Annotated in this window: 48 protein-coding genes and 2 tRNA genes (2 of these 50 cut by a window edge); 16 read left to right on the top strand and 34 right to left on the bottom strand. The window is 70.5% G+C overall.

Features of this window, described 5'->3' with window-relative positions:
• A protein-coding gene (locus JOE59_RS04375) for a TIGR00645 family protein (RefSeq protein ID WP_204459102.1) crosses the window boundary here: on the top strand, positions 1 to 224 show its 3' end. Its footprint begins 475 nt before the window's first position; 224 of the gene's 699 nt are visible here — the last part of the coding sequence; its start codon lies off the left edge, out of view; the stop codon is at positions 222 to 224.
• Positions 225 to 416: 192 nt separating this feature from the next.
• On the opposite strand, the gene JOE59_RS04370 is transcribed toward JOE59_RS04375, so the two are convergent.
• Together JOE59_RS04370 and JOE59_RS04365 are read right to left on the bottom strand one after the other, a co-directional pair.
• Positions 417 to 489: transfer RNA gene (locus JOE59_RS04370), tRNA-Glu, on the bottom strand.
• 101 nt (positions 490 to 590) lie between these two features.
• Positions 591 to 1,493 carry a diacylglycerol/lipid kinase family protein gene (locus tag JOE59_RS04365; RefSeq protein WP_204459101.1) on the bottom strand — a complete coding sequence of 301 codons (903 nt, stop codon included), beginning with the start codon at positions 1,491 to 1,493 and terminating at the stop codon, positions 591 to 593.
• Positions 1,494 to 1,554: 61 nt separating this feature from the next.
• On the opposite strand from JOE59_RS04365, the gene JOE59_RS04360 reads away from it, so the two are divergent.
• The gene (locus tag JOE59_RS04360; RefSeq protein WP_204459100.1) at positions 1,555 to 2,190 is read left to right on the top strand and encodes an MBL fold metallo-hydrolase; all 636 of its coding nucleotides are present in this window, start codon (positions 1,555 to 1,557) and stop codon (positions 2,188 to 2,190) included.
• Between the two features lie 15 nt (positions 2,191 to 2,205).
• On the opposite strand, the gene JOE59_RS04355 is transcribed toward JOE59_RS04360, so the two are convergent.
• Positions 2,206 to 3,675 carry a serine hydrolase domain-containing protein gene (locus JOE59_RS04355; protein WP_204459099.1) on the bottom strand — a complete coding sequence of 490 codons (1,470 nt, stop codon included), beginning with the start codon at positions 3,673 to 3,675 and terminating at the stop codon, positions 2,206 to 2,208.
• A gap of 373 nt (positions 3,676 to 4,048) precedes the next feature.
• Here JOE59_RS04355 and JOE59_RS04350 point away from each other — a divergent pair, with 373 nt between their 5' ends.
• A complete protein-coding gene (locus JOE59_RS04350) occupies positions 4,049 to 5,734 on the top strand; it encodes a YhgE/Pip domain-containing protein (RefSeq protein WP_204459098.1) in 1,686 nt (561 codons plus the stop codon).
• A 23-nt stretch (positions 5,735 to 5,757) separates the two neighbouring features.
• Here JOE59_RS04350 and JOE59_RS04345 read toward each other — a convergent pair whose 3' ends face one another.
• From JOE59_RS04345 to JOE59_RS04330, 4 genes are all read right to left on the bottom strand, one after another.
• Positions 5,758 to 8,136 carry a transglycosylase domain-containing protein gene (locus JOE59_RS04345; RefSeq protein ID WP_204459097.1) on the bottom strand — a complete coding sequence of 793 codons (2,379 nt, stop codon included), beginning with the start codon at positions 8,134 to 8,136 and terminating at the stop codon, positions 5,758 to 5,760.
• A 200-nt stretch (positions 8,137 to 8,336) separates the two neighbouring features.
• A tRNA-Gln gene (locus JOE59_RS04340) sits at positions 8,337 to 8,411 on the bottom strand.
• Positions 8,412 to 8,518: 107 nt separating this feature from the next.
• On the bottom strand, positions 8,519 to 10,033 hold the full coding sequence (gltX, locus tag JOE59_RS04335; protein WP_204459096.1) for a glutamate--tRNA ligase: 1,515 nt from the start codon (positions 10,031 to 10,033) through the stop codon (positions 8,519 to 8,521).
• A gap of 11 nt (positions 10,034 to 10,044) precedes the next feature.
• Positions 10,045 to 10,986: a LysR family transcriptional regulator gene (locus tag JOE59_RS04330; RefSeq protein WP_239560096.1), complete on the bottom strand. Its 942-nt coding sequence runs from the start codon at positions 10,984 to 10,986 to the stop codon at positions 10,045 to 10,047.
• Between the two features lie 82 nt (positions 10,987 to 11,068).
• On the opposite strand from JOE59_RS04330, the gene JOE59_RS04325 reads away from it, so the two are divergent.
• On the top strand, positions 11,069 to 12,100 hold the full coding sequence (locus JOE59_RS04325) for an aminotransferase class V-fold PLP-dependent enzyme (RefSeq protein ID WP_204459094.1): 1,032 nt from the start codon (positions 11,069 to 11,071) through the stop codon (positions 12,098 to 12,100).
• Between the two features lie 21 nt (positions 12,101 to 12,121).
• Here JOE59_RS04325 and JOE59_RS04320 read toward each other — a convergent pair whose 3' ends face one another.
• The 5 genes from JOE59_RS04320 to JOE59_RS04300 all read right to left on the bottom strand — a co-directional run bounded on the left by JOE59_RS04320 (position 12,122) and on the right by JOE59_RS04300 (position 17,245).
• Positions 12,122 to 12,895 carry a fumarylacetoacetate hydrolase family protein gene (locus JOE59_RS04320; protein ID WP_204459093.1) on the bottom strand — a complete coding sequence of 258 codons (774 nt, stop codon included), beginning with the start codon at positions 12,893 to 12,895 and terminating at the stop codon, positions 12,122 to 12,124.
• A 29-nt stretch (positions 12,896 to 12,924) separates the two neighbouring features.
• Positions 12,925 to 13,392, bottom strand: coding sequence for a GNAT family acetyltransferase (locus JOE59_RS04315; protein ID WP_307836944.1), 468 nt, complete (start codon positions 13,390 to 13,392; stop codon positions 12,925 to 12,927).
• The gene (locus JOE59_RS04310) at positions 13,389 to 14,504 is read right to left on the bottom strand and encodes a branched-chain amino acid aminotransferase (RefSeq protein WP_204459091.1); all 1,116 of its coding nucleotides are present in this window, start codon (positions 14,502 to 14,504) and stop codon (positions 13,389 to 13,391) included. Before JOE59_RS04310 ends, JOE59_RS04315 begins: the two co-directional genes overlap by 4 nt.
• Positions 14,505 to 14,529: 25 nt before the next feature.
• Positions 14,530 to 15,591, bottom strand: a complete 1,062-nt coding sequence (locus JOE59_RS04305; protein WP_204459090.1) for a 3-isopropylmalate dehydrogenase — start codon at positions 15,589 to 15,591, stop codon at positions 14,530 to 14,532.
• A 70-nt stretch (positions 15,592 to 15,661) separates the two neighbouring features.
• Entirely contained in the window at positions 15,662 to 17,245 is a 1,584-nt protein-coding gene (locus JOE59_RS04300; protein ID WP_204459089.1) for an MFS transporter, read from the bottom strand.
• A gap of 104 nt (positions 17,246 to 17,349) precedes the next feature.
• Here JOE59_RS04300 and JOE59_RS04295 point away from each other — a divergent pair, with 104 nt between their 5' ends.
• Positions 17,350 to 17,913 (top strand): TetR/AcrR family transcriptional regulator, encoded by a 564-nt coding sequence (locus JOE59_RS04295; RefSeq protein WP_204459088.1) that lies wholly within the window; start codon positions 17,350 to 17,352, stop codon positions 17,911 to 17,913.
• Between the two features lie 63 nt (positions 17,914 to 17,976).
• Here JOE59_RS04295 and serA read toward each other — a convergent pair whose 3' ends face one another.
• The 11 genes from serA to JOE59_RS04240 form a co-directional block, all read right to left on the bottom strand.
• On the bottom strand, positions 17,977 to 19,566 hold the full coding sequence (serA, locus tag JOE59_RS04290) for a phosphoglycerate dehydrogenase (RefSeq protein ID WP_204459087.1): 1,590 nt from the start codon (positions 19,564 to 19,566) through the stop codon (positions 17,977 to 17,979).
• A 134-nt stretch (positions 19,567 to 19,700) separates the two neighbouring features.
• Positions 19,701 to 20,090 carry a hypothetical protein gene (locus JOE59_RS04285; protein WP_204459086.1) on the bottom strand — a complete coding sequence of 130 codons (390 nt, stop codon included), beginning with the start codon at positions 20,088 to 20,090 and terminating at the stop codon, positions 19,701 to 19,703.
• Position 20,091: 1 nt separating this feature from the next.
• Positions 20,092 to 20,565 carry a hypothetical protein gene (locus tag JOE59_RS04280; RefSeq protein WP_204459085.1) on the bottom strand — a complete coding sequence of 158 codons (474 nt, stop codon included), beginning with the start codon at positions 20,563 to 20,565 and terminating at the stop codon, positions 20,092 to 20,094.
• 51 nt (positions 20,566 to 20,616) lie between these two features.
• Positions 20,617 to 21,357 carry a copper homeostasis protein CutC gene (locus JOE59_RS04275; RefSeq protein ID WP_204459084.1) on the bottom strand — a complete coding sequence of 247 codons (741 nt, stop codon included), beginning with the start codon at positions 21,355 to 21,357 and terminating at the stop codon, positions 20,617 to 20,619.
• Positions 21,358 to 21,398: 41 nt separating this feature from the next.
• Entirely contained in the window at positions 21,399 to 22,160 is a 762-nt protein-coding gene (locus JOE59_RS04270) for a copper homeostasis protein CutC (RefSeq protein ID WP_307836943.1), read from the bottom strand.
• Positions 22,157 to 23,503: an alpha-L-fucosidase gene (locus JOE59_RS04265; RefSeq protein WP_204459083.1), complete on the bottom strand. Its 1,347-nt coding sequence runs from the start codon at positions 23,501 to 23,503 to the stop codon at positions 22,157 to 22,159. The genes JOE59_RS04270 and JOE59_RS04265 overlap by 4 nt, the downstream gene beginning before the upstream one ends.
• A 39-nt stretch (positions 23,504 to 23,542) precedes the next feature.
• Positions 23,543 to 25,120 carry a M81 family metallopeptidase gene (locus JOE59_RS04260; protein WP_445206742.1) on the bottom strand — a complete coding sequence of 526 codons (1,578 nt, stop codon included), beginning with the start codon at positions 25,118 to 25,120 and terminating at the stop codon, positions 23,543 to 23,545.
• A 37-nt stretch (positions 25,121 to 25,157) separates the two neighbouring features.
• Complete coding sequence (locus tag JOE59_RS04255) at positions 25,158 to 26,147, bottom strand: ROK family protein (RefSeq protein ID WP_204459082.1); 990 nt, start codon at positions 26,145 to 26,147, stop codon at positions 25,158 to 25,160.
• Positions 26,148 to 26,200: 53 nt separating this feature from the next.
• Complete coding sequence (locus tag JOE59_RS04250) at positions 26,201 to 27,130, bottom strand: carbohydrate ABC transporter permease (RefSeq protein WP_204459081.1); 930 nt, start codon at positions 27,128 to 27,130, stop codon at positions 26,201 to 26,203.
• Complete coding sequence (locus JOE59_RS04245) at positions 27,120 to 28,031, bottom strand: carbohydrate ABC transporter permease (RefSeq protein WP_074258666.1); 912 nt, start codon at positions 28,029 to 28,031, stop codon at positions 27,120 to 27,122. Before JOE59_RS04245 ends, JOE59_RS04250 begins: the two co-directional genes overlap by 11 nt.
• 26 nt (positions 28,032 to 28,057) lie before the next feature.
• Positions 28,058 to 29,308, bottom strand: coding sequence for an ABC transporter substrate-binding protein (locus JOE59_RS04240; protein ID WP_239560094.1), 1,251 nt, complete (start codon positions 29,306 to 29,308; stop codon positions 28,058 to 28,060).
• Positions 29,309 to 29,531: 223 nt separating this feature from the next.
• Here JOE59_RS04240 and JOE59_RS04235 point away from each other — a divergent pair, with 223 nt between their 5' ends.
• Positions 29,532 to 30,719 (top strand): ROK family transcriptional regulator, encoded by a 1,188-nt coding sequence (locus tag JOE59_RS04235; protein ID WP_204459080.1) that lies wholly within the window; start codon positions 29,532 to 29,534, stop codon positions 30,717 to 30,719.
• Positions 30,720 to 30,726: 7 nt separating this feature from the next.
• Here JOE59_RS04235 and JOE59_RS04230 read toward each other — a convergent pair whose 3' ends face one another.
• A complete protein-coding gene (locus tag JOE59_RS04230; RefSeq protein WP_204459079.1) occupies positions 30,727 to 31,986 on the bottom strand; it encodes an alpha-L-fucosidase in 1,260 nt (419 codons plus the stop codon).
• 187 nt (positions 31,987 to 32,173) lie between these two features.
• Between JOE59_RS04230 and JOE59_RS04225 the strand changes: the two genes are divergently transcribed.
• Positions 32,174 to 33,019 (top strand): hypothetical protein, encoded by an 846-nt coding sequence (locus JOE59_RS04225; RefSeq protein ID WP_204459078.1) that lies wholly within the window; start codon positions 32,174 to 32,176, stop codon positions 33,017 to 33,019.
• A 68-nt stretch (positions 33,020 to 33,087) separates the two neighbouring features.
• On the opposite strand, the gene JOE59_RS04220 is transcribed toward JOE59_RS04225, so the two are convergent.
• The 9 genes from JOE59_RS04220 to JOE59_RS04180 form a co-directional block, all read right to left on the bottom strand.
• On the bottom strand, positions 33,088 to 34,971 hold the full coding sequence (locus JOE59_RS04220; protein ID WP_204459077.1) for a bifunctional metallophosphatase/5'-nucleotidase: 1,884 nt from the start codon (positions 34,969 to 34,971) through the stop codon (positions 33,088 to 33,090).
• A gap of 152 nt (positions 34,972 to 35,123) precedes the next feature.
• A complete protein-coding gene (gene ilvC, locus JOE59_RS04215) occupies positions 35,124 to 36,152 on the bottom strand; it encodes a ketol-acid reductoisomerase (protein ID WP_204459076.1) in 1,029 nt (342 codons plus the stop codon).
• 48 nt (positions 36,153 to 36,200) lie between these two features.
• The gene (ilvN, locus tag JOE59_RS04210; protein WP_204459075.1) at positions 36,201 to 36,710 is read right to left on the bottom strand and encodes an acetolactate synthase small subunit; all 510 of its coding nucleotides are present in this window, start codon (positions 36,708 to 36,710) and stop codon (positions 36,201 to 36,203) included.
• 2 nt (positions 36,711 to 36,712) lie between these two features.
• Complete coding sequence (locus JOE59_RS04205) at positions 36,713 to 38,521, bottom strand: acetolactate synthase large subunit (RefSeq protein ID WP_204459074.1); 1,809 nt, start codon at positions 38,519 to 38,521, stop codon at positions 36,713 to 36,715.
• A gap of 44 nt (positions 38,522 to 38,565) precedes the next feature.
• On the bottom strand, positions 38,566 to 40,260 hold the full coding sequence (gene ilvD / locus JOE59_RS04200; protein WP_204459073.1) for a dihydroxy-acid dehydratase: 1,695 nt from the start codon (positions 40,258 to 40,260) through the stop codon (positions 38,566 to 38,568).
• Positions 40,261 to 40,269: 9 nt separating this feature from the next.
• Entirely contained in the window at positions 40,270 to 42,516 is a 2,247-nt protein-coding gene (locus JOE59_RS04195) for a bifunctional alpha,alpha-trehalose-phosphate synthase (UDP-forming)/trehalose-phosphatase (RefSeq protein ID WP_204459072.1), read from the bottom strand.
• A 106-nt stretch (positions 42,517 to 42,622) separates the two neighbouring features.
• Positions 42,623 to 44,578 (bottom strand): YhgE/Pip family protein, encoded by a 1,956-nt coding sequence (locus JOE59_RS04190; RefSeq protein WP_204459071.1) that lies wholly within the window; start codon positions 44,576 to 44,578, stop codon positions 42,623 to 42,625.
• Positions 44,575 to 47,460 carry an MMPL family transporter gene (locus JOE59_RS04185; protein ID WP_204459070.1) on the bottom strand — a complete coding sequence of 962 codons (2,886 nt, stop codon included), beginning with the start codon at positions 47,458 to 47,460 and terminating at the stop codon, positions 44,575 to 44,577. The genes JOE59_RS04190 and JOE59_RS04185 overlap by 4 nt, the downstream gene beginning before the upstream one ends.
• 8 nt (positions 47,461 to 47,468) lie before the next feature.
• Positions 47,469 to 48,071: a TetR/AcrR family transcriptional regulator gene (locus tag JOE59_RS04180; RefSeq protein WP_204459069.1), complete on the bottom strand. Its 603-nt coding sequence runs from the start codon at positions 48,069 to 48,071 to the stop codon at positions 47,469 to 47,471.
• Between the two features lie 97 nt (positions 48,072 to 48,168).
• Between JOE59_RS04180 and JOE59_RS04175 the strand changes: the two genes are divergently transcribed.
• From JOE59_RS04175 to JOE59_RS04145, 7 genes are all read left to right on the top strand, one after another.
• The gene (locus JOE59_RS04175) at positions 48,169 to 48,357 is read left to right on the top strand and encodes a hypothetical protein (RefSeq protein WP_204459068.1); all 189 of its coding nucleotides are present in this window, start codon (positions 48,169 to 48,171) and stop codon (positions 48,355 to 48,357) included.
• Positions 48,358 to 48,459: 102 nt separating this feature from the next.
• The gene (locus JOE59_RS04170) at positions 48,460 to 48,951 is read left to right on the top strand and encodes a hypothetical protein (RefSeq protein ID WP_204459067.1); all 492 of its coding nucleotides are present in this window, start codon (positions 48,460 to 48,462) and stop codon (positions 48,949 to 48,951) included.
• A 154-nt stretch (positions 48,952 to 49,105) separates the two neighbouring features.
• Positions 49,106 to 49,834 (top strand): biotin transporter BioY, encoded by a 729-nt coding sequence (locus JOE59_RS04165; RefSeq protein ID WP_204459066.1) that lies wholly within the window; start codon positions 49,106 to 49,108, stop codon positions 49,832 to 49,834.
• Positions 49,831 to 51,075, top strand: coding sequence for an AMP-binding enzyme (locus JOE59_RS19070; protein ID WP_204459065.1), 1,245 nt, complete (start codon positions 49,831 to 49,833; stop codon positions 51,073 to 51,075). Before JOE59_RS04165 ends, JOE59_RS19070 begins: the two co-directional genes overlap by 4 nt.
• Positions 51,072 to 52,256 carry a thiolase family protein gene (locus JOE59_RS04155; RefSeq protein ID WP_204459064.1) on the top strand — a complete coding sequence of 395 codons (1,185 nt, stop codon included), beginning with the start codon at positions 51,072 to 51,074 and terminating at the stop codon, positions 52,254 to 52,256. Before JOE59_RS19070 ends, JOE59_RS04155 begins: the two co-directional genes overlap by 4 nt.
• The gene (locus JOE59_RS04150) at positions 52,253 to 52,942 is read left to right on the top strand and encodes an energy-coupling factor ABC transporter ATP-binding protein (protein WP_204459063.1); all 690 of its coding nucleotides are present in this window, start codon (positions 52,253 to 52,255) and stop codon (positions 52,940 to 52,942) included. The genes JOE59_RS04155 and JOE59_RS04150 overlap by 4 nt, the downstream gene beginning before the upstream one ends.
• Positions 52,939 to 53,532 carry an energy-coupling factor transporter transmembrane component T family protein gene (locus JOE59_RS04145; protein ID WP_204459062.1) on the top strand — a complete coding sequence of 198 codons (594 nt, stop codon included), beginning with the start codon at positions 52,939 to 52,941 and terminating at the stop codon, positions 53,530 to 53,532. The genes JOE59_RS04150 and JOE59_RS04145 overlap by 4 nt, the downstream gene beginning before the upstream one ends.
• Positions 53,533 to 53,592: 60 nt before the next feature.
• On the opposite strand, the gene JOE59_RS04140 is transcribed toward JOE59_RS04145, so the two are convergent.
• Complete coding sequence (locus JOE59_RS04140) at positions 53,593 to 54,711, bottom strand: UDP-N-acetylglucosamine--N-acetylmuramyl-(pentapeptide) pyrophosphoryl-undecaprenol N-acetylglucosamine transferase (protein WP_204459061.1); 1,119 nt, start codon at positions 54,709 to 54,711, stop codon at positions 53,593 to 53,595.
• Positions 54,712 to 54,829: 118 nt separating this feature from the next.
• On the opposite strand from JOE59_RS04140, the gene alr reads away from it, so the two are divergent.
• Positions 54,830 to 55,942, top strand: a complete 1,113-nt coding sequence (gene alr / locus JOE59_RS04135) for an alanine racemase (protein WP_307836942.1) — start codon at positions 54,830 to 54,832, stop codon at positions 55,940 to 55,942.
• Positions 55,939 to 56,868 carry the 5' portion of a D-alanine--D-alanine ligase family protein gene (locus tag JOE59_RS04130; protein WP_204459059.1) on the top strand. 63 nt of this gene lie beyond the right edge of the window, so only the first 930 of its 993 coding nucleotides appear in the window; its start codon is at positions 55,939 to 55,941; its stop codon lies beyond the right edge, outside the window. The genes alr and JOE59_RS04130 overlap by 4 nt, the downstream gene beginning before the upstream one ends.

Raw genomic sequence — 56,868 nt, 5'->3', positions numbered from 1 at the left:
CGGGGCAGGACTACACGTCCGAGGGCGTGATGTGGCAGGTCATCATCCACTCGGTCTTCATCCTGTCGGCACTCGCGCTCGCACTCATCGACCGGATGTCGTACCACAAGGTCACGGCGCACGAGGTGCACGACGGCGTGCCGGTCGCCTACCCCGACGCGCAAGCGGGGCTCGGTGCTGCGGCACCCGCTCCGGAACCGGTCGAGGCCGGCCCGCGCCACTGACGCACGCGTCGGGGCGAGGCATCGAACGGATGCCCCGCCCCGACGCCGTTCGCAGCTCCGACGGGCTCTGCGGCGCCGAACCCCCGGTTCCCGGAAACGCACCGTGCCCGCGAACACGACGTGCCCGAAACGCAGAAAAGCCCTCGCGAATGCGAGGGCTTTTCCACGTGTGTTGTCGCGATGTCACATACGTGACCCCAGCGGGATTTGAACCCGCGCTGCCGCCGTGAGAGGGCGGTGTCCTAGGCCGCTAAACGATGGGGCCGAATCGACAACTTGAAGAGTATGACACAGCTTCGGGGCCGCTGCAAAATCGAGGCCGCCGCAGCATCCGTTCGCGCTCCTCCACCGTCATGCTCGCCGAACTCAGACGAACACCGCGAGCGCCCCGGGCACGATCTCGACGTCGACCGGCAACTGACCGATGCGCTCGCCGTCGGCGTAGGCGACGATGTCGTCGGCCTCGATGCGCACCTCCCGACCGGTGAGGAACTCCACCGCCGGATGGTCGGTGTGGCGCCCCGCGAACACCTTGGGGAAGACGGCGACGAGTCGCGCCCGCGAGAGGGGGTGCACGATGAAGACGTCGAGCAGTCCGTCGCCGAGATCGGCGTGCGGCACGATGCGCATGCCGCCGCCGATCGACGAGTTGTTGGCCACCGAGACGAGCATCGCCCGCTGCTCGCGGCGCACCCCGTCGACGGTGATGACATAGCTGCGCGGGCGGAAGGTCACGAGTTCGCGCACCATCGCGAGTGTGTACCGGCTGGGCCCCTTGGGGCGGGTCATCCCGTTCGCGCGCTCGTTCACGACGGCGTCGAAGCCCGCCGAGACGACGGACGCGAACCAGGTGCGCAGCTCGCCGTGCCGGATGAGGCCCGCGTCGATCACCCGCGGGGGCCGCCCGAGCGCCTCGACGAGTGCCTCGATCGCCGCGGCCGGGTCGTCGAAGGGCAGGCCCAGGCCACGCGCCAGATCGTTGCCCGTGCCCGCGGCGACGATGCCGAGCGGCACGCCGGTGCCCGCGAGCAGGTTCACGCCGAGCGAGACCATGCCGTCGCCGCCGACCACGACCACGCCGTCGGTGCCGAGCGCGAACGCCGATTCCGCCGATCGGCGCAGGAGTTCGAAGTTGTCCTCGCGGAGCGCCGTGACCTCGTGCCCCTCACGTGCGAGCCGGTCGGCCACCGCCTGCCCGACCGCGCGATTGCGCCCGAAGGAGGCCGCGGGGTTGATCGCGACGAGGAGCCGCCGTGGGGCGCTGGACATGGTGCGATTCTGACAGGCCGGGGCCTTGCGCGGCGACGACGCAGAGGTGTTTGCTCGGAGCATGCGCCTCACGAAGCTCGAACACGCCGCGCTCGCCATCGAGGACTCGGGCGACAAGCTCTACATCGACCCCGGCAAGTTCACGACGCCGATCACCGAGTCGGCGGGCACCGTGGCCGTCGTCGTCACACACAAGCACGACGATCACTGGACCCCCGAGCAGCTCACCCGCATCGCCGAGGCGAACCCCGAGGTGCGCTTCTTCGGGCCTGCAGGGGTCGCCGCCGCCGCTGCCGACTTCCCCGTCGAGACGGTCGAGGCGGGCGACACCGTCGAGGTCGGTCCGTTCCGGCTGCGGTTCTTCGGCGGCCGGCACGCCGTGATCCACCCGTCGATCCCCGTGATCGACAACCTCGGCGTGCTCGTGAACGACGCGCTCTACTACGGGGGCGACTCGTTCACGGTGCCGGGCGTGCCCGTCGACGTGCTGGCGGCACCCGCTGGCGCGCCGTGGATGAAGATCAGCGAGGCCATGGACTACGTCGTCGAGGTCGCGCCCCGGCGCGCGTTCCCGACCCACGAGATGGTGCTCTCCCGCGCGGGCAAGGCCCTGTCGAACGCCCGCCTCGCATGGGCGACCGAGCAGGGCGGCGGCGAGTACCTTCCGCTCGAGCCGGGCGACACGCTCGACTTCTGACGCGGCGGGCTCCGATCAGGCGACGGATGCCTCGGGGCTCTCGACCTTCACGAGGAACGTCTGCGCGAGCGGTTCGGCGAGCGGTGTCATGCGCACCTCGACGCGAAGCCTCCCCGTGGCCCCGGGGAGGAACCAGACGAGGTGGTCGGGCGAGTCGCACTCGGCGTCCATGGGCGTCCGGCTCGCAGCGGTGCGCCCGCCGACGGCGGCCCATGCCGCCTCGATCACGGCCCGCCGCTCGTCGAACGGCACGTCGAGACCGACGTTCGTCGCGAGCACCGCCGACGCCGCGGCATCGGACCAGTCGTTCACGAGCCCGCTGAGGGCGACGGACGCCTCGAGCGTCTCGGGCCACGGCGCCGGTGACGGCGACACCGGCGCCACGCGGTCCGCGGCATCGAGCACGAGCGCGAGCGCGATCTCGGCCCCCTGCGAGACCCGCGCGTACGTCGCGTTCTCGAATGCCACGATGCCCAGGCCGGATGCCGCGTGCCAGCGCATGTGCGCACTGAAGCCCGGATACCCGCCCGAGTGCGAGACGATCGCGCCGAACCGCTCGTCGAACTCGACGAAGAGGCCGAACCCGTAGCCGTACACGACCGGCGACGGCGCAGTCGGCGCTCCGGGCAGGGCCGGAGGGGTGTGACGCTTCGCGGCGACGCGCATGAGCTGCTGCATCTCGCGCCGGCTCGCCGCGCTGAGCGGCCCGCGCTCGTCACCCGTCGATGCCTCGGCCAGCCAGCTCCCCCAGGCCGCGAGGCTCGACGCCGAGGCGAAGAGCCCGCCGATCGCCGAGAAGACTCCAGGGCCGGTGAACGGGAGTGCGAGCCATCCGTCGCCCTCGACCCGGCGGTGACCCGTCGCATATGGAACCGCCTCGTCGGCTGGCAGCTCGAAGCGCATGTCGAGACCGAGCGGCTCGATGAGCTCGCGCATCACGAAGTCGGTGAACGCGACGCCCGACACCCGCTCGACGACTTGGCCGAGCACCGCGTAGCCGAGGTTCGAGTACTCCATCGCGGTGCCGGGAACCGAGGCGCAGCGGATGCCGGCGGCGAGGGTGGCGCTGAACTCCTCGCGCGTCATCGACTCCTCGCGATCGGCCCACGGGTCGTCGGTCGGTAAGCCGCCCGACATGGTCATGAGCATGCGCACGGTCGGGTCGACCTCGAGGTCGCCCGGGATCTCGGGCGCGAACTCGGGCACGAACGAGCGGGCCGTGGCGTCGAGATCGAGCAGTCCGCGATCGCGCAGCAGGAGCAGGGCCGCCGCTGTGAAGCTCTTCGTGCAGCTCGCGATGCGGAACAGCGTGTCGGGCCCGGGAGCGGGGCATACCGGATCGAGCGACGCGACACCGATGCCGCCGCTCACGACGATGCCGCTGCGGTCGAAGACGGCCCAACCGGCGCCCGGCGCCGTTCCGGCGGCGATGCGCTCGGCGAAGACGGCCTCGACGGCCTGCAGGGTGTCGGTTGCGACGGTCATTGCACTCCTTCATGCGGCCCCCGGGCGGGGGCCGCAACCAGCGTACAAGTCGGAGGATTCGCACGAGATCGCGGCGGGCGCCTGTCGCTCTCCGACAACCGGGCAGGGCTCCGGTGCGCGATCGTTGGTGATTCGCACACAACTTGACGGGCGCACGTTGACGAAACCTCAGCCGCTGATACGTTCGTGTCACTTCGGGGTCGCTCCGCTCCCCCACGACGCCATTGTCGGCGTCGTCGGAGGCGCGAGCGCCCCGCGCCTCACGCGCTCGGCCCACCCTCCCCGAGCGACGGCGGCGACCACGGCACCGGTCGCGAATCCTGCACCCCCATCTCGGCGCGCACTGTCGCGCGCCCGCACACCTGGAGTCTCAATGTCGAGAATCGAATCCGCCTCCGAGCACCAGCACGGCGTCGGTCTGAAGATCGCCGTCATCGTGCTCGCGCTCGCGCTCGCAACGATGACGACCCTGTTCCTGCTCACCACGAACAAGATCGCGGGCGGCTCGGCCGAACTCTCGGCCGGCGCGACCGAGGTCAGCGACGGCTCGGAGCAGGTCGCGGCGGGTGCCGGCGACCTCTCGGCGGGATCCGTCGAGCTGAGCGACGGTGCGGTGGAAGCCGCCGCCGGCGCCGAGAAGCTCTCGGCCGGGGCGGCCTCGGCGGCCCAGGGCGCCGAACGCCTCCGGCTCGGCGCGGCGAAGGCCGCGACCGGCGCCGTGACGCTCGCCGAAGGAGCGGCGACCAGTGCGGCCGGCGCCGCCGAACTCGCAGCGGGCGCCGACAAGGCCTCCGCGGGCTCCGTGAAGCTGTCGGACGGCATCACCAAGGCCGCAGCCGGGGCGACCGACGTTCGCAACGGCGTGTCGCTCGTCGCGGCGGCGAACGGCGAGATCGCCAGCAAGTCCTCCACGCTCAGCGATGGCGCACGTGGCATCGCCGGCGGAGCCGCGACGATCCGCGACGGTGTGCTCGCGGTCGACGCCGGCGTCGGAGCCCTTGCCGCAGGAGCGCTCGCGGCGCAGAAGGGCACCGACGTCGTCGAAGCCGGAATCGGCCAGGTCGGCGCCGGGGTCGATGCGTTGAAGGCCGGTGCGTCGGGCCTCGCCGCCGGAGCCGGCCAGCTCTCCACCGGAGCGGGGTCGGTCGCCGCCGCGAACACGTCGCTCGCCGACGGCATCGCTGCGCTGCGCACCCAACTCGCAGCGGCGGGCGCGTCCGCCTCGGTACTCGGAGCCCTCGATCAGCTGCATGCCGGTGCCACGCAGGCCTCGGCCGGAGCGTCACAGGTCGCCACCGGCGCCAGCAACCTCTCCACCGGAGCCACGGCGCTCGAGACCGGCGCGACCACGGTCAGCGGCGGCGTCACCAAGCTCGCGGCAGGCGCAACGGCGCTCTCCACCGGCACGGACGCGCTGGTCGCCGGCACCTCGACGCTCGGCGAGAAGATCGCACCGCTCACCGCGGGCTCGAAGACCCTCGCCGACAAGACCCTCGTGCTCGCGGCAGGCAGCAGCCTGCTCGCGGGTGGCGCAGCCGAGCTGTTCGCGAAGACCGACGGCCTCGTCGAGGGCAGCACTCGGTTGAACGCGGGCACGGCGGAACTCGACCGGAAGGTCGACGAGCTCGTCACTGGAACGCAGAAGGTCGCGACCGGAGCGACGAGCCTGTCGTCGGGCGCCGACCGCCTCCTGGTCGGCGCGAACGACCTGTCGGCCGGCACGAGCGTGCTCGGCACGGGTGCGGCGAACCTGGCCGCCGGCGCCGGAACGCTCCAGCGCGGCGCATCCGACCTGGCCGCCGGCACCGGAACCCTCGCCGACGGCGCTGCGACGCTCTCGACCGGCGCAGGAGACCTCGCCGACGGCACCGCGGACCTGAGCGACGGCAATGCGCTCGTCGCCGAGGGCAGTGCGACCCTCGCGAACGGCGCTGCCGGCGTCGCACCGTCGAACATGGTGCCCTGGCTCCTCGTCGCGCTCGGGCTCGGCGCAGCGGCGATCGCCGTCTGGATCACCCACCGCGTGCGGTTCGCCCGACGGGAGTCGGTCACCGCCTGAGCGGTGCAGCCGGTCTGAGCCGGTCAGTGGCCTCGGTCGTCTCGGCGACCGGGGCCATTGCCACGCTCGCCGTCTCCCTCGTCGCCGCGTCCCGGCTCGTCGGGAGCCTCGTCGTCGCCGATCTCCTCACCGACGTCGCCTTGCACCTCGGTGCCCCGGTCCGCTCGCGGCGCGACCGGAGTCCCGGGGGCGGCGACGGTGAACTCGCCCCCGCCGTACTTCGCGGCCGCCACCGACATCACCATCGGCCACATGCGATGGCGGGCGGTCGCGGCCGTGCCGGTGTCGAAGTCGATGCCGCGCTGGTTCGCATCGCCGAACAGGCTCACGACGCCCGCGACGGTCGCCACCTTGGAGCTGGCACCGGCCATCCAGGTGTCCTTGTTGCCGTCGGTCGTGCCGGTCTTGCCGATCAGGGGCACGTGCGGCACGACATGGCCGTTCGACTCGGTCGCGGTGCCGCTCGTCATCACGAGCTGCATCGCATAGTGCATCGCCGCCGCGACCTCGGGCGAGACCGCGGGCGTGCACTTCGATGCCGGGGCCGGAATCTCGTTGCCGTTGCGGTCGACGATCTTGTCGATCGCGACCGGCGTGCAGGTCACCCCGTTGTTCGCGATGCCGGCGAAGGCCACGGCGAGGCTGAGCGGCGCGACCTCGTTCGAGCCCAGCACCGATGAGGGATTCTGCCCGAGCGGATCGCCGTCGGCGCGGTGCATGCCGAACGCCTCCGCCGTCTTGCGGATGCCGCAGAGGTCGATCTTCTTCGCCATTCCGAGGTAGCCGGTGTTGATCGAGCCGATCGTCGACTGGAGCGCCGTGTAGTTCGCGCCGGATTCGTTCGAGTCGTTCTTCGGATTCCATCCGGCGTCGGCGACCTGACCACCGAGACAGGTGTCGGTGAACGCGCCCCAGTTGGACTTCCGCCGGGAGTCCACGGTCTCGTTCAGGGAATGGCCCTCGTTCAGCCATTGCGCGAGGGTGAACACCTTGTACGTCGATCCCGGCTGGAATCCGCTCGAACCGCCTTGCGTGTAATCGGTGTTGTAGTTGATGCTCTCGTACTGAGGGCCCGAGTCGAGCACCTTCGGATCCTGGCTGTACACCTTGTTCTGCGCCATCGCGAGCACACGCCCGGTACCCACCTCGACGCTCGAGATCACGCCGCCGACGTCCCAGCCGGGGTACGTCTGCGGCACGTGCTGCGTGATCGCCTTCGCAGCGGCGTTCTGCAGCTCGAGGTCGAGGGTGGTGTACACGTCGTAACCGCCGCGACGGAAGTTGCGCATGCGCGTCTCCGCGTCTTCGCCGAACGTCGGATCCGTCTGCAGGACGTGCTTCACGTAGTCGCAGAAGTACGCCGACACCCCCGCGGTCTGGCACCCGGTGCTCGGCTCCTTGATGGCCGGCTCGACGGGCGTCGCCATCGCGGTGTCGTACTCCTCGCGCGTGATCTTCTGCTCGTCGAGCATGTGGAACAGGATGTAGTCGCGACGATCCTTGTTCCGCGCGTAGCCGTTGGCCGCGCCGTTCGTCTCGCTCTCGGGCTTGTCGAGCTGGAACTCGACCGGGTTGTTGACGATCGCGAGCAGCGACGCCGCCTGGGCGAGGGTGAGGTTCGCCGCGTTCGTCGAGAAGTAGTAGTTCGCCGCGGCCTCGATGCCGTAGACGGTTCCGCCGAAGCCTGCGATGTTCAGATAGCCGAGCAGGATCTCGCTCTTCGAGTACCGCTTCTCGACGCCGATCGCGAGCCGCATCTCCTTCAGCTTGCGTTCGATGCCTGCGCTGCCGTCGGATTCGGTGGCCGACTCGTAGCATTTCGTCTTCTCGGCATCGACGAGCAGGGCACGATCGTCGTAGGTGAGCGCCGCGACCTCGTCCTCCGTCAGGCCCTCGACGGCGGTGATGTGGGCGTTCGCCTCGCATTCCTGCACACGGACGTTCTTGACGTACTGCTGCGCGATCGAGGAGCCGCCCTGCGTGTCGCGTCCGGTGGCGGTCGTCATCGCCGCTCGGATGGTGCCCTGCAGGTCGACGCCGCCGTGGTCGTAGAACCGGGGGTCCTCGCCGGCGATCGCGGCATCCTTCGCGTACTGGTTGATGGCGTTCCAGCCGACCTCGACGCGGTTCTGGTCGTAGAAGGACGCCAGCAGGTGGGTGGAACCGTCGGGGCGGGTCGCGTAGATGTTGCTCTTCTCGGAGAGCTCGTCGATCTCGAGGTATCCCGGAAGGTTCTCGAACATGCCGATGCTCCCGGATGCCGCGATGCCCACGGTCGCGATCGCGGGCGTCACCCCGGCGACGACGAGCATGGCGGCGCCGACGCTCGCCGCGATGAGTCCCACGAAGCCGCCCACGACGCCGAGCGGCGTTCGCGTCTCCTGGAAGTCACGATTCCGCATGTTCCCAGAACCCATGGCTCACCCAATCCCCTGCGGCTTCTCGCGATCGCGGTCGAACCCGTAGGGAGGCTCGATCAGTGCCGACACTCAATGGAATCGCAGCGCACCGCGGAAGTCCAGCCCACATGCCGGTCTCTGGGAACCGACTTGCCAGGAGAACGAAAAAAGGCCCGGATGACCGGGCCTTCTTCTCACAGATCTGGCTGGGGTACCTGGACTCGAACCAAGAACAACGGTACCAGAAACCGCCGTGTTGCCAATTACACCATACCCCAATGGCTGAAACCGAAGTCCCGCGCCGACATGTAACTCTAGCCTACGGCGCGGCGCCCGCCAAACTGAGCAGCGCTCACGCGACGCTCACCCGACGGGCGCCCGCGCATCAGACGAGCAGCGCCGTCAATCGGTCGATGCGCTCGATCGAGTCGACCTTGCCGAGGATCTGCATCGACTCGAAGAGCGGCGGCGAGATGCGCCGTCCCGAGATCGCCGTGCGCACCGCGCCGAAGGCAACCCGGGGCTTCAGTGCGAGCCCGTCGACGAGGGCGGCGCGCAGCGCCTCCTCGATCTGCTCGTGGGTCCATTCCTCGGCCGGGAGGCGGTCGAGGGCGTCGCGCGCCGCGGCGAGCACCGCGGGGGCATCGGCGGTGAGCGCGGCGACGGCTGCCTCGTCGAACTCGAGGCCCGCGGCATCCGTGAACAGGAAGCCGAGCATGCCGGGAGCCTCGCCCAGCAGCGCGATGCGCTCCTGGATGAGCGGTGCGGCCTCGGCGAGCACGGCCTCGTCACCGGGCGTGATCGGGCTCGAGACGGCGCCCGCCGCCTGCAGGTACGGCACCGTGCGAGCGGCGAAGTCGGCGACGTCGAGCTGGCGGATGTGGTCGCCGTTGATCGCCTCGGCCTTCTTCAGGTCGAAGCGGGCAGGGTTCGGGTTGACGTTCGCGACGTCGAACGCGGCGATCAGCTCGTCGCGCGAGAACACGTCGCGGTCGGCCGAGAATCCCCAGCCGAGCAGCGCCAGGTAGTTGATGAGCCCCTCGGGGATGAACCCGCGGTCGCGGTGGTGGAACAGGTTCGACTCGGGGTCGCGCTTGGAGAGCTTCTTGTTGCCCTCGCCCATGACGTAGGGCAGGTGGCCGAAGCGAGGCACGAACGAGGTCGCGCCGATGTCGATGAGCGCGTGGTAGAGCGCGATCTGACGCGGCGTCGACGAGAGCAGGTCTTCGCCGCGGAGCACGTCGGTGATGCCCATGAGCGCATCGTCGACGGGGTTCACGAAGGTGTAGAGCGGCGCACCGTTCGGGCGCACCACGACGAAGTCGATGGTCGAACCGACCGGGAAGTCGATGCGGCCGCGCACGAGGTCGTCGAAGCCGAGGTCGACCTCGGGCACGCGGAGGCGCAGCGCGGGCTGGCGCCCCTCGGCGCGGAACGCCGCCTTCTGCTCCTCGCTGAGGTCGCGGTCGAAGTTGTCGTACCCGAGCTGCTTCGGCCGGCCGTTCGCCTCGTTGCGCGCGTCGATCTCCTCGGCGGTCGAGAACGACTCGTAGAGGTGGCCCGAGGCCTTCAGCCGCTCGATGATCTCGAGGTAGATCTCACCGCGCTGCGACTGCCGGTAGGGGCCGTGCGGGCCGCCGACGTCGATGCCCTCGTCCCACGTGAGGCCGAGCCAGGTGAGCGCGTCGAGGATCTGCGCGTAGCTCTCCTCACTGTCGCGGGCCGCGTCGGTGTCTTCGATGCGGAACACGAAGGTGCCGCCGGTGTGGCGCGCGTAGGCCCAGTTGAACAGGGCGGTGCGCACGAGGCCGACGTGCGGCGTGCCGGTCGGCGATGGGCAGAAGCGCACACGGATGTCGCCACCGGTGGCCGTGGTCGTGGGGTGAGCTGTCTCAGACATACCCCTCAATGCTACCGAGCGGCGAGGGACTCGAGCGCGGCGATCGCGGCGCCGACGGCGGGCACCCGTTCGGCGCCGCGCGCCGTGACGAGGTGAAGCGAGCGCACGTCGGCGCGCGCGGTCGGCCTGGCGACGACGTTCTCGTGCCGCGGCGAGGCGGCGAGCGCGAGCGCCGGCAGCAGCGCCACCCCGAGGCCCTGCGCGACCATGCCCTCGACGGCGACGAAGTTGTCGGTCTCGAAGGCGATGCGCGGCACGAACCCCGCGGCCCCGGCGAGCTCGAGCAGATGGCCGCGGCAGCGCGGGCAACCGGCGATCCACGGCTCGTCGCGCAGCATGCCCAGTTCGACGAAGTCGGATGCCGCGGCGGAGTGCCCGGCGGGCAGCACGAGTCGCATCGGCTCGTCGCCGTACACGCGAACGTCGAGCCCGCGGGCGCTCGCCTGATGCGGATCGTCGCGGTCGCCGGGGTAGCTGAACGTGATCGCGAGGTCGGCCTGGTCGGCGCGCACGGCCCGCACCGCCTCGGGCGGCTCTGCCTCGACGTAGGTGACGTCGATGCCGGGGTGGGCGGCGGCGAGCGCCGCGATGAGCCGGGGCACGAGCGTCGCGGAGGCGGAGGGGAAGGCCACGAGCCGCACCCGGCCGGCACGGAGCCCGCGGAGCTCGGCGAGCTCGCCGGCCGCTGCCTCGAGCGCCGTGGCGACGTCCTGCGCATGTCGAGCGAGCACCCGGCCCGATTCCGTCAGTCGGATGCCGCGGCCCACGCGCTCCACGAGCGCGATGCCGGTGCGATCCTCGAACCGCCGCAGCTGCTGACTCACGGCGGGCTGGCTGTAACCGAGCCACTCGGCGGCTGCCGTGAGCGAGCCGCGTTCGGCGATCTGGTGCACGACGCGCACGGTCTGCAGGTCGAGGGCTGCTGCGAGGGCTTCGATCGAGGCATCCGACATGCCTGAATCATAACGGCGACGCATGTGTGTGATCATTTGCCGGGCCTTGTCGAATGAATCGGGCTCGCCGAGACTTGGTTCCATGCACCAGACTCGCGAGCGATACGCCGCAGGACGCGGCTACCTCGCCGCCTGCACGATGGGCCTGCCTGCCGACGTCACGCGCGACGCGATGCGTCGCGACCTCGAGTCGTGGTCGGCCGGCACGGCGTGCGGCGTCGAGTACGGGAGGATCCACGACCGGGCCCGCGGCCACGCCGCGACCCTGCTCGGCCGCGCGCCGAGCGAGATCGCCACCGGTTCCCAGGTCTCGGTCTTCGCCGGGTTCGTGGCGGCCTCGGCGCCGGCAGGTGCCGAGATCGTGTGCGTCGACGGCGACTTCTCGTCGGTGATCGGCCCGTTCCTGGCCCGGGGCGACCTGCGCGTGCGCCACGTGCCGTTGGCCGAGCTCGCGGGCGCCGTGACCGACTCGACGTGGCTCGTCTCGTACTCCCTCGTGCAGTCGGCGACGGGCGAGGTCGCCGACGTGGCATCCATCACCTCGGCTGCGCGGGCCGCCGGGGCGCTCACGCTCGTCGACACGACCCAGGCCACCGGCTGGATGCCGACCGACTCGCTCGACGCCGACGTCGTGATCTGCCACGCCTACAAGTGGCTGTCGGCGCCCCGCGGCGCGGCGTTCGCCGCGTTCTCCGCTCGGGCGGTCGACGAGCTGACCCCGCACGCCGCCGGCTGGTACTCGGGCGCCGACCCGTGGGCGTCGTGCTACGGTCCCGAGCTGCACCTCGCCGCGGGCGCGCAGCGCTTCGACGTCTCCCCCGCCTGGCAGGCCTGGGCCGGGGCAGAAGCCGCCCTCGAACTCGCCGCCTCACTCGACATGCGCGAGGTGCAGCGGCACGACGTCGGGCTCGCGAACGCATTCCGCACCCGGCTCGACCTGGCCCCCTCCGACAGCGCGATCGTCGCGTGGCCCGACCTCGACGGCAGCGCACTGGCCGCGCTCGGCGCCGCGGGCATCACCGCCTCGGGGCGCGCCGGCAGGGCCCGCGTCGCGTTCCACGTGTGGAACGACGACGAGGACGTCGAGCTCGCGGCATCCGCTCTCGGTCGCTGATCGCTCGCCGCCCGAGGCGGGCTACGCGGCCGAGCGCACCGGGTTCGAGAGCGTGCCGAGTCCGGTGATGTCGACCTCGACGGTGTCGCCGTCGACGATCGGCCCGACGCCGGCGGGCGTGCCGGTGAGGATGACGTCGCCCGGCAGCAGGGTGAACACGCCCGACGCGTAGGCGATGATCGACGCGACCGAGTGCACCATGTCGGCGAGGCGGCCCGACTGGCGGCGCTCGCCGTTGACGTTGGTCTCGATCGTCGCCGTCTCGAAGTCGACGTGCGTCTCGATCACGGGGCCGAGCGGGCAGAAGGAGTCGAAGCCCTTGGCACGGGCCCATTGGCCGTCGCGCTGCTGCAGGTCGCGGGCCGTGACGTCGTTGGCGATCGTGTAGCCGAAGATGTACTCTTCCGCGTCGTCTTCGGACACGTTCTTCGCGATGCGCCCGATGATGACCGCGAGCTCGCCCTCGTGCTCGACCCGCTCGCTCTGCTTCGGCAGCACGATCGAGTCGCCGGGGCCGACCACCGAGGTGTTCGGCTTCAGGAAGAGCAGCGGCTCCGCAGGTGCCTCGCCGCCCATCTCCTCAGCGTGATCGCGGTAGTTCTTGCCGACCGCGACGACCTTCGACCGAGGGATCACCGGTGCGAGCAGCTTCGCATCGGTCAGCTTGACGCGCTCGCCCGTGGGCTCGTAGCCCGCGAACATGGGGTCGGCCTTCAGCACGACGAGTTCGTGCTCCTCTTCGTCGACGATGCCGAATGCGATGGTGTCGTCGTGGCTGAAACGCGCGATCTTCATGCCTTCAGCCTACCCGCGGCGGTTCGCGCTCAGCCGGCAGCGGCATCGGGGATGAGTCGCTTGCCGAGGCTCGTGACGTCGTCGACCTGGTAGCCGAGGCTGCGGTAGAACGCGATGACGCCCGCGTTCGTCGACCGCACCTGCAGGTTCAGCTTCGGGCAGCCGCGCTCGGTGAGGAGCCGTTCGGCCTCCGCCATGAGCAGGGAGCCGAGTCGCTCGCCACGCCGGTCGGTGTCGACGGCGAGGTAGTTGACCCACCCGCGATGGCCGTCGAAGCCGACCATGGCCGTCGCCACCACTACGCCGTCCGACTCCCCCACGAGGAAGAGCTCTGGCTGCACGGCGAGCTTGCGCTCGATATCGCGATACGGGTCGTTCCACGGCACGACGAGTCCGGCCGAGCGCCACAGGGCGACGACCTGCTCGGTGTCGGCGATGTCGAACGGGCGGATGCGCACAGCGCCGCCGCCGGAGTCGCCGTCAGCGGCACCGGTCACGCGTCGAGACGCGTGAGCCATCCGTGGCGGTCCTCGACACGGCCGTACTGGATGTCGGTGAGCTCCTGGCGGAGCGACAGCGCGAGCTCGGATGCCCCGGCACCCGTGTGCACGATCTCGAAGTCGGTGCCGAGCAGGCGCCCGATGGGCACCACGACCGCGGCGGTTCCGCAGGCGAAGGCGCCGACGATCTCGCCGGACTCGGCGCCGCTGCGCCATTCGCCCAGCGAGATGGCGCGGCGCTCGACCGCGTGTCCGCGGTCGGTCGCGAGCTGCAGGATGGAGTCGCGCGTGATGCCCTCGAGGATCGACGGCGACTCGGGCGTGACGAGCGTGCCGTCGCGCTTCACGAGCACGATGTTCATGCCGCCGAGCTCTTCGAGGTTGCCGGCGTCGTCGAGGAACGCGACCTGCTGGCATCCCTTCTCATACGCCTCGGCCTGCGGCAGCAGGCTCGACGCGTAGTTGCCGCCGGTCTTGGCCGCACCGGTGCCGCCCTTGCCGGCGCGTGCGTAGTCGGTGGAGAGCCAGATGCTCACGGGCTCGACGCCGCCCGGGAAGTAGGCACCCGCCGGGCTCGCGATCACGTAGTAGGCGACCTTCTTCGCGGGGCGCACGCCGAGGAACGCCTCTTTCGCGAACATGAACGGCCGAAGGTAGAGGCTCGTCTCGGGCGCGCTCGGCACCCAGTCGGCGTCGACTGCGATGATCTGCTTGAGCGACTCGATGAAGATCTCGCTCGGCAGCTCGGGCAGCGCCATGCGACGGGCCGAGCGCTGCATGCGGGCGGCGTTCTCGAACGGCCGGAAGGTGTGGATCGAGCCGTCGGCGTGACGGTAGGCCTTCATGCCCTCGAAGATCTCCTGCGCGTAGTGCAGCACCGCGGCGGCGGGATCGAGTGAGATCGGACCGTAGGGCGAGACGCGCGGGCGGTGCCAACCGCCCTTCTCCGACCAGCAGATGTCGACCATGTGATCGGTGAAGTGGTTGCCGAATCCGGGGTCGGCGAGCACCGCCTCGCGTTCGGCAGGCGTCTTCGCCTCGCCGTTGCGGATGACCTGCCAGATGAGACCGGCTGCCGACGGGGCCTGGAGCGGGAGATTGATCGTCATGATGTTCGTCCTTCGATGCGCTGGATCAGTCGAGTGCGCCGATGCGTGCGGCGATGGCGTCGCCGACCTCGGAGGTCGTGCGGCGGGTGTCGCCGCGTTCGGCGATATCGGCGACGACGGCCCGCTGCACCCGTTGTGCGGCCTCCGCCCGGCCGAGGTGGTCGAGCAGGAGCGCCACGGAGAGGATCGCGGCGGTCGGGTCGGCGATACCCGTGCCCGCGATGTCGGGCGCCGAGCCGTGCACCGGCTCGAACATGCTCGGGAACCGGCCGTCGGGGTTGATGTTGCCCGAGGCCGCGAGGCCGATGCCGCCGCTGATGGCGCCGGCGAGGTCGGTGAGGATGTCGCCGAACAGGTTGTCGGTGACGATGACGTCGAAGCGCGCGGGGTCGGTGACCAGGAAGATCGTCGCCGCGTCGACGTGCAGGTAATCGACCGCGACCTCGGGGAACTCGGCCGCCACGGCGTCGACCGTGCGCTTCCACAGCGAGCCGGCGAAGACGAGCACGTTGGTCTTGTGCACGAGCGTGAGCTTCTTGCGAGGGCGAGCGGATGCCGCGGCGAACGCGTAGCGCACGACGCGCTCGACGCCGTAGGCGGTGTTGACCGAGACCTCGTTGGCGACCTCGGCCGGAGTGCCGACGCGGATCGCGCCGCCGTTGCCGACATAGGGGCCCTCGGTGCCCTCGCGCACGACGACGAAGTCGACGTCGCCGGGCGCCGCGAGCGGGCTCGCGACCCCGGGGTAGAGCACCGACGGCCGCAGGTTCACGTAGTGGTCGAGTTCGAAGCGGAGCTTCAGGAGGAGCCCTCGCTCGATGTTCGCGCCCGCGAGACGCGGGTCCCCGGGCACGCCGCCGACCGCGCCGAGCAGGATCGCGTCGTGGCCCTTGATCGCGGCGAGGTCGTCGTCGGTCAGCACGTCACCGGTCGCGAGGTAGCGGGCGGCGCCCAGGGAGAACTCGGTCTGCTCGAACGCGACGTCGGAGCCCTCGGTCGCCGCGGCGAGCGCCTTCAGCGCCTGCTCGACGACTTCAGGGCCGATCCCGTCACCGGGAATGACCGCGAGCTTGACCGTGTCCACCATGAATTCTCCTTCGTGCGCGAGCCCTTCCAGCGTACTGGCCGCACGCGCACGTGACACCCGCGGCGTGCACTCAGTCGCGTGCGCCCGCGCCCTTCGGGTTGCGGAGGGCCAGCACGGCGATGACCGCGGCGGCGACCATGAGCGCGACGCCGATGAGCGAGGTGATGACGACGCCCTCGTCGAAGGCGAGCGCAGCGGATGCCACGAGCTGTTCGCCGATCGCGGCGGGCAGCTGCTCGGAGACGGTGACGGCGCCGGCGAGGGTCTCGCTCGCCGTCGCCGCCTGGGCGGCGGTGAGTTCGGTGGGCAGCACGATCGCGGCGCTGTAGTGGGCGGCGAGGATGGAGCCCAGCACCGCGGTGCCGAGCACGGCGCCGAGCTCGTACGCCGTCTCGGAGACCGCCGAGGCGGCGCCCGCCTTCTCGGGCGGTGCGCTCGAGAGGATGAGCTCGTTGGAGACGGTCTCGGCGGCGCCGATGCCGACGCCGAGCATCACGAACGCGATGACGACGGGGGCGATCGACTCGGCCGTCGCGAACCACGCGATGACCGCGTAGCCGCCGGCCGAGAGCAGCAGCGCGATCGGCACGAGCACGCGCGGCCGCACCCGCCGGGCGATCGGCACGACGGCGAGGCCGGCGATGATCATCGCGACGAGGCCCGGCAGCAGGGCGAGCCCGGCGGCGACTGGCGACAGCCCGGCGATCAGCTGGAGGTGCTGCGACACGAAGTAGAGGAAGCCGACGAGCGCGATGACGCTGAAGAGGTTCACGAGCACCGCGCCGCCGAACGAGCCCTGGCGGAACAGTCGCACGTCGAGCATCGGCGAACGGCTCTTCAGTTGACGGCGCACGAACCAGATGCCGCAGAACAGTCCGAAGACGATCGCCTGGATGCCGAAACCCGAGATGCCGTCGGTGGCGAGCGACTTGATGCCGAACACGACGGGCACCATCGCGGCGAGCGAGAGCAGGGTGCTCGGGATGTCGATGCGGCCGGGCGCGGGGTCTCGGCTCTCGGGGATGAGGAGCGGCACGAGGATCAGGAGCGGCACGAGCACCGGCACCGCGAGCAGGAACACCGAGCCCCAGTGGAAGTGCTCGATCAGCACGCCGCCGACGAGCGGCCCGAGGGCGCTGCCCGCGGCGAAGCCCGAGGCCCAGATCGCGATCGCGAGTCGGCGCTGCTCGCGCTCGACGAAGACGGTGCGCAGCAGCGACAGGGTCGAGGGCATGAGCATGGCGCCGAAGAAGCCGAGTGCGGCGCGCGAGGCGATGAGCGCCTCTGCGGTCGGCGCGAACGCGGCGACGACCGAGAGCACGGCGAAGCCGACCGAGCCGATGAGCAGCATGCGGCGGCGCCCGAAGCGGTCGCCCGCACTGCCCATCGCGACGAGCAGGCCGGCGAGCACGAGCGGATACGCGTCGATGATCCAGAGCTGCTGCGCGGCGGTCGGCGCGAGATCGCGCGAGATCGCGGGCAGTGCGAAGCTCAGCACGGTGTTGTCGACCGAGACGAGCAGCACCGGCAGCATGAGCACGGCGAGCGCGACCCAGGCGCGGCGGGGCGCGCGGGCGGTCGGCGTATCGGGTGCCGCCGAAGCGGTGGTCGTGGTGTCGTTCGCGTGCAGTTCGGTCTGGCTGGTGTCGGTCATCTCAGGCTCGTTCGTCTCAGGCGGTTACTGTACCGTCCAGTTGGTATAGTAACAGACATGCCCGAAGCGTCGTCAACCCTCCCCCGATCGGCCACACTGGGATCATGAGTCGCCCGCCCGCCGCCCGAGAAGCCGTGCTCGACGCCTTCGAGCGCATCATCATCGCCGACGGCGAGCGCACCGCGACGCTCGACGCCACAGCCCGTGCCGCAGGCGTCTCCAAGGGCGGCCTGCTCTACCACTTCGGTTCGCGGCACGCGCTCATCGCGGGCCTCATCGAGCGCCTGCACCGTCTCGTGGACGACGACGTCGCCCGCATCCACTCGGCGCCCGACGGGCCGATCTCGTACTTCGTGCGCTCGTCGGTCGACCTCGAGTCCCCGCTCGACCACAGCTTCGTCGCCGCCGTGCGACTCGCCCAGGGCGGTGACCGCCAGGCGGCGGCCGCGATCGACGCCGTGCGCACCCGCTGGCTCGAGGAGATCGGCCGCCACGTCGACGACCCGGCGCTCGCCCTCGCGATCACGCTCATCGGCGACGGGCTCTACTACCACTCCGCCCTGCGCGCCGAGGTCGACGCGTCGGCGCTCGACACCGACGACATCGGCCCCGTGCAGATGGACGAGCTCGTCACCATGCTCGAGCGCATCGCGCAGACCGGTCAGTAGACGACGGATGCCCCGGCGCGCGCTGCAGGCAGCACGCGCCGGGGCATCCGGTCGTTCGGATCGCTACTCGGTGATGTCGACCTCGACGAAGAGGCTCGCGTCGATGGCCTCGCGCACGCGCTCGAGCACGTCGGCGGGCACCGGCGAGTCGACGGTCAGCACGCTGAGCGCCTGCCCACCCGCCTCGTGGCGAGCGATCTGCATGCCGGCGATGTTGATGCCGGCCTCGCCGAACTCGCGGCCGTAGACCGCGACGATGCCGGGGCGGTCGGCGTACTCCATGACGATGTGGGTCGTCGCGATCGGCACCTCGAGCTCGAAGCCGTTGACGGCGACGAGCTTCTCGATCTGCTTCGGGCCGGTCAGCGTGCCGGAGACCGAGACCTGGCGACCGTCGGCGAGCGCGCCCGTGAGCGTGATCACGTTGCGGTACTCGGGCGACTCGGCCGCCGTGATGAGGCGCACGTCGACGCCGCGCTGCTCGGCGAGGAGCGGCGCGTTCACGTAGGAGACCGTCTCGCTGACGACGTTGGTGAAGACGCCCTTCAGTGCGGCGAGCTTCAGCGCGCTCACGTCGTACTCGACGAGCTCGCCGCGCACCTCGACGTCGAGGCTCGTCAGCGGGCCGTTGGCGATGCCGGCGAAGAGCTGGCCGAGCTTCTCGACGAGCGGGATGCCGGGGCGCACGTACGGGTCGATCACGCCGCCCGCGACGTTGACCGCGTCGGGCACGAGCTCGCCGGCGAGGGCGAGGCGCACCGACTTCGCGACGGAGACGCCCGCCTTCTCCTGAGCCTCGTCGGTCGAGGCGCCGAGGTGCGGGGTCACGACGATGTTCGGCAGGCCGAGGAGCGGCGAGTCGCGCGGCGGCTCGGAGACGAACACGTCGACGGCCGCACCGGCGATCGTGCGGGCCACGAGCGCGTCGTGCAGTGCGTCCTCATCGATGAGCCCGCCGCGGGCGACGTTCACGATGAACGCCGTCGGCTTCATGCGGGCGAACTGCTCGGTGCCGATCATGCCCGTGGTCTCGGGCGTCTTCGGCATGTGGATCGTGATGAAGTCGCTCTGCTCGAGCAGCTCGTCGAGGCTCACGGTCTGCACGCCGAGCTGCTGCGCGCGCGCCGCCGTGATGTAGGGGTCGTAGGCGATCACGTTGGTGCCGAACGCCTGCAGGCGGGCGGCGATGAGTGCGCCGATGCGACCGAGGCCGATGATGCCGATCGTCTTCTCGTAGAGCTCGACGCCGGTGTACGCCGAGCGCTTCCACTCCCCCTGTGCGAGCGCGGAGTGCGCCGCAGGGATGTGACGGGCGAGGCTCAGGATGTGGCCGACGGTCAGCTCGGCGGCCGAGATGATGTTCGAGGTCGGCGCGTTCACGACCATCACGCCGGCGGCGGTGGCGGCCTTGATGTCGACGTTGTCGAGACCGACGCCGGCTCGGGCGACGACCTTCAGCTTCGGCGCGGCGGCGATCGCCTCCGCGTCGACCTTGGTCGCGGAACGCACGAGGATGGCGTCGGCGTCGGCCAGCGCCGCGAGCAGCGCGGGCCGATCGGTGCCGTCGACGGACCTGACGTCGAAGTCGGGACCGAGGGCCTCGACGGTGGCGGGCGAGAGTTCTTCGGCGATCAGCACGACCGGCTTTGACACGAACGATTCCTTCGGGGTGATGCGCGCGCACGACACTGCGACTTGCGGTGGGATGCGCCACACGCCTTCGGGGCGCCTTCCCGTTCACTCTACTGGAGCGCGCATTCCGCACCCGTTGTGTGACGCCGCGTGCATCAGGAGAGGTCGAGGCCGCCGAGCCCGAAGAGCGACGAGACATCGGCGGCGAGCACCTGCACGAGCGCGTAGCCCGCGAGGAAGAGCACGACCTGCGCCAGCGGTGCCCGCCGTCGGCCGAGCCAGAGCGCCGTGCCGAACACGAGGAGCGGCACCGCGATGCCGGCCACGAGCAGCGCCCACCCGCCACCGGTGACGCTGACGCCGAGCTCGTTCGCGGTGATGTTCAGTCCGACGAGGTTGCCCACGGCCTCCCAGACGTCGTACGCGTAGAAGACGCCGAAGACGACGGCGATCGTGATCGCGAGCCAGAGGGGCGTCGCCGGGCGGGCGGGGGCCGAGTCGACGTCGGCGGCGGTCGGGCCGGTGGGAACGGATGCCTCGGTCATCTCAACCTCGCAGCAGGAACGGGACGGGAACGAGCAGCACGGCGCCGACGATCAGCCAGATGAGGCGTGCGCGCCGGTTGCCCGACGCGAGCCAGAGCACCGCGCCGAACCACAGCGGCGCCGCGAGCACGGCGAACCAGGCGCCGAGGCCGTACATGAACTGCGCGACGGGGTCGGCGAAGAGCGGCGTCGCGCCGAGCGCCGTGATCAGCCACCCGACCGCGTAGAGCAGGTAGACGCCGCCGAGCACGCCGAGTACGACGAGTTCGGCCGAGCCGGTCTGCGCCGGGGCATCCGTCGTGTCTGGTTCGTCGGCGGCAGGCGCGGAATCGCCGTCGGCCTGCGGAGCGTCGGAGACCGGGCCGTCGGTCGCGGCGGCAGGCGCGGGCGCCCCGACGGTCTTCCATCCGGGCGCGAGCGTCTGGTCGTCGTCGCCCTCCCAGCGGAGCGCGTCGTCGTCGGGATCGCGGGTCATGAGCACCACACTAGCGAGCGCCGAACGACGCCAGGGGGTTGCAGCGCCCGGTCACCGCCGAACGAGGCCGGCGGCCGCGACCGCCGCCGCGACGAGGCCGGCATCCGTCATGTCGAATCCGTCGACGCCGCCGCCGGGGCCGCTCGCACCACCGCGCGTCGCGGTGCCCCGCGCCGAGAGGTGCACGGCGTCGACTCCCGCGGCCGCGAGTGCGGCGATGTCGTCGATGCGCACACCGCCGCCCGCCATGATCTCGAGCGGGCCCGAATCGGCCGCCATGCGCGCGAGCGTCGCGAGCCCGGCACGGCAGTCGGAGCCCCCGCCCGAGGTGAGCACCCGGCGCACACCGAGCGCGCGCAGGGCGGCGACGGACGCGAGCGGGTCGGCACTCGCATCGACCGCGCGGTGCACCGTGACGTCGAGCCCCGCGGCAGCGTCGACGAACCGGCGCACCGCCTCGAGGTCGAGCTCGCCCGCATCTGTGAGCACCCCCACGACGACGCCGTCGGCCCCGGCAGCTGCGGTTGCGCGGATGTCGCGGACGATCGTGTCGAGCTCGTCGGCGTCGTAGACGAATCCGCCGCCGCGCGGGCGCACGAGCACGTGCACGAAGCCCGAGGCGCCTGCCTCGCGCGCCGCGCCCGCCGCGGCCTCGATGAGACCGGCCGACGGCGTCAGCCCGCCGAGGCCGAGCGCCTGGCAGAGCTCGATGCGCGCGGCGCCCGCGGCGAGGGCGACGCGCACCCCCGCGGCATCCTGGACGGCGATCTCGACCGGCAGCGTTCGTGGCATTCCCGACACGCTACCGGTTCGCGAGGCACCGGGCCTGCTCCCTAGGCCGAGCGCCACTCCGATCGCGCGGCGACCGCCGCGCGCACGAGCTGGGGGTCGGTGCGGTCCACCGTCTCGGCGCCGCCGCCCGGTCCGCTCGGCGCGGGATCGGTCACCGAGCGGCGCGCCGACAGGTGCACGGCGGCGAGCCCGAGGTCGAGCAGTTCCGGGATGTCGGCCGCGGCGACGCCGCCCCCGGCCATGACCTCGAGGCGGCGCCCAGCCGCCTCCTGCATCGCGGCGAGTTCGGCGACGCCATCGATGCTGCGACGCGCAGCGCCCGAGGTCAGCACGCGTGAGATGCCGAGCCGTGCCAGCGCGTCGATCAGCCGGCTCGGCCGCGCGACCGTGTCGATCGCGCGGTGGAAGGTCGTGTGAAGGCCGTCGGCGGCGTCGACCAACCGGGCGACGACGGGTTCGTCGACGGTGCCGTCGGGGCGCATCGCCCCGATCACGACGCCGGCGATCCCGGTCGAGCGCAGGGCGCGGATGTCGCGGACCATCGCCGACACCTCTCGGGCGTCGTAGACGAAGCCGCCGGCGCGCGAGCGAACGAGCACGTGCACGGCATGGTCGGCACCGAGGCCGCGAGCCGCCTCGACCGACTCGAGCACGGTGCCGATCGACGGCGTGAGGCCGCCGGTGACGAGGGCGCTGCACAGTTCGACGCGATCGGCGCCGGCCGCGATCGCGACCGCAGTGCCGCCGGCATCCTGCACGGCGATCTCGATCGCGGGCACGGTCACGAGCGGCTCCGCGGTCACGGCGTCACGCGGGCGACGGCGATCGCCTCGCCCCGCAGCGCATCGGGGATCGACACGGATGCCCCGGCGCTCGACGACTCGACGGCGGCATCGCCGGCGCCCAGCCAGGTGACGCTGCCGGCGCCTGCGAGCTCGGACGGCAGGCGGATCTCGCCGGCGGCCGGATCGATCGCATGCACGAAGACGTCGCCGCCGCTCGTCGTGTACGAGACGGGCGCGCCGATGCGGTCTCCGGCGCGGAGCCACGGGCGCGTGCCGTAGACGGCGTCGCCGTTGACCCCGAGCCAGCGGCCCATCGCGCTCATGCTCGCCGCCTGGAGCTCGGGGATCGAGCCGTCGGCACGCGGACCCACGTTGATCAGCAGGTTGCCGTTCTTCGAGACCACGTCGACGAGCAGGCGCACGAGCGCGGCGCCCGAGAGCGAGTGCTCCGGCCCCTCGGCCTCGTTGTAGCCGAACGAGAAGCCGAGACCGCGGGTGGACTCCCACGGCGACTCGATGATGTCCTCCACGTGCGTGTACTCGCGGGTCAGGAAGCCGTGGTGCGGCACGCCCCACCGATCGTTGACGACACCCGACGGCACGCGTTCGAGGTAGCGCTCGAGCAGCGCGGCGACCGCGAACTCGTCGCGACCCTTGCCGCCGTCGGGCCAGTCGATGTCGTTCCAGAGGATGTCGGGGCTGAACCGCTCGACGAGTTCCTCGAGCTGCGCGGCCGAGTAGCGGGCGAAGCGCTCGTCGTTGCGGCGGTAGCGGAAGAGGTCGGTGTCGGACTCGATCGGCGGGAAGTCGCTGACGTGCCAGTCGAGCGCACCCGAGAAGTAGACGCCGAACTTCGCGCCGGCGGCGCGCGTGGCGTCGTGGAACTCGCGGATGAGGTCGCGTCGCGGCCCGCGACGGGCTGCGTTGAAGCCGGTGGTCGCGGTGTCCCACAGGCAGAAGCCCTCGTGGTGCTTCGTCGTGGGGATCACGTAGCGGGCGCCCGCCGAGACGAGCGAGCCGACGAACGCGTCGGCGTCGAAGGCCGACGCGTCCCAGCGGTCGGCGAGGTCCTCGTAGCTCGTGCCGGTGCCGTACACGTCCTGGTGGCGCTGCCACGTCGGGCTGCCCGCGATGCGCACGGTGTTGCCGTACCACTCGGCGTACTGGTGGTGCGCGTATGCGTCTTCAGTGGGCACGCCGCGGCCGTCGTGCGGGGTTCCCCACGCCGGCACCGAGTAGAGGCCCCAGTGCACGAAGAAGCCCAGCTTCGCGTCGCGGTACCACTCGGGCACGCCTGCGGCCGGATAGACGGGGGCGTCGGCACCGAAGTCGGGTCCGATGCGGGTCTCGAAGTTCAGCATGTCGTTCCTGTTCGGGGTGTCAGCCGGTGTTGCGGGGTGTCAGCGAGTCGTTCGACGGGTCACGAGGGCCTCGAGCACGGGCTCGGGGGCATCCCACTCGAAGGGGAAGACCCCGGGTGCGAGGTGACGGTGTCCGAGGCGCAGCAGGTCCTGGTCGACGCCGCCGGGGGTCAGCGCGAGCTTCCATCCCTGCGCGAGGTCGTAGAGCTCGGGCTCGAGGTAGCCGATCTTCACGACGACGATGTCGGCCGCGTGCGGGTCGAGCCCGAGCATCGTGAAGTCCGCGAGGTGGTGGAAGGGCTTGCGGCGCTCGGTGATGATCGCGTGCACCCCGCCGGTCTTGATGACGACCTGCGCTCCGGCGTCGGGGTCGCCCTCGGTGATCGAGAACACCGTTCCCGCGATCGGCACCGGGCCCGAGGGCCCGCCGTCGACGCGGCCACCGACGAGCACGGCGACCTCGCCGCCGACGCCGGAGTTCCTCGCGACCTCCACGGCGGCCGGGTCGAAGATCGACGCGTGGATGACGGTGAGGTCGTCGTCGGCGAACTCCGGCCGGTCGAGCAGCTGCCCGAGGGTCCATGAGACGTCGCCGGCACCGCCGGCGGTCGGGTTGTCGCCCGAGTCGGAGATCAGGTACGGCCGCTCGTCGGTCGCGGCGAGCGCCGCGTCGATCGACTCGGCCAGCGGCAGTGCGTCGGCGACGAACTCGAAGTCGTCGCGGGCCTCCCAGTAGGCGCGGGCGAGCCGCTCGGCCTCGGCGGCGATGACCTGCTGGTCGTCGCCGGTCACGACGACGGCGGCCTGGCAGCGGGGCTCGTCGGCCCAGGCGTACCCGACCCACACGGCGGCGTCGACGACGCCCGCGGCGTGCTCGACCACCGGGACCTCGGCGTAGATGCCGCGCGCGGGCTTGAGCCGGGTGCTCGTCTTCTCTCCGGGCAGCAGCACGGGCACCTGCAGCCAGGCCTTGTACGGTCGGCGCGCGAGCACGTCGGCGCCGACGGAGGAGCGCAGGCGGGTGAGCAGGTTGAACACCGCCCGTTCCTTGGTGTTCCACACGTCCTCATGGGGAGCCATGCGGTAGCACGTGATGAGGTCGACCGCGTCGAGCAGCTCGCGCGAGACGTTGCCGTGCAGGTCCATCGAGGTCGAGACGAGGGTGGCATCGCCGAGTTCGGCACGCACCGCTCGCGCGAGATCGGCCTCGGCGTCGACCATGCCGACGACGCTCATCGCGCCGTGGATGTCGAAGAAGAAGCCGTCGAACGGACCTTGGGCGCGGATGCCGGCGATGATCGCACGCTTCATCCGCTCGTACGTCTCCGGCGCGACCGCGCCGCCCGGCAGCGACCGGCCGTGCGTCAGCGGCACCCATTCGGCCGCCGCCCGCAGCTCCGATCCCCCGGAGAGGAACGGGTAGTACGCCATGAGCGCGGCGCCCTCGCGGACGGTGAACGCCTCGTCGCCGCTCAGGTGCGGCGAGAAGGTGCTCGACTCGATCGAGATGCCGGCGATGCCGATGCGGGGCCGAGCGAGGCCGCCGGGCTCCAGGTCGCCGAGCGGCCCCATCCAGATCTCGGATGCCTCCGGTGCGGTGGTCACTGCGTCGTTCACGTGCTGCTCCTCGGTGGTGTTCTGCATCGGTCTCGGCTCACGCCGGAATGCCCACGGGCGATGCCGGTGCTGCGGCATCCGCTTCGGTGTCGACGACGCCCGCCGCCGGATCGTCGGCGAGCGGCCAGGCGAGCGCCGCGGCCCCGAGCGCGACGGCGCGACCGCCGAGCAGCGCCGGGTGCACCGTCAGGGCGATGCCCGAGACCGGTTCGTTCTGCGCGAGGGTTCTGGAGAGCGAGGGCTCCAGCACGTCCCATGCCTCTCGCACTCCCCCGCCGACCACGACCTCGACGACGTCGAGGAGGTTCGCAGCGGTGGCGATCGCGAGGCCGAGCGCATGGCCCGCCGCATCGAAGACCGCCGTGGCATCGGCGTCGCCGACCCGCGCGAGCTCGGCGATCTCGAACCCCGAGGCGCCGTCGGTGCCGACACGCTCGGCGTATCGGGCCTCGATCGAGCGGCCGGAGGCGAGCGTCTCGAGGTGGCCGACCTGCCCGCAGGTGCACACCAGGTCGCTGTAACCGGGCGTGTGGCCGATCTCGCCGGCCGCGCCGTGCGGGCCGCTCAGGATGCGGCCGTCCATCGCGATCGCGCCACCCACACCCGTTCCGAGCGTGATGCCGATGGCGTGCGCCGATCCGGCGACGGAGCCCCAGCGGAGCTCGCCCATCAGGAACGCGTTCACGTCGTTCTCGGCCGAGACCGGCACGCCGAGCGCGCGCGACAGCTCGGGCCCGATGGCGTAGCCGACCCAGTCGGTGAACGACTCGGATGCCGCGCGCACCGTGCCGCTGGCCTGGTCGATGACGCCCGCGGCGCCGACGCCGGCCGCGACGACGACGAGCCCGGCGCTCTGCTCGAGCGAGCGCACGAGTCCGGCGGCGGCCGCCGTCATGGCGGGGCCGCCCTCGCGAGCCGGCGCCGGAACGACGCCTGCCGCGAGGACGTTGCCCGAACGGTCGCAGAGCACCGCCGAGATCTTGGTGCCGCCGATGTCGAGACCGGCGACCACGTGGAGCGAAGACATGGTGGTTCCTGATTCAGTGCGGAGTTCAGCGGAGCGGGACGAGCCGTCCGCCACTATCGGCCACCCAGGCCGGCCATCGCGATGCCCTTCACGAGGTGCTTCTGCAGCACGATCACGAGCACCGTGGTCGGCACCATCGAGATGATCGCCGCTGCCATCTGGAGATCCCAGCGCGTGCCCTGGAGTCCCGAGAACGACGCGAGGCCGACGGGCAGGGTGCCGTGGGCGGCGTAGTCGACCGTGACGATGAGCGGCCAGAGGTAGCTGTTCCAGAAGGAGAGGAACGTGAAGACCGAGAGCACGGCGACGGCCGACTTCGCGAGCGGCAGGATGATCTGCAGGAACGAGCGGATGGGGCCCGCCCCGTCGACGCGCGCCGCCTCCTCGAGTTCGAACGGGATGCCGCGGAAGAACTGGCGCATGAGGAAGGTGCCGAACGCGGTGAACGCGAAGGGCAGGATGAGCGACTGGTAGGTGTCGACCCAACCGAACCACTGCATCACCTGGAACATCGGGATGACGAGCACCTCCTGCGGCACCATGAGCGTGGCGAGGAAGATCACGAAGACGGCGTCGCGGCCCTTCCAGCGGAGGCGCCCGAACGCGTACCCGGCCGTCGTCGACACGGCGAGCACGACGAGCGTGCCGGTGATCGAGACGAAGAACGAGTTGCCGATGTAGGTGAGGAACGGGCCGTACGCGAAGACGTCGGCGAAGTTCGACCAGCGCACCTCCGACCCGATGAGGGTCGGAGGCATCGAGAACATCTCGGCGTTGGGCTTCAGCGCCGAGAAGAAGGCGTAGACGATCGGCGAGACGAAGATCGCAGCGGCGACGTACACGGCGATGTGGGCGAAGACGAGCCGCACGCGGCCGCGCTTCGTGAGCGGTTCGCGACCGCCCGCTCGGTCGTCGGGCCCTGCGGGGGCATCGGTCTCGGCATCGAACACCGCGGTCGCGGCCGGGAGCGTGTCAATGCTCATAGTGCACCCACTTCTTCTGCGCGCGGAACTGCAGCGCGGTCAGGATGATGATGATGGCGAAGAGGATCCAGGCGGCCGCTGCGGCGAGGCCGAGCTCCTGGAACTTGAAGCCCTGGTTGTAGATGAACTGCACGAGCGGCTGGGTCGCGTTGCCCGGACCGCCGCCGGTGAGCAGCTGCGGCTGCACGAAGACCTGCAGCGCGGTGATCATGGTCATGATGCTCGCGAAGAACAGCGACGGCGAGATCATCGGGAGCGTCACGCTCCAGAGCATCCGGAAGCCGCGGGCGCCGTCGATGCGCGCCGCCTCGACGACGGACTCGGGCAGCTGCTCGAGCGCCGCCGAGAAGATCAGCATGTTGTAGCCGAGGCCCTGCCAGACCGACATCATGACGACCATGATCATGGCCCACTGCGGATCGGCGAGGAAGTTCGGCAACTCGACCCCGAACCAGGTCTGGGAGAGGCCGTTGAAGAGACCCTGCGGCTGCAGCATCATCTTCCACACGAGCACGTTCGCGACCATGGGGGTCACGACGGGGATGAAGAAGAGCACGCGCAGCATGCCGCGGCCGCGGATGCGGGCACTCAGCGAGATCGCGAGGAGCAGCGACAGCCCGACGCTGATCGGCACGTAGAGCAGGGCGAAGACGAAGGTGTTGCGCAGCGCCGGCCAGAAGTCGGGGCTCTGGGTGAAGAGCTTGACGTAGTTGTCGAGCCCGACGAACGTCTTCTCGCCGAAGGTGGGCCAATTGAAGAAGCCCATGACGATGGACAGGACGACGGGGACGACCGTGAACAGGGCGAGCCCCGCCAGGGCCGGGCTGACGAAGCCCAGCGCCTGACGGGATTCAGCTCTGGCGAGCGTCCCTCGACGAGGTATCTGCTTGGTGTTCGACATCTCGAGAGGGTCCTTGCCGGTGGTGCTTATTCGCCGAACTGCTGCTGAGCGGACTCGAGCACGTTCGACATGGATTCCTGGCCGTTGTAGACGCTCACCAGCTGCGGCTGGATGTACGTGCCGACCTTCGACCAGTTGTCGCTGACCTTCTGGCCCTCGACCTGCTCGAACGCCTTGGTGAAGACGGCCTCGACCTGGTCGCGGTGCTGCTCGTCGATCGACTCGAAGTACAGCGGCTGCGACGACACGCGCGCCGGGTAGCTGCGACCCGAGGAGGCGATGTAGTCCTGCGCGTCGGCGCTGAGGAGCGAGCCGAGCACCTTGAGGGCGTCCTCCTTGTTCTCGCAGTCCTTCGCGATGCCGAAGCCGGAGCCGAGGATGAGGCCGAGCGAGCCGTTGTCGCCGGTCGGCAGTGTGGTCATGCCCGCGTTGAACCCGGAGTCGTTGTCCAGGTAGGTGACCGCGTTCCAGGTGCCGTCGACGGCCATGGCCGCGTTCCCGCCCGAGTACTGGGCCTCGCCCCAGCCGGCGTCCGATGCCGACGCGACGGGCGCGGCGACCTTCTCGTCGGTGACGAGACCCGAGTACCAGGTGGCCGCGTCGACGAAGTCGGGGTTGGTGAGGTCGAGCGTGCCGTCGGTCTCGACGGGCTGCGTGCCCGACTTGGCGATCGGCAGTGCCTGCCACTGGAAGTCGCCCATGCCGACGGCGAAGCCGTACTTGCCGTCGGTGGTGGCGGCCTTCGCGGTCGCCTCGAACTCGTCGAAGGTCCAGCCGGGCTGCGGAGCGGCGGCGCCTGCGGCGTCGAGCATGTCCTGGTTGTAGTAGACGAGCATCGTCGCGATGTCGAAGGGCAGGCCGTACATGGTGCCCTTGTTCGAGAGGATCTCCTCGCTGCCCGGCGCGAAGTCGGCCGGGTCGAGCCCCGCGGTCTTCAGGTCGGCGTCGGTGAGCTCGGCGAACCCGGCCGTGTAGCTCGAGAGCATGCCCGAGTTCATCCCGGTGACGCAGGCCATGTTGCCCGAGGCCATGTTCGTCGTGAGCTTCGTGAAGAAGTCACCCCACGGCGCCGTGCGGAGTTCGATCTTCAGGTCGGGGTTCTGCTCCTGCGCGATCGCGAGCTGCGCGTTCAGCGCATCGGTGTCGGACTGGCTGCCCGCCCACATGTCGATGACGATGGTGTCGGAGGACGCCTCGGCGCCTCCGGTGCTGCAACCCGTCATCACGAGTGCGGCGGCGGTCGCGACCGCCATCGCGCCGACGTGGATCTTCTTCATTGAATGTCGCCTCCTCAGGCATAGAGACACATGAGTGATCAGTTCTTTCGAGTCTCGAATGAACTTCTTCAACTTGGTGCGTAAAGTCATCATGCCAGACGAGTGAACTCTTCGCCAGCTTTCATCGGATGTCTGCCACAGATCATTGATTTTCCGCGGGTCATGCTCGCCAAACCCCGCAGCGAGCACTAGTCTCAACTTAATTCGACCTCGAAAGAAGCCTATGTCACCGTCGACGCCGCAGACGCCCCCGTCTCCGCAGCAGCACGCCCGCCAGATCGTCGAACTCGTCGCACGCGGTGAAGCGAGTTCGCGCAGCGATCTCTCGCGGATCCTCGGGCTCGCCCCGTCGACCATCTCGCTCCGCGTCGCGGAGCTCACCGAGCTCGGCGTGCTCCACGAAGAGGGCGTCGGCGTCTCGAGCGGCGGCCGCCGGCCCCGCATCCTGCGACTCCGCGGCGATCGGGGCAGCATCCTCGTCGCCGACCTCGGCGGCGGCCATGCGCGCATCGGCCGCGTCGACCTGAGCGGCGCCCTGCTCGCCACCGCCACGATCCCCGTCGACGTGAGCGAGGGCCCCGAGGCGACTCTCGGTGCGATCGCGGCCGCGATGCGCGGACTCGCGACCGAGGTCGACCCCGAGTTCCGCGGCATCCGGGGCGTCGGCGTGGCCCTGCCCGGCCCAGTCGACGTCGGCACGGGTGTGGTCGACCAGCCGTCTCGCATGCCGGGTTGGCCAGGATTCCGCGTGCGCGACTGGCTCAGCAGCGAGTTCGGCGTACCCGCCGCCGTCGACAACGACGCCAACCTCATGGCGCTCGGCGAGCACCGCGCGCAGTTCGGCGCGACCCGTCACAGCGTGACCGTCAAGGCGGGCACCGCCATCGGCAGCGGCATCATCGTCGACGGCGTGCTGCACCGCGGCGCGACGTGGGCCGCCGGCGACGTCACGCACACCCGCATCGACGCCGCCGACGACCGTCCGTGCTCCTGCGGCAACACCGGATGCCTCGAGACCATCGCGAGCGGGGCGAGCCTCGTGCGGCAGATGAACGAACGCGGTGTCCCGGTGCGCACGGCCGCCGAGGTGCTCGCCCTCGCCCGGGATGCCGACCCGGTTGCCACGACGCTCGTGCGCACGGCCGGCACCTACCTCGGCCAGGTGCTCTCGACCGTCGTGAACTTCTTCAACCCCGACGCGCTCTTCCTCACCGGAAGCATGTCGTCCAGCGAGCCCTTCATCGCCGCGGTGCGGAGCCGCATCTACGAGGGCTGCCACCCGCTCGTGACGCAACGCCTGCGCATCGAAGCCGCCTCGACCGGGCCGAACGCGGGTCTGCTCGGCGCCGCACGGCTCGTGCTCGACGAGCTGACCTTCACCGCCGACGAAGCGGCGCCTGCGGCGCGCTGACCCCGGCTCAGGCCAGCGTCAGCTCGATCACGGGCACCGCGACATCCGGCTGCCTGATCGGCAACGACACCGTGAGCGTGCCCGCCTCCTCCCCCGCCGGGCGCATGACGTTCGCGACCTGGTCGGGGTCGGTCGCGCTCGTGCGGAGCCACGAGCCGTCGTGCAGGAAGCGCGCGTACGAGACCCTGCCGGCGAGGCCCGGCAGGTGCACGAAGCCGAGCGGCCAGCTGAACAGGTGCAGGTAGAGCCGATCGCCGCGGAGCGTGTAGACGCCCTCTCGCGGGGGCGTGTACGGGGCGTGCCCGGCCCCGACGATCGCGTCGCGGTGCAGCTCCATCCAGTCGCCGATCTCGCCGAGCAGGCTCCGGTCGACGGGAGGAATCGCGCCGCGCCCGTCGGGGCCGACGTTCAGCAGCATGTTGCCGTCCATCGAGACCGAGTCCGCGAGCATGCGGATGAGCAGCGGCGCGCTCTTGAAGTCGACGTTGTCGCGATGGTAGCCCCAAGAGCCGTTCGTGGTCTGGCACGCCTCCCACACGACGGGCTCGCCGCCCTGCACGAGCGGCTTCGTCGGCTGGTACTGCTCGGGTGTCACGAAGTCGCCCGGCACGCCGAGCCGGTCGTTCACGAGCATGTCGGGCTGGAGTTCACGGCACAGTGCGAGCAGGCCCGCCGCGTCCCAGTCCTCGGGCCCCTTGCCCGCCCAGCCCTCCTTCGTCTCGGGGTAGGTGAAGTCGAAGAAGAGGTAGTCGATCGTGCCGTAGCGGGTGAGGAGTTCGCGCACCTGCCCGTGCAGGTACTCGCGATAGCGCTCCATCGAGCGGCCGTCGTTCAGCGCGTGCGCCTCGGGGTCGTCGCGTCGCGGGTGGTTCCAGTCGACGGTGAAGTCGGGGTGGTGCCAGTCGATCAGCGAGTAGTACAGCCCGACCTTCAGCCCGGCGGCGCGCGTCGCCTCGACGTGCTCGGCCACGAGGTCCCGGCCGCAGAACGCGGGCGCGGTGAAGTCGGTCAGCTCGGAATACCACAGGCAGAAGCCGTCGTGGTGCTTCGTCGTCAGCACGGTGTAGCCCATGCCGGTCGCGACGGCCGTCGCGGCGATCGCCGCGGCGTCGAACCGGTCGGGTTCGAAGTGCTCCACGTAGGGTAGGTACTCCGCGTCGGTCAGTCGCTCGTAGGTCTGCACCCATTCGTGACGGGCGGCGCCGCTGTAGGCGCCGAAGTGCACGAAGAGCCCGAATCGGGCGGTGTCGAACCAGTCCTGTCGCATGTCGTCCTTCTCGTCGCGGCGGTCGCATCCATCCTGACACACAGACATCGGATGTCTCGCCGCAACTTCCTCCGGGCACCGCCCTCCGGCCGATTGACGCCATGGTGACGATTCCGCGTCGATCCCCCACCCCTCGCCCGGGTTCCAATATGCTCATCGCGGCACCCAACCTCCCGGAAGGACGAACGTGGCAGAGCAGGGCAAGAAGAAGGTCGTACGAGTCGAATCCACTGCGCCGGCCGGCGACGGCGGCGGCACCGCCGTCGCCGATGCATCCGCCGCTCCGACGTGGACGCCGACCCCCGAGGCGAAGAAGCAGGCCGTGACGTTCCGCCTGATCGCCGGCGGCCTCTGGCTGCTCGCCATCGCCGGCGAGGTGTTCACGATCTTCTGGGTGCTGCGTCAGGTGCCCGTGAACATGGTGCTGCTGATCATCCTGATCGTCGTGATCGGTGCGCTCGCGATCGGCGGCTCGCTGCTCTGGAAGAAAGCGAACCGCCTCGACCCCGCGTCGAAGGAGGACAAGGTCCGCTTCTTCGTGCAGAACCAGCTCGGCGCGATCATCGCAGTCATCGCGTTCCTGCCGCTGATCATCCTGATCTTCACGAACAAGGACATGGACGGCAAGCAGAAGGCGCTCGCCGGCATCATCGCCATCGTCATCGGCGGCGGCGCACTCGCCCTCGGCATCGACTACGCTCCGCCGTCGGTCGAGCAGTACACCGCTGAGTCGAACGTCATCGTGCAGCTCACGGGCGAGGACGTCGTGTACTGGACGAAGTCGGGCTCGGTCTTCCACGTCTGCTCCGAAGTGCCCGACGTGAACAAGGAGTCGAAGGACGGTCAGATCTACGAGGGCACCGTCGCCGCCGCCCACGCCGCCGGCAAGGACCGCCTCGTGAGCTACTGGCAGCGCGAGGCCGTCAACTACTGCGGCTACACGCAGGAGCAGGTCGACGCGGTGGAAGCCGGCTCCGCACCTGCGAGTGAGGAGTCCGTCGAGGCTCCCGAGGAGACCCCCGCCGCGGAGTAGCCTCGACCACCGAGCACGACGACGAAGGCCCGCCCGGATCACCGGGCGGGCCTTCACCGTGCTCGCGGTCAGAACACCGGAACTCCGTTGCGGACGAGCCGCCAGTTCTCGACGTGGAACGTCGTCGGGTCGATCACCCCGGCCGCCGAGGCGTAGGAGACGATCGCCTCGCGGATCGCGACCTGCGCGTTGTACACGACGGGCGCCGCGGCGATGTGCGGGAACCCGCCGCCGCCCGACTGCCGGTAGTTGTTCACCGCCACCAGGAACTGCTGGTCGGGCGCGACGGGAGAGTTCCCGTACGTCATTCCGACGATGCGCGACCCATACGGCTGCGAGATGTCGACCGAGTAGTCGATGCCCGAGAACTGGTCGTAGTTGTAGTCGGGCGTGTTGCCGGCGTTCGTCCACGACGCGGGCGCGACGGGGGCGTCGGCGGCCACCTGGATGAAGTACTTCGCCGAGTACTCGAGGTAGTCCTTGATCTGCGCACCGGTGAGGACCGACGCCATCAGCGTGTTGTCGTAGATGTACAGCCCGGCGACGTCCTTGATCGTGACCGGCCCCTGCGGGAAGCTCGCCGCCCGGTTGAACGGCGCGGCGATCGAGACGATCGGCAGGGCCGCCTCGGGCATGCCCGCGACCGCCGCGGCGACCGTCGCCGTCTGCACCTCGTTGACGTAGTCGAGGATCGCCGTGTCCTTCCAACACGCCTCGGCGGCCGACATCGACTCGGTCGAGTTCGCGACCGGCGTGTTCATGTAGGTCACGACCGCGTCGTGCTGGTCGCGCACGAGCGCCACGAACGCGGGGTCGTCGACGACGGTGTTCGTGTTGAGCGTCGTGGCGGAATGCGCGACGACCCCCCACTTGCCGCGCACGAACTCGAGGTCGAGGTCGAACACGCTGAGGCGCTGGCCCCAGTTCTTCGGCTCGCTCATGATGACCTCGGCGCCCGTCGCGGTGTTCGTGACGAGGCGCTGCGGAATCTCCTGGTGCGCGTGCCCGAAGAGGATCGCGTCGATGCCGGGCACCTCTTCGGCGACGAGCTTGGCCGCGTTCTCGACGGGAAGGTCTCCGCCGTACGACGAAGTGCCGCTCTCACCCGAGTGGGCGCTCACGATGACGATGTGCGCACCCTCGGCGCGCATCACCGGCACCCAGCGCGCAGCGGTCTCGACGAGGTCGAGCACCTCGACCCTGCCCGACACGTTCGCCTTGTCCCAGATGACGACACCCGGGTTCGTCAGACCGAGCACGCCGACGCGGACGGGAGGAAGCCCCTTCGCCACCTTCATCGTGGTGATCGTGTACGGACGGAATCGGGGAACCTTCGTGCCCGCGTGCACGGCGTTCGCGGCCAGCACCGGAGCGTCCATCTGCGAGATCCAGTTGTCGAGGAAGTCGAGGCCGTAGTTGAACTCGTGGTTGCCGAGCGCGACGGCGTCGTACTCGAGCGCGTTCATCTGCGCGGCCACCGGGTGGATCGCCCCCGTCTCGGTGACCGGTTCGACCGTCGCGTAGTAGAACCCGAGCGGGGTGCCCTGGATCGTGTCACCCGCGTCGAAGAGCAGCGTGCGCTCACGACCGCGGTCGGCACGGATCTGGTTGACGACGCTCGCAACGCGGGCGAGGCCGACGGCGTTGCTCGGCACCCCGGGCCTCGCGTCGTTGAAGACGGCGTCCTTGTAGTAGTCCCAGTTGACGACGTTCGCGTGCAGGTCGGAGGTGCCCATGATCGTGATCGTCACCGCCTTGTCGCCGGGCGCGGCATTGGCGGCCTGAGCCGCCCCCGGCCAGCCGGCGGCGGCGAGCGCTCCGGCGGCGGACATGCCGACGAGGACGTTGCGTCGACTGAGGCCGGATCTCTCGGGTGCGGCCTCGTCGTCGGGTACGGCGCACGAGCACCAGCGGGGGGTGGGTTCGGGGTGGTGGTGTGAGAGTTCGCTCATGGCACCACATGCGACCACACCCGGCACCTCCGTGACAAGGGTTTCGCGACAACGCGCGCTGCTCATTCGTGCACGGCACGGGAACGGCCCGCCCCGGAGCATCCGGAACGGGCCGTTCAGTGCTGCGATGCAGCCGGTCTGTTCGCTGCGCGCTAGCGCGCGACCTCGCCGTCGACGTAGTCGTCGTCGTTGGATGCGTTCCACGCGAAGAGCTTGCGGAGCTCGCGGCCGGTGGCCTCGATCGGGTGCGCCTCGCCCTTGGCACGGAGCTCGAGGAACTCCTTCTGGCCGTTGTCCTGGTCGTCGATGAAGCGCTGCGCGAACGCGCCCGACTGGATGTCGGCGAGCACGGCCTGCATGTTCTCCTTGACGTGCGGGTCGATGACGCGCGGGCCGGAGACGTAGTCGCCGTACTCGGCCGTGTCGGAGACCGACCAGCGCTGCTTGGCGATGCCGCCCTCCCACATGAGGTCGACGATGAGCTTCAACTCGTGGAGCACCTCGAAGTACGCGACCTGCGGCTGGTAGCCGGCCTCGGTGAGGGTCTCGAAGCCGTACTGCACGAGCTGCGAGACACCGCCGCAGAGCACGGCCTGCTCGCCGAACAGGTCGGTCTCGGTCTCTTCGGTGAAGGTCGTCTTGATGCCGCCGGCACGCAGGCCGCCGATCGCCTTGGCGTACGAGAGGGTGAGCGGCCAGGCGTTGCCCGATGCATCCTTCTCGACGGCGACGATCACGGGAACGCCGCGGCCGGCCTCGTACTCGCGGCGCACGGTGTGGCCCGGGCCCTTGGGGGCGACCATGACGACGTCGACGCCCTCGGGCGCCTCGATGTAGCCGAAGCGGATGTTGAAGCCGTGGCCGAACACGAGGGTCTTGCCCTCGGCCAGGTTGTCCTTGATGGACTCGGCGTAGATGTGGCGCTGGTACTGGTCGGGCGCGAGGATGACGATGACGTCGGCCCAGGCCGCGGCGTCGGCGACGCTCTTGACCTCGAAGCCGGCCTCTTCGGCCTTGGGCTTCGACTTCGAGCCCTCCTTGAGTCCGATGACGACCTCGACACCCGAGTCGCGGAGGTTCTGCGCGTGCGCGTGGCCCTGCGAGCCGTAGCCGATGACGGCGACCTTCTTGCCCTGGATGAGGGCGAGGTCGGCGTCCTTGTCGTAGTAGATCTCAGCCATGATGCTGTCTTTCTCCTTGATCGGGGATGGTGCAGTACGTGAAAACGGTCAGTTCTTGAAGACGCGCTCGGTGATGGACTTGCTGCCACGGCCGATGGCGAGGAGGCCCGACTGGGCGATCTCCTTGATGCCGTAGGGCTCGAGCACCTTGAGGAACGCGGTGGTCTTGCCGGAATCGCCGGTGACCTCGATCACGAGCGCGTCGGTCGAGACGTCGACGACGCGGGCACGGAAGAGGTTCACCGCCTCGAGCACCTGCGAGCGCGTCGTGTTGTCGACCCGCACCTTGATGAGCAGGTGCTCGCGCTGCACGGCCTGAGCCGGGTCGAGCTCGACGATCTTGATGACGTTGACGAGCTTGTTCAGCTGCTTCGTGACCTGCTCGAGCGGCAGTTCGTCGACGTCGACCACGACCGTGATGCGGCTGAGGCCCTCGATCTCGGAGTGGCCGACCGCGAGCGATTCGATGTTGAAGCCGCGCCGGGCGAAGAGCCCTGCGACGCGGGTCAACAGTCCGGGCTTGTCTTCGACGAGGAGGGAGAGAACGTGCGTCGACATGGTCAGTCCTCCTCGCTGAATGCCGGCGAGTGATCGCGGGCGTACTGGATGTAGCTGTTCGAGACGCCCTGCGGCACCATCGGCCACACCATCGCGTCGGCAGAGACGACGAAGTCGATCACCACGGGGCGGTCGTTCGTCTCGAGCGCGAGCTTGATGGCGTCGTCGATCTCCTCCTCTTTCGTGACCCGGATGCCGAGCGCACCGTACGCCTCGGCGAGTGCCACGAAGTCGGGGATGCGCACGCTGTCGTGGCCCGTGTTCAGGTCGGTGTTCGAGTACCGGCCGTCGTAGAACAGGGTCTGCCACTGGCGCACCATGCCGAGCGAGGAGTTGTTGATGATCGCGACCTTGATCGGGATCTTGTTCAGCGTGCAGGTGGCGAGCTCCTGATTGGTCATCTGGAAGCATCCGTCGCCGTCGATCGCCCAGACCACACGGTCGGGTTCGGCGACCTTGGCCCCCATCGCGGCCGGAACCGCGTAGCCCATCGTGCCGGCGCCGCCCGAGTTCAGCCAGGAGTTGGGGCGCTCGTACTTGATGAACTGCGCCGCCCACATCTGGTGCTGGCCGACGCCCGCGGCGTAGACCGCCTCGGGGCCAGTGAGCTCGCCGATGCGCTGGATGACCTGCTGGGGTGCGAGCAGTCCGTCGGACGGCGTCGAGAACCCGAGCGGGAACTCGGCGCGGAGGCCGTCGAGCGTCGCCCACCACTCCTCGAGGTCGGGCGTGCCCGAAGCCCCCGCGATCGCGTCGCGGTAGGCGGCCTCGAGGTCGACGAGCACGTCTTTCGCGTCGCCCACGATCGGCACGTCGGCCACGCGGATCTTCGAGATCTCGGCCGGGTCGATGTCGACGTGCACGACCTTGGCGTTCGGCGCGAAGAGCGCCGCCTTACCGGTCACGCGGTCGTCGAAGCGGGCGCCGAGGGCGATGAGGAGGTCGGCCTCCTGCAGCGCGATCACGGCGGGAACCGTGCCGTGCATGCCAGGCATGCCGAGGTGCTGCTGGTGCGAGTCGGGGAAGGCACCGCGGGCCATGAGCGTCGTCACCACAGGGGCGTTCGTCGTCTCGGCGAGCGTGAGCAGTTCCTGCGACGCACCCGCGCGGATGACTCCGCCGCCCACGTAGAGCACCGGGCGCTTCGCCTCTGCGAGCAGCTGCGCCGCCGCGGCGACCTGCTTGCCGTGGGCCTTCGTGATCGGCCGGTAGCCCGGCAGGTCGAGCTTCGGCGGCCAGCGGAAGACGGCCTTGGCCTGCTGCGCGTCCTTCGTGATGTCGACGAGCACGGGGCCGGGCCGGCCGGTCGTGGCGATGTGGTACGCCGCCGCGATGGTCGCCGGGATCTCCGCGGCATCCTTCACCAGGAAGGAGTGCTTCGTGATCGGCATCGTGATGCCGACGATGTCGGCCTCCTGGAAGGCATCGGTGCCCATGAGGTTCGAGAACACCTGACCGGTGATCGCGAGCATCGGCACCGAGTCCATGTGGGCGTCGGCGATGGCGGTCACGAGGTTCGTCGCGCCGGGACCCGACGTCGCGATGGCGACGCCGACCTTGCCCGACGACGAGGCGTAGCCCTCGGCAGCGTGACCGGCGCCCTGCTCGTGCCGCACGAGGATGTGGCGGAGCTTCTTGCTGTCGAGCAGCGGGTCGTAGACGGGGAGGATCGCGCCGCCGGGAAGGCCGAACACGTCGGTGATGCCGAGCATCTCGAGTGCGCGGACGACCGCCTCGGCGCCCGTGAGCTCCACGGGAGCGCCGGAGGGCACTGGGGCGGGCGATGGCACGGGATTGGATTCCGTGGTCATTCGATTCCTGTTCTGGTGGACGGTGTGTGCGGGAAGCGCTGCACTCAGCCCGTCGTGGCGCCTTCTGCGGCGGAACGCACGAGCTTCGAGTACTTCGCGAGGACGCCACGGGTATAGCGCGGGGGAAGCGGAGCCCAGCCTTCTCGGCGGGCAGCCAGCTCGGCATCGTCGACCAGTAGGTCGATGGAACGAGCTGCGATATCGACCCGTATGAGATCACCATCGCGCACGAAGGCGATGGGACCTGCGTCCACCGCTTCGGGTGCCAGATGGCCGATGCAGAGGCCGGTTGTGCCGCCTGAGAATCGACCGTCCGTCAAGAGTAGTACATCTTTTCCGAGACCGGCGCCCTTGATGGCTGCGGTGATGGCGAGCATCTCCCGCATGCCGGGCCCGCCCTTGGGGCCCTCGTAGCGGATGACGACCACATCGCCCGCCTTGATCTCGCCCGCCGTGAGCGCGTCCATGGCCGCCCGCTCGCGCTCGAACACGCGCGCGGGGCCCTCGAAGGTGGCGGCGTCGAAGCCCGCGGTCTTCACGACCGCACCCTCGGGAGCGAGCGAACCGTGCAGGATGGTGAGCCCGCCGGTCTCGTGGATCGGGTTGTCGAGCGTGCGGAGCACCTCGCCGTCGAGCGGCGGGAGGTTCAGCTCCTCGAGGTTCTCGGCCATGGTCTTGCCGGTGACGGTGAGCACGTCGCCGTGCAGGAGGCCGGCGTCGAGCAGCGCCTTCATGAGCACGGGGACCCCGCCGCGACGGTCGACGTCGTTCATGACGTACTTGCCGAACGGCTTCAGGTCGCCGATGTGGGGCACCTTCGCGCCGATTCGGTTGAAGTCGTCGAGGGTGAGGTCGACCTCGGCCTCACGGGCGATCGCGAGCAGGTGCAGCACGATGTTGGTCGAGCCGCCGAGCGCCATGCCGACCGCGATGGCGTTCTCGAACGCCTTCTTCGTGAGGATCTGACGAGCCGTGATGCCGTGCTTCAGCAGGTTGACGACGGCCTCGCCCGAGCGGTGCGCGTAGTAGTCGCGACGACGATCGGCGGATGCCGGCGACGCCGAACCCGGAAGCGAGAGACCGAGCGCCTCGGCGACCGAGGCCATGGTGTTGGCGGTGTACATGCCGCCGCAGGCGCCTTCACCGGGCGCGAACGCGCACTCGATGCGGTGGGCGTCTTCGGCACTCATGGTGCCTGCCTTGACCGCACCCACCGCCTCGAACGAGTCGATGATCGTGATGTCCTTCTCGGTGCCGTCCGACAGGCGCACCCAGCCCGGCGCGATCGAGCCGGCGTAGAGGAACACCGAGGCGAGGTCGAGGCGGGCGGCCGCCATGAGCATGCCGGGGATGGACTTGTCGCAGCCTGCGAGCAGCACGGAGCCGTCGAGTCGCTCGGCCTGCATGACGACCTCGACCGAGTCGGCGATGACCTCGCGCGAGACGAGCGAGAAGTGCATGCCCTCGTGGCCCATCGAGATGCCGTCGGAGACGGAGACCGTGCCGAACTGCAGCGGGTAGCCGCCGCCGCCGTGCACGCCCTCTTTGGCGGCCTGCGCGAGGCGGGCGAGCGAGAGGTTGCAGGGGGTGATCTCGTTCCAGGAGGACGCGATGCCGATCTGCGGCTTGTCCCAGTCGGCGTCTCCCATTCCGACGGCGCGGAGCATGCCCCGGCTGGTCATGGCTTCGATACCGTCGGTGACGGTGCGGCTACGAGGTTTGGGATCGAACTCCGACATGGAACGAGTCTATGGCCAGCGCGAGGGGCCCCCGTGCGTCGCTTCACGCGCATCGGCGAGGCGTTCGAGCAGGTCGGCGACGTCGTCGGGACTGCGCACACGATGAGCCGCGAGCGACCTGCCCTGACCGACCTTCACCCCCAGATCCTCCGACTCGAGGGCGGCGAACGCGTCTTCGTCGGTGACGTCGTCGCCGACGTAGATGACGGCGCTGGCGCCCGCGTGCTGGCGGAGCCGGGTGAGCGCCTCCCCCTTGTCGCTCGGGCGCACCGAGAACTCGATCACGCCCTTGCCGCTGCGCACCGTGAGCTCGGGGATCTCGGCCTCGACGCGCGCCCTGGCGGCCCGCTGCAGGTCGCTCGCGGCATCGGGCGCGACCTTGCGCGTGTGCAGGGCGAGCCCTGCGGGCTTCCACTCGACCCATGCGCCGTCGATGCTCGCGGCGACGTCGTCGAGCACGCTGGTGAGGTGTTCGAGCGCCGCGAGCTCGCCGTCGCGGAGGTCGATCGTGACGCCGCCGCCGTCGAGCTGCAGCTCCACACCGTGCGAGCCGCTCATGAGGGTTCCCGCCGGCGGATCGGCGACTTCCTTCAGGCTCTCGAGCGCCCGCCCGGAGACGATCGCGACGCGGGTGTCGTCGCTCGCGGCGAGGCGTTCGATCGCAGCGCGGGCGCGATTGGTGGCCCGCGCGTCCTCCGGCCGGTCGACGAGCGGTGCGAGCGTGCCGTCGAAGTCGAGCGCCACGAGCAGCCGGTCGGTGTCGGCCAGGCGCGAGATCGCGGCATCCAGCCCGTCGGGAACGCCGGAGGCGATGATGCCCGCGCCGGTGAGGGTCTTCAGGAAGGTCGACGACCACTTCGCCACGTCGTTCTCGCGCACGCGCTTGCGGAGCGCCCGCATGCGCCGCGCCCGCTCCTTGCGCGGCATCTGCGCCGCCTCGACCATCGCGTCCTTCAGCCCCTCGATGTCGTGAGGATTCACGAGGATCGCCTGACGGAGCTCGTCGGATGCGCCGGTGAACTCGCTGAGCACGAGCACGCCGTCGTCGTCGAAGCTGCAGGCCACGAACTCCTTCGCGACGAGGTTCATGCCGTCGCGGAGGGCCGTCACGAGCATGACGTCGGCGGCGAGGTAGAGCGCGACCATCTCCTCACGCGGGTAGCCGTGGTGGAGGTAGGCGATGGCCTGGTGGCCGAGGGTGGAGTAGTCGCCGTTCAGCCGCCCGACCATGAGCTCGATCTCGTCACGGAGCTGGCGGTACGTCTCGACGCGCTCGCGCGACGGGCTCGCGACCTGCACGAGGGTGACGTCTTCGACCGACATCCGGCCGTCGCGCAGCAGCTCGCCGAAGGCCTTCAGCCGGTGCCGGATGCCCTTCGTGTAGTCGAGGCGGTCGACGCCGAGCATGATCGTCTCGGGGTTGCCGAGGCTCTCCCGGATCTCGTGGGCGCGCGCCTGCACCTCGGGGCTCCGCGCGAGTTCCTCGAACCCGGCCGAGTCGATCGAGATCGGGAACTGCCGGGCGACGACGTGCCGCATCTCGCCGTCGGGGCCCGGCACGTCGAGCACGCTGCCGCGCGTCGCGTAGCCGAAGAGCCGGCGTACCGCGCGCGTGAAGTTGCCGGCGTCGGCGGCGCGCTGGAACCCGATGACGTCGGCCCCGAGCAGTCCGTCGAGCACCTGTCGCCGCCACGGCAGCTGCGAGTAGATGCCGTATGCCGGGAACGGGATGTGGTTGAAGAAGCCGATCACGAGGTCGGGGCGCTTCTCGCGGAGCATGCGCGGCACGAGCTGCAGCTGGTAGTCCTGCACCCACACGACGGCGCCGGGCGATGCCGCGCGCGCTGCCGCCTCGGCGAAGCGGCGGTTCACCCGCACGTACGCGTCCCACCACTCCCGGTGGAAGGAGGGCGGTGCGATGACGTCGTGGTAGAGCGGCCAGAGGGTGTCGTTGGAGAAGCCCTCGTAGTACTCCTCGAGCTCGGACTCCGACAGCGGCACCGGGATGATGTTGATGCCGTCGTACTCGAACGGGTCGAACTCGCGGTCGGCGACGCCGGCCCAGCCGACCCAGGCGCCGTCGGCGGCGCGCATGACGGGTTCGAGCGCGGTGACGAGCCCGCCGGGCGAGCTCTTCCACGTGGTCTCACCGTCGGGGCCGCGCAGGTAGTCGACGGGCAGTCGGTTCGAGACCACGATCATGTCGTAGACGGCGTCGACGTAGAGCTCGTCGCGTGATGATCCAGGGGCGTTCATAGAGCGGATGTCCCTCCTCGCGCTCCGCTCAGGCTAACAGTCGTGCGGCGCGGGAACCGGCCGGATCTGCCGGGTCCCGCGCTGCACGGTGCTGAATGGAGGCGACTCAGCCGAGTGCGGCCGCCGCGAACCCGATCGAGCGGATGCCGCGGCGCCGGCCGACGACGAGCGCCGTGCCGAGCACTCCCACGAGACCGAAGACGACGAGCACGCCCGCGGCCATCGCGACCGATCCCCCGGCGGCGCCCGAGACGATGAACTGCATGCCCTGCACCGCCCAGGTGAGTGGCAGGAACGGACTGATCGCCTGGTACGGGCCGCTCAGCACCTCGACCGGGTACAGCCCGCCCGACGCGGTGAGCTGCAACGCGACGAGCACGAGCGAGACGAGCAGCCCCGCCCGGCCGAGCCAGACCGTGAGGAAGGCGTGCAGCGAGGTGAACACGAGCGCGAGCAGGGCCGCGAACGCGAGCGTCTGCGGGAGCAGGCTCCAGCTGACGTCCATGGTGCCGTGCAGGAGCAGCACGACCGCGACGGCCTGCGCGAGGGCGATGAGGCCCGCCCGCGCGAGCGTGCGCCAGACGAGCCCGCCCGTCGAGGCCGTCGAGCGCAGGGCCTCACGACCGAAGGGTCGGAACACGAGGAAGAGCGCGAGTGCGCCGAGCCACAGGCCGACCGGCACGAAGAGCATGCCGATGACGTCGCCGACGCCCGCGATCTCGTGGTCGCGGGTCGCGTCGACCGTGACCGGTTCGGCGATGACGTCGGCGGTCTTCGACGCGTCGATGTCGGTGAGCGCGGTCGCACTCTCCGCGCCGGACGTGAGCCCCGAGGCGAGGGTGTCGGCACCGCTCGCGAGCTTCGTGGCGCCGCTCGCGGCATCCGCTGCACCGCCCTGGAGCGCACCGAGACCGCCGGCGAGCTCGTCGAGACCCGTGGCGAGGCCGTTCGCGCCGTCGCGGATGCCGCTGGAGCCGGCGGCGAGCTGGGCTGCTCCGGCGGCCGACTGGTCGATGCCGCCCTGGATGCCGTCGATCGCGCCGCGAGACGCCGCCGAAAGCTGCTGCCCCCCGGTCGAGAGCTGGCCGAGCTGGGTGCGGACACCATCGATCGTCGCGGGGATCCTGGCGAGTTCGGGGTACTCCTCGACGAGTTCGGGGTGGTCGGCGATGATGCTCGCGAGCTGCTCCGACGCCGGCCCGAGGTAGCCGTCGACGGTGGCCACTCCCTTCGCGATGCCGCCGGTGTAGGCATCCCACTGGTTCGAGATCTCGTCGAGCCCGGCCGCACCGGTGCTCAGCTCCCCGAGACCGCTCGCCAGGCCGTCGACGCCCTGCGTGTACTGGGTGACGCCCGCGGCGTACTCATGGGCTCCGCTCGCGGCATCCGCTGCGCCGCTCGAGGCCGTGGCGACGCCGCTCGAGAGCGTGCCGAGGCCGCCCGCGAGGGAGCCGGCACCGCTCGAGAGCTGCGTCGCGCCGTCGGCGGCGTCGCCGAGCGAACCGCCCATCGTCGCGAGGTTCGTGTACAGCCCCTCGAGGTACTGCGCGGTCAGCTCGCGGCCGAAGGTCGCCGACATCGCGTCGCCGACCGACTGCGCGACCGAGCCGGCGAGGTAGCCGTGGGCGTCGTCGGTGCGGATGTCGAGGTTCGCCTGCGTCGGGTCTGCACCCGAGAGCGAGGTCACCGACTCCGAGAAGTCGGAGGGAATGGTGAGGACCGCGTACGCGTCACCCGAAGCGAGCAGGTCGGCCGCCTCGTCGTCGTTCGAGATCGTCCACTGGAATCCCGAGGTCTCGGGGTCGGTCAGCTCGGTCACGAGCAAGCGGCCGGCGAGCACGGGCTGTTCGGTGCCGTCGGGCAGCGTCATCGTGACCATCTCGTCGTTGTTCACGACGACGGCCGGGATCTGCTCGAGGTTGTCGCCGCCGCTGCCGACGGCGCCCGAGACGAGACCGGCGACGGCGAGCGGCACGGCGACGACCGCGGCGACCAGCACGCCGAAGCGCACGCGTCGCTGCGCGGGGGTCGAACCGAAGAGTCGGGAGAGTCGGGTGCTCATCGGAGGACCTCCTGGGTGCGCGAGACGGGTTCGAGGGTGCGGATGCCGCGGGCCGCGAGCTGCGGCGAGACCGCGGGCGACACCGCGGACGTGCCGAGGCCGACGATCACCGTGACCTGGGCGGGCACGAGCGCGGCGAGCGCATGCCAGAGACCGCCCGTGGCCGAGCCCGGATCGTCGTCGAGGTCGATGACGACGGCCTTCGGCCGCTCGGCGAGGGCCGCCGCGACCGCGACGAGCGTGCGGGCTTCGACGCCCAGGGCGGAGAGCGGGGTCTCGGTCGTGAACCGGGGCCCGTCGGGGCCGTGGCCGGCTGCTGCGGCCGCCCGCTCGGTCCAGGTTCGGACGAGCGAGTTGGACGGCGCGATGCGGTACCACGGGCGGGTGGCGTCGAGTCGGCCGGCGATGAGCTCGCCGACGGTGCCGCCCGGCGCGGCATCCGCTGCGACCTCGGCGATCGCGACGCCGCGCATGACCGTTCCTGCGCCCGAGGGCAGCGGCGAGCCGAGCACGGCGAGGCGACCTCCGACCGGCGCGAGTCGGCCGGCGAGCGTCGCGGAGACGACACGGCGGTCGACGGCCTCGCCCTGCACGACGAGCACGCCGCCGGCAGGCACCTCGACGGTCAGCGGACCGATCGGTCGCTCGGGCAGCCCGAAGACGGCGGCCTCGGCGTTGACGGCGGCGGGGCGGGACGCGGCCCACTCCTCCTGTTCGAGGTGGGTGCGCAGCCCTTCACCCTCGATGTCGACGTTCGGCAGCACCCTCGCGAGCCACTTCGGCAGCCACCAGGCCGCCTTGCCGGCGAGCGCCATGGCAGCGGGCACGAGCGTCATGCGAACGAGGAAGGCGTCGAATGCGACGCCCACGGCGAGCGCGAAGGCGATGCCCTTGATCACGCCCGCGCCTTCGGGCACGAAGGCGAAGAAGACGAAGAACATGATGAGCGCGGCGGCGGTGACGACGCGCGCGGCGTGCTGGAAGCCGTGCACGACCGACTTGCGCGCGTCACCCGTCTTCACGAACTCCTCGCGCATGCCCGACACGAGGAACACCTGGTAGTCCATGGCGAGGCCGAAGAGCACCGCCATGAGCAGGATCGGCAGGAAGCTGAGGATCGGCCCGGGCTCGACGTGCAGCAGGTCGGCGAACCATCCCCACTGGAAGATCGCGACGGTGACGCCGATCGCCCCGAACGCCGAGAGCAGGAACCCGAGGGCGGCCTTGATCGGCACGAACACCGAACGGAACACCATGAGCAGCAGCACGATCGAGAGCCCCACGACGATGAGCGCGAACGGGATCAGCGCGTCGGCGAGTCGGTTCGAGATGTCGATGGCGACGGCCGTGTAGCCGGTGACGGCGATGGGCGTGCCGTAGTCGGCGGTGATCGAGGGCTCGAGTTCGCGGATGTTCTCGACGAGCACCTTCGTCGCCGGGGCATCCGGTGCGCTCTCGGGGATGACCTGGATGATCGCCGTGTCCGCGGTCGGGTTCGGCAGCCCCTGACCGACGAACGCGACGTCGTCGAGTTCGCCGATGCGGGCGCCGATCGCGTCGAGGTCGCCGAAGATGTCGGTCGTCTGGGTGATGTCGACCGTCACGATGAGCGGGCCGTTGTAGCCGGGCCCGAAGCCGTCTTCGATCATCTCGTAGGCCTCGCGCTGGCTGGAGCCCTCGGTGCCCGAGCCATTCGGCAGGTTGAGGTCGAGACTGAGCGCCGGCACCGCGGCGGCGCCGAGCAGGCCGACCACGATCACGAGGAACACGACGGGCGCCTTCAGCACGAGGTCGACCCAGCGACGACCCATCGTGCGCTTGCCGCTGTCGTCGTCGGCGTTCGCGCGGCGGTGGGCACGACTGCCCGGCTTCGGCACGAGCTTGCGGCCGAAGATGCCGAGCAGCGCCGGCAGCAGGGTGACGGCGCCCGCCACTGCGATGAGCACGGCGAACGCGGCCCCGACGCCCATGACGCTGAGGAACGGGATGCCGACGACGAGGAGGCCGAGCAGCGCGATGATGACGGTGAGCCCCGCGAAGACCACGGCGCCGCCGGCGGTCGCGACCGCCTCGGCCGCCGACTCCTCGGGGTCCTGGCCGCGAGCGAGCTGGTTTCGGTGCCTGGACAGGATGAAGAGTGCGTAGTCGATGCCGACCGCGAGTCCGATCATGACGGCGAGCATGGGCGCGGTCGACGAGACCGTCGTGAACGCGGCGACGATGGAGATGCCGCCGAAGGCCGCGCCGACGCCGACGAGGGCGGTCAGCAGCGGCATGCCGGCCGCGAGCAGGGAGCCGAAGGTGATGATGAGCACGACCGCGGCGAAGAGCACGCCGAACACCTCGGTGATCGTCAGGCCGAAGCTCGTCTCCTGGAAGACGTCGCCGCCGAACGCCACCGCGAGGCCGGCGTCGGTGCCGAGCTCGCCCGTGGCCTCGACGGCCTCGAGCGACTCGGGGGTGACATCGGTCACCTGGCCGTCGAACTGGATCTGGATGTAGGCGGTGCGACCGTCGCCCGAGATCTGGTCGCCCGCGTACTCGTCGAACGGGCCGAGCACGCTCGCGACGCCATCGACCTGTTCGAGCTCGGCCTCCATCGCCTCGATCGCGTCGCGCGCCGAGTCGGCCTCGACGGTCGCACCGTCGGGGGCTTCGACGACGGCCTTGGCCGAGGCGCCCGCGGTCTCGGGGAACACGGCGGCGAGCTGGTCGATCGCCGTCTGCGACTCCGTGCCGGGGATGGCGAAGGAGTCCTGCAACTGGCCGCCGAGCGCGAGGCCGGTGCCGAGCAGCCCGCCGAGCAGGACCACCCAGGCGACGATGACGTACCAGGCGCGGCGGAACGCGAACCGGCCGATGCGGTGGAGGAGGAGAGCCATGGGTCTGCCTATCGGGTCGGGCGGCCGTCGGCCGTCAGCAGGAGTTCGGACAGCACGGAGATGAGGGCGTCGCGCACGTCGGCGTCGGCGAACTGCTGCTCGTCGTCCTCGAGGAATGTGGCGCCGGCGACGAGCGTGTAGGTCGCACCGGCGAGTGCCACGCCGAAGCGCATCTGCTCGGCGAGGCTGGCGTCGTCGGCGCAGATCGAGTCGGCGAGACCGCGGATGGCGGTGTTCGCGCGTTCGATGACCGGCAACCCGCGCAGCGACTGGCCCTGGTTCACGAAGGTGTGCACCGCGAGGCGGTTGCCGAGCAGGAAGTCGACGAAGCGCTCGATGAAGACCGCCTGCGCGGCCACTGAACGGCCGCCGGCGACGAAGTCGCCGAGCAGGGTCTCGAGCAGGTCGATCGACGGGCCGATCGCGGCCTCGAGCAGGGCCTCCTTCGAGGCGTAGTGGTAGAGCACGCTCGACTTCGCGTAGCCCGCGTGGTCGGCGATCTGCTGCAGCGAGCTCGCCGCGAAACCGACGGTCGCGAACTGCTCGAGCGCGGCCTGGCGCAGCTCGTCGCTGGCGCGCAGGCGGGAGGGAACCGGTGCATCGGAGGGCATGCACCCACGGTAATTGACCGATCGGTCAGCTTCTGCACGATCGGTCAGATTCACGGATGTCTCTCAGCCGCCGGAAACGGCACGGTAGCGTTGCGGCATGCGCAAGTACCTCTTCAGCGGCGCCGTCATCGGCGCCATCATCGGCGGCATCGGCGTGGTGAAGACCACCGCCACGGGTCCCCGCGACTGGCGACTGCTGCTCATGTGGGTGTCCTGGGCTGCAAGCCTCGCGATCGCGATCGGCACCGTCGCCGAAGAGACCAGGCAGGGCGAACTCGGCGAATAACCGCGCCGCGCCGACGTTGCGCGGCGTGTCACTCGCAATCCGCTCCGCCGTGCCCGAAACTGGGACGAACGACCCGAGACGAACCCACGAGAGGGGCCACCGATGTTCCGCCGCTGGCGCCGCGCACGGCTTGCCGCCCAGGCCTCCGCCCATGTTGCCGCCCCGACTCCGCACCCTACTGCGGCAGACCTTCGCGGTGAGCACATCTTCGAACTGCTGAACTCGCGACTGTCCGAGTTCATCGGGCCCGGCGGCGGCTGGTCGCTCGTGCGCAAGTCCGACGGCGACACCGACCGCATCTTCCACGCGATGCTCACGCACCAGATCGCGGCCGAACTCACCCGTGCCATCCTCGAGGAGCGCGATTCCGTCGCCGTCGTCGTGCCGGCCGGTGAAGAGACCATGGCACTCGGCTGGGAGCCCGCACCGCTCATCGTCTGGGCCGACCCCGTCGAGGCGACCGCGCCGACCGAGGCCGCCGCGCCGATGGAGGCCGCGACCGATGAGCTGTTCGCCGAGGCATCCGTCGAGGTCGAGGCCGCAGCGCTGCCCACGATCGGTGCCGCCACGGCACTCGAGGCGCGCGCGGCCTGAACCGGCCGGCGCCACGCGCCGACCCGCTCACGCGAGTGACACCGCGCTCCAAAATCGACGGCGCATTCTTGTACCGCCAGCCGAGAATGCGCTCCCCCGCTCCTCGTAGCGTGAATTCCGGGCAATCGCCCGCACGCCACGAGAGGGGAACCCCTTGAGCTCCGCCCACAGCACCAGCCAGAGCACCAGCCCGAACACGACCGAGTCGGGCCCGACGCCCTCACCGGCGCGCCCGCGCCGCAGCAGCGCTCGCGACCTCGCCCAGATCGCCGTCTTCGCCGCACTCATCGCCGCGCTCGGCCTGCCCGGCGCGCTCACGATCGGCGGCACCGCGGTGCCGATCACGTTCCAGACCCTCGGCGTGATGCTCGCCGGCGCCATCCTCGGCGCACGCAAGGGCACCCTCTCGGTGCTCCTCTTCATCGCGCTCGTCGCCGCCGGCCTGCCGCTGCTCTCGGGCGGCCGGGGCGGCCTCAGCGTCTTCGTCGGCCCGTCGGTCGGCTACCTCATCGGATGGCTGCTCGGCGCCGCCGTCATCGGATGGGCCACAGCTCGCCTGCTGCCGAGATACCCGATCGCGCCCGCCCTCGCGTGGACGGCGCTCGGCGGCATCGTCGCCATCTACCTCGTCGGGGTGCCCGTGTTCGCCGCGATCACCGGCACGCCGCTCGACCTCGCGTTCTACGGATCAACCGTGTTCCTTCCCGGCGACATCGCCAAGGTCGTCGTGACCGTGTTCGTGGCGAAGGGCGTGCACCGGGCATGGCCGGGGCTCATCGAGCCGCGTTCGTGGCCGTGGGCGCCGCGACCGGGCGCGATCGTCTCCGGTCCGGCTTCCGACTCGACCACGTCGGACTCGACCGCTTCGGATCGCTCGGCGTGAGCGACTGGCTGCGGGGACCGCGGGGCGGGCTCGCCCTCGCGTTCGGCGGCGACGCCGTGCGCTACGGCGAGCTCGCCGATGCGGTCGCCGCGGCCGTGCTGCCGAGCGGCGACGGCCTCGTCGCCTGCCCGGTCGGCACCGACCCCATTCGTCTCATCACGCTCGTGCTCGCGTGTATCGAGCGCGGCCGACCGGTGCTCGTCGGCGGCGACGCGGCGGATGCCGAGCGGATCTCGGCTGACCTGCCTCCCGGAACCGAGCTCGCTCTGCTCACCTCCGGCTCGTCCGACCCGGAGGGCACCCCCCGAGCGGTCGCCCGCACGAACGCCTCCTGGCTCGCGTCGGCGGCCCCGCTCGCCGAGGTTGCCGGCCTCCGGGCGAGCGACCGGATCGCCGTCACCGGCCCGCTCCACGTCTCGATGCACCTCTACGCGGCGCTCCACGCGCTCTGGACGGGCGCCGCGGTCGGCGACGAACTCCGCGGTGCGTCCACCCTCCACGCGACCCCGACGCGCCTGGCACGGCTGCTCGAGGCCGACGCGCTGCCCGCCGCGGCGATCGTGGCCGGGGCCGCGATGAGCGACGCCCTGCGCGAGCGGGCGGCGGCTCGAGGCATCCGCGTGACCGAGTACTACGGCGCCGCCGAACTCTCGTTCGTGGCAGTCGGTCGGGGCGGCGCCCTCGCACCGTTCCCCGGCGTCGAGGTCGAACTCCGGCCGGCCGTCGCGGGCCGGGAGCTCTGGGCGCGCTCCCCCTACCTCGCCCTCGGTGTCGTCGGCGGCGGCATGCTGCGCCGCGACGACGACGGCTTCGCCACGGTGGGCGACCTCGCTGAACCGAACGGTTCCGACATGTTCCGCATCATCGGGCGCGGCGACGCCGCGATCACGACCGCGGGCGCGACGGTGCTGGCCGAAGACGTCGAGGGGCGCCTCCTCGCGCTGCCCGGGGTCGTCGCGGCCGTGGTGCTCGGCGAGACCGATGAGCTGCTCGGCGAACGCATCGTCGCCGTCGTCGAACTCGACGGCACGACGGATGCCGCCGCAGTCGTCGCCGCCGCCCGGGATCGCCTTCCCGCGGCCGAGCTGCCGCGACGCTGGTTCGTGAGCGCCATCCCGACGACCGTCTCCGGCAAGCCGGCACGCGGACTCCTGCAGGTCGCGCTCGCGGCGGGAACCCTCGGTCCGTCGCTCCCATCGCATGCGCCGCATCCGACGCCGTCGGAACGGAGCGGCGCATGACCCGCGACGCCGCTTCCGCGCCCGTCATCATCGCTCCGCGGCGCTCGGCGATCGGCACGGCGGGACGCAGCTTCGCCGCCCAGACCGTCGACGCCCTCGCGGCTCCGTTGCTCGCCTCGGTCGCCGCAACCGTCGCCCCGAGCGGCCTGCCGATCGACGACGTCGTGGTCGGCAACTGCATGGGACCGGGCGGCGACCTCGCCCGCGTCGCCGCGCTTCGGGCGGGGCTCGGCACCTCGGTGCCCGGGGTCACGGTCGATCGGCAGTGCGGCTCGGGGCTCGATGCGGTGATGCAGGCGGCAGCCCGGGTCGGGGCCCGACACGGCGAGCTGTTCCTCGCCGGCGGCGCGGAGTCGGCGTCGACGGCACCGCACCGGTCGTGGCCGGAGACGGGCGAACGCTACTCGCGCGCACCGTTCGCCCCGACCGGATTCCCCGATCCCGACATGGGTCCGGCAGCCGACCGGCTCGCTGCCGTCCGCGGCATCTCCCGCGAACGGCAGGACGCCTGGGCGGCCCGCTCGCACGCACGTGCTGCCGCAGCGCAGGCGAAGGGCGTCTTCGACGACGAGATCGTCGCGATCGCAGGCGTCGAGCGGGACGACCGCCCGCGTGCATCGATGGACATGGCGCGGCTGGCGCGATTCGCGCCCGCGTTCACCGCCGGCGCCGGCGCGATCGACGACGCAACCGCGGGCGCAGCTGATCGATTCGGCACGGTGACCGCCGGCAACTCCTGCGGGTTCTCCGACGGTGCGGCGATGATGGCGGTCACGACCGGCCGAGCGGCACGCGAACTCGGCCTCCCGTCGCTGCGCATCGTGGCGACCGCCGTCACCGCAGGCGACCCCTCACTGCCGGGCATCGGCGCGGCACCCGCGGCCCGCCTCGCGCTCGCACGCGCCGGTCTCCCGCCCGCCGGGCTCGGGTTCATCGAGATCACCGAGGCGTTCGCCGCGCAGGTCCTCGCGGTCAGCGACGAACTCGAACTCGACGAGTCGCTCATCTCGGCCGACGGCGGCGCCATCGCGCTCGGTCACCCATGGGGTGCCTCGGGCGCCGTGCTGCTCGTGCGCCTCGCAGCCCGCATGTTCGCCTCCGACGACGCCCGCCCGGGGCTCGCCGCCTGTTCGATCGGCGGTGGCCAGGGCATCGCCATGATCGTGGAACGGATCACATGACCGAGATCGTCTTCGACCACGTCAGTCACCACTTCGATGCGGAGCGGGTCGTCGACGACGTCTCGCTCGTGCTCCGCGAGCATCGCATCGGCATCGTCGGCGCGAACGGTTCGGGCAAGTCGACGCTCGCCCGCATGATCAACGGCCTCGTCACGCCGACCGCCGGCCGCGTCTCGGTCGGCGGGCTCGACCTCGCCCGCCACGCGCGCGAGGTGCGCCGCACCGTCGGCTTCGTGTTCACGAACGCCGACAACCAGATCGTGATGCCCACGGTGCGCGAGGACGTCGCGTTCACGCTGCGCCGTCACAAGCTCGACAAGGCGGATGCCGCGGCGCGCGTCGAGGCGGCCCTGCACCGGTTCGGACTCCACGAGCTCGCCGACCGACCGGCGCACCGTCTCTCGGGCGGTCAGAAGCAATTGCTCGCCCTCGCCTCGGTGCTCGTGGCCGAACCGGCGGTGATCGTCGCCGACGAGCCGACCACGCTGCTCGACGCGCGCAACGCGCGGCTCGTGGCCGAGCATTTCGCCGAACTGCCGCAGCAGCTCGTCGTCGTCAGCCACCAGCTCGAGCTGCTCGACGGGTTCGACCGCGTCATCGTGATGGAGGGTGGGCGGGTGATCGCCGACGATCGGCCCGAGCCCGCGCTCGAGGCCTATCGCGAGCTCATCGGCAGTCCGCGATGATCGGCGTCTTCCATCCCGGCCGCTCGCTCGTGCACCGCACACCCGCGCTCGCGAAGCTCGGACTGCTCGCCGTGCTCGTCACGGCGATCGCACTCCAGACCTCGCTCGCCGCCCTCGCCGTGGCCTCCGGACTCGTGGCAGCCCTCTTCGTCGTCGCGTGGCTGCCGGTCGGGCTCGTCTGGCGGCAGATCATCCCGATCCTGTGGCTCCTCGCCTTCGCCGTGCCCGTGCAGGTGATCTTCGGCGGATGGGAGGCCGCGGCCACCATGGCGGTGCGCCTCGTGCTCGCCGTCGCTCTCGCGGCGCTCTACACGCTCACGACGCCCGTCACAGCGACGCTCGATGCCATGCAGGCGCTCCTCCGACCGTTCCGCCGCTGGATCGACGCCGATCGCGTCGGCCTCACGCTCGCGCTCACGATCCGGTGCGTGCCGCTCCTCGCCGACATCGTGCGGGAGGTGCTCGAGGCGAGGAAGGCGCGCGGCGCCGAGGGATCGGTCGTGGCGCTCGCCGTGCCGGTCATCGTGCGGGCGCTGCAGACCGCCGAGCACCTCGGCGACGCACTGACCGCACGCGGCTTCGACGACTGATCGCGGCTGCGGCCGCGTTCCCCGAAACCGCCGAGATCGCCGAGACCTCCGAGATCAACGTCACGGAGACACAGCTGAGGTGTCGAACGGCGTGACGCCTGCCTCTGCGCGAGCGCGATCAGCCAGCGCAAGCAGCTTCTCGGTGCCATCCAGCATTCCGAAGGATGCGGCTGCGCGACCCATCCGATCGCGAACCTCGGCATCGCGCAGAACAGGAATGACGCGTTCGACGATGGCACCTGCGGTGAAGTCCGCGTCGTCGATGAGCAGCGCTCCACCGGCCTGCACGACCCCACGAGCGTTGAGCGCCTGTTCTCCGTTGCCAACCGCATATGGAACATACGCCGCGGGAATCCCGAGCGCACTGAGTTCACTCACGGTCGCCGACCCTGATCGACATACGGCCAGATCGGCGAGGGCATACGCCAGATCCATCCGGTCGACGTACGGCACGACAACGCGGGCTTCGGCACCGGAGGCGTCCACATCATCAGCGTTCGCGTCCCCGGTCACGTGCAAGATCTGCCAGCCCTCGGCAATGATCTCGGGCCACGCCTGCGCAAAGGCCTCGTTGATCCTGCGGGCACCCGTCGACCCGCCGAACACCAACAGTACTGGCTTGTCGGCGTCGAGCCCGAAGTACTTCGCAGCTTCCGCACGTGACCCCGCACGATCAAGCGTGGAGATCTCCGCACGAAGCGGCATCCCGACGACCTCTCCCCCGCGCAGCGGCGTGTCGGCGAAGACCGTGCCGACAGCTGCGGCGCGGCGCGCACCCCACACATTGGCAAGTCCGGGCCGGGCGTTCGCCTCGTGCACGACGTAAGGCACGCCCTCCTTGTGCGCGGCAACGTACGCGGGGGTTGCGGCGAAACCGCCGAACCCGATCACGACATCAACGCCGCGATCGCGAACAAGCGCGCGCGTACGCGTGACCGCGCGGCGAAAACGCCCGGGGAACTGCAGCGCCTTGCGGTTCAGCCGGCGCGGAAAGGGCACCTTCGGGATCGTCTCGAGCACATACCCGCGCTCGGGAACGAGTCGGGCTTCGAGCCCCTCGGCAGTGCCGAGCACGAGGATCGAGGCGTCCGGCTCGCGTTCACGCAGGCGATCGGCGAAGGCCAGGAGCGGATTGACATGTCCCGCGGTCCCGCCCCCGGCCAGCAGGTAGCTTGTCATGCCGGCAGCCTATTCCGCCGCGTCTGCGTATCGCGCGTGTATCGAAAACCGGATACTCGGCAGCAACACGGCGATGGTTTGAATGCTGTCTATGCATTCATCCGCTTCGGAGCTCGTCGTGCATGACGACGCGATACGTGAGAACACGGCGAGATTCTCGGCGATGACCGAGGGCCGGGTCATGGCCGTGCTGAAAGCCGACGCGTTCGGACACGGGGCGATCGCTCGCTCGGTCCTCGAGTCCGGGGCGACCTCTGTCGGCGTGACCTCCGTCGATGAGGCTCTCGCGCTGCGGGCTACCGGTGTCGGGGCGCCGATTCTCAGTTGGCTCAACACGCCCGACGCCGACTTCGAGACGGCAGTGCGAGAGAATGTCGATCTCGCGGTGCCGAGTGTGGAGCTGCTGTATTCCATCGGTCGGGCAGCGCTGCGTGCCGGGAGACCGGCGCGCGTGCATCTGCACATCGATGTCGGCATGGCCCGCGACGGCTGCTCGGCGCGCGACTGGTCCACGCTGTGCGCGCTCGCTCGCGAGCATGAGGCGCTCGGCGCGGTTCGAGTGGTCGGGGTGATGGGCCATATGTCGTGTGCGGACGAGCCGGAGAATCCGCAGAACACGCGGGAGCGTCTGGTCTTCGAGAGCGCGGTTCGAACGGCCAGGCGCCGTGCACTCGCGCCCCACATCCTTCACCTCGCGGCAACATCCGCGACGTTGAACGGTGTGGCGTCAGGTTTCGATGTCCACCGGATCGGAGCGGGACTGTTCGGCATCGATCCCTCTTCCCGCACCAACATGTTGCGGCCGGCCGTGACGCTGACCTCGAGCGTCGTGTCTTCGCGCGAGGTGACCGCAGGCACAGGAGTGGGCTATGGCCTCGATTTCGTTGCACAGAACAGGACGAACCTGGCCCTGCTTCCGGTCGGCTACGGTGACGGGCTTCCGCGCGAGGCATCCGGGCGGGCCGAGGTCTTCGCACGAGGGCGACGACGGCCCCTCGTCGGCAGGTTCTCGATGGACATGGTCGTCGTGGACACGGGCGATGACGTGCTGCGACCGAACGAACGCGTCACCGTCTTCGGCCCCGGGGCAGAAGGGGAGCCCACTGTCGCGGAGTGGGCCGAGTGGTCTCGCACGATCGAGCACGAGATCGTCACTCGCCTGGGGAACCGCATCCCGCGTATCCACCGCACGATCGATACCTCGAGTCCATCACAAGGAGACAAGTCATGACGCAGAACGAGCGTGCCCGGATCGCCGTCATCGGAGGTGGTGTCAGCGATGAGCACGACGTGTCGCTCGCTTCGGCCGCCGCTGTCCGTCGGGCCGTCGTCGAGTTGGGCCTCGACGTCGTTCCGCTCACCATCGGGGAAGACGGCGCTTGGCGTGACGAGAACGGCGGGGTCCTGCCTGCACATGGTGCCGTCGAGGTGCTCGCGGGGTGCGATCTCGCGTTTCCCGCCCTGCATGGGGTCAACGGTGAGGATGGCGCGATCGCTGGGCTCCTCGAACTGTCTGGCGTGCCCTATGTGGGCTCCCCGGTGCGGGCCGGTGCGCTCGGGATGGACAAGTGGGTCACGAAGCTGATCGCCGATGCGCTGGGCATCGCCACTGCGAGGGCGGCGGTTGCCGGACCCGGTGTCGCAGCGAGCGTGGCTACGACAGGTCTGGAGCCCCCCTTCGTCATCAAGCCGGCGACCGGTGGCTCGAGCAATGGTGTCTTCGTCGTCCCCGATCGAGACGGCGTCGGCGAGACGGTGAGCCGCGCTCGAGCCTTCGGTGAGACCGTGCTCGTCGAAGAGTACGTGCTGGGGCGAGAAGTGGATATCGCGGTGTTCCGCGACCGGGACGGCGAGTTGCGCCTCGGCTCCACCCTTGGGATCGGTGTCGACCCCGGCGGAGTGTTCGACCGGACGCAGAAGTACGACGGCAGCGCGGCGTTCACGGTGCCTGCCCCGATCAGCGAACGCGACGAAGCATCGATTCGTCACGCCGCCGTCCTCCTCTACGAGACACTCGGATGCAGCGGGGTGGCTCGTTTCGACTTCTTCGCCACCTCTGCCGGAGTGGTGCTGAACGAGGTGAACACGGCTCCCGGTATGACGGAACAGTCGCAGGTTCCGCTGATGTACGCGGCGACCGGCCTCGACTACGTCGGG

Origin of the sequence: Agromyces cerinus (assembly GCF_016907835.1) — a bacterium.
Classification (GTDB): Bacteria; Actinomycetota; Actinomycetes; order Actinomycetales; family Microbacteriaceae; genus Agromyces; species Agromyces nitratus.
Note: the sequence above shows the minus strand (reverse complement) of the source record. Positions and strands in the feature narration are given on the sequence as shown.

Excerpts from the sequence above, each read along its gene's own strand:
- JOE59_RS04365 (WP_204459101.1), bottom strand. The coding sequence starts at position 1,493 with ATGTCCAGCGCCCCACGGCGGCTCCTCGTCGCGATCAACCCCGCGGCC.
- JOE59_RS04360 (WP_204459100.1), top strand. The coding sequence starts at position 1,555 with ATGCGCCTCACGAAGCTCGAACACGCCGCGCTCGCCATCGAGGACTCG.
- JOE59_RS04355 (WP_204459099.1), bottom strand. The coding sequence starts at position 3,675 with ATGACCGTCGCAACCGACACCCTGCAGGCCGTCGAGGCCGTCTTCGCC.
- JOE59_RS04350 (WP_204459098.1), top strand. The coding sequence starts at position 4,049 with ATGTCGAGAATCGAATCCGCCTCCGAGCACCAGCACGGCGTCGGTCTG.
- JOE59_RS04345 (WP_204459097.1), bottom strand. The coding sequence starts at position 8,136 with ATGCGGAATCGTGACTTCCAGGAGACGCGAACGCCGCTCGGCGTCGTG.
- gltX (WP_204459096.1), bottom strand. The coding sequence starts at position 10,033 with ATGTCTGAGACAGCTCACCCCACGACCACGGCCACCGGTGGCGACATC.
- JOE59_RS04330 (WP_239560096.1), bottom strand. The coding sequence starts at position 10,986 with ATGTCGGATGCCTCGATCGAAGCCCTCGCAGCAGCCCTCGACCTGCAG.
- JOE59_RS04325 (WP_204459094.1), top strand. The coding sequence starts at position 11,069 with ATGCACCAGACTCGCGAGCGATACGCCGCAGGACGCGGCTACCTCGCC.
- JOE59_RS04320 (WP_204459093.1), bottom strand. The coding sequence starts at position 12,895 with ATGAAGATCGCGCGTTTCAGCCACGACGACACCATCGCATTCGGCATC.
- JOE59_RS04310 (WP_204459091.1), bottom strand. The coding sequence starts at position 14,504 with ATGACGATCAATCTCCCGCTCCAGGCCCCGTCGGCAGCCGGTCTCATC.
- JOE59_RS04305 (WP_204459090.1), bottom strand. The coding sequence starts at position 15,591 with ATGGTGGACACGGTCAAGCTCGCGGTCATTCCCGGTGACGGGATCGGC.
- JOE59_RS04300 (WP_204459089.1), bottom strand. The coding sequence starts at position 17,245 with ATGACCGACACCAGCCAGACCGAACTGCACGCGAACGACACCACGACC.
- JOE59_RS04295 (WP_204459088.1), top strand. The coding sequence starts at position 17,350 with ATGAGTCGCCCGCCCGCCGCCCGAGAAGCCGTGCTCGACGCCTTCGAG.
- JOE59_RS04285 (WP_204459086.1), bottom strand. The coding sequence starts at position 20,090 with ATGACCGAGGCATCCGTTCCCACCGGCCCGACCGCCGCCGACGTCGAC.
- JOE59_RS04280 (WP_204459085.1), bottom strand. The coding sequence starts at position 20,565 with ATGACCCGCGATCCCGACGACGACGCGCTCCGCTGGGAGGGCGACGAC.
- JOE59_RS04275 (WP_204459084.1), bottom strand. The coding sequence starts at position 21,357 with ATGCCACGAACGCTGCCGGTCGAGATCGCCGTCCAGGATGCCGCGGGG.
- JOE59_RS04265 (WP_204459083.1), bottom strand. The coding sequence starts at position 23,503 with ATGCTGAACTTCGAGACCCGCATCGGACCCGACTTCGGTGCCGACGCC.
- JOE59_RS04255 (WP_204459082.1), bottom strand. The coding sequence starts at position 26,147 with ATGTCTTCGCTCCACGTGGTCGCCGGTCTCGACATCGGCGGCACCAAG.
- JOE59_RS04250 (WP_204459081.1), bottom strand. The coding sequence starts at position 27,130 with ATGAGCATTGACACGCTCCCGGCCGCGACCGCGGTGTTCGATGCCGAG.
- JOE59_RS04245 (WP_074258666.1), bottom strand. The coding sequence starts at position 28,031 with ATGTCGAACACCAAGCAGATACCTCGTCGAGGGACGCTCGCCAGAGCT.
- JOE59_RS04240 (WP_239560094.1), bottom strand. The coding sequence starts at position 29,308 with ATGAAGAAGATCCACGTCGGCGCGATGGCGGTCGCGACCGCCGCCGCA.
- JOE59_RS04235 (WP_204459080.1), top strand. The coding sequence starts at position 29,532 with ATGTCACCGTCGACGCCGCAGACGCCCCCGTCTCCGCAGCAGCACGCC.
- JOE59_RS04230 (WP_204459079.1), bottom strand. The coding sequence starts at position 31,986 with ATGCGACAGGACTGGTTCGACACCGCCCGATTCGGGCTCTTCGTGCAC.
- JOE59_RS04220 (WP_204459077.1), bottom strand. The coding sequence starts at position 34,971 with ATGAGCGAACTCTCACACCACCACCCCGAACCCACCCCCCGCTGGTGC.
- ilvC (WP_204459076.1), bottom strand. The coding sequence starts at position 36,152 with ATGGCTGAGATCTACTACGACAAGGACGCCGACCTCGCCCTCATCCAG.
- ilvN (WP_204459075.1), bottom strand. The coding sequence starts at position 36,710 with ATGTCGACGCACGTTCTCTCCCTCCTCGTCGAAGACAAGCCCGGACTG.
- JOE59_RS04205 (WP_204459074.1), bottom strand. The coding sequence starts at position 38,521 with ATGACCACGGAATCCAATCCCGTGCCATCGCCCGCCCCAGTGCCCTCC.
- ilvD (WP_204459073.1), bottom strand. The coding sequence starts at position 40,260 with ATGTCGGAGTTCGATCCCAAACCTCGTAGCCGCACCGTCACCGACGGT.
- JOE59_RS04195 (WP_204459072.1), bottom strand. The coding sequence starts at position 42,516 with ATGAACGCCCCTGGATCATCACGCGACGAGCTCTACGTCGACGCCGTC.
- JOE59_RS04190 (WP_204459071.1), bottom strand. The coding sequence starts at position 44,578 with ATGAGCACCCGACTCTCCCGACTCTTCGGTTCGACCCCCGCGCAGCGA.
- JOE59_RS04185 (WP_204459070.1), bottom strand. The coding sequence starts at position 47,460 with ATGGCTCTCCTCCTCCACCGCATCGGCCGGTTCGCGTTCCGCCGCGCC.
- JOE59_RS04180 (WP_204459069.1), bottom strand. The coding sequence starts at position 48,071 with ATGCCCTCCGATGCACCGGTTCCCTCCCGCCTGCGCGCCAGCGACGAG.
- JOE59_RS04175 (WP_204459068.1), top strand. The coding sequence starts at position 48,169 with ATGCGCAAGTACCTCTTCAGCGGCGCCGTCATCGGCGCCATCATCGGC.
- JOE59_RS04170 (WP_204459067.1), top strand. The coding sequence starts at position 48,460 with ATGTTCCGCCGCTGGCGCCGCGCACGGCTTGCCGCCCAGGCCTCCGCC.
- JOE59_RS04155 (WP_204459064.1), top strand. The coding sequence starts at position 51,072 with ATGACCCGCGACGCCGCTTCCGCGCCCGTCATCATCGCTCCGCGGCGC.
- JOE59_RS04150 (WP_204459063.1), top strand. The coding sequence starts at position 52,253 with ATGACCGAGATCGTCTTCGACCACGTCAGTCACCACTTCGATGCGGAG.
- JOE59_RS04145 (WP_204459062.1), top strand. The coding sequence starts at position 52,939 with ATGATCGGCGTCTTCCATCCCGGCCGCTCGCTCGTGCACCGCACACCC.
- JOE59_RS04140 (WP_204459061.1), bottom strand. The coding sequence starts at position 54,711 with ATGACAAGCTACCTGCTGGCCGGGGGCGGGACCGCGGGACATGTCAAT.